Origin of the sequence: Paraburkholderia diazotrophica (assembly GCF_900108945.1) — a bacterium.
Lineage (GTDB): Bacteria > Pseudomonadota > Gammaproteobacteria > Burkholderiales > Burkholderiaceae > Paraburkholderia > Paraburkholderia diazotrophica.
Window position 1 is genome coordinate 1 of record NZ_FNYE01000008.1, and the last position, 57,671, is coordinate 57,671.

Annotated in this window: 49 protein-coding genes and 1 riboswitch; of the genes, 23 read left to right on the top strand and 26 right to left on the bottom strand. The window is 64.0% G+C overall.

The window, feature by feature from the left end:
- Positions 1-283, bottom strand: a 283-nt coding sequence (locus tag BMW76_RS12575) for a transposase (RefSeq protein ID WP_143062256.1), incomplete at its 3' end; no start/stop codon positions are given.
- A 228-nt stretch (positions 284-511) separates the two neighbouring features.
- Between BMW76_RS12575 and nudB the strand changes: the two genes are divergently transcribed.
- The 7 genes from nudB to BMW76_RS12610 all read left to right on the top strand — a co-directional run bounded on the left by nudB (position 512) and on the right by BMW76_RS12610 (position 9,664).
- Positions 512-988, top strand: a complete 477-nt coding sequence (gene nudB / locus BMW76_RS12580; protein ID WP_090865468.1) for a dihydroneopterin triphosphate diphosphatase — start codon at positions 512-514, stop codon at positions 986-988.
- Positions 985-2,256 (top strand): cardiolipin synthase ClsB, encoded by a 1,272-nt coding sequence (gene clsB / locus BMW76_RS12585; RefSeq protein ID WP_090865469.1) that lies wholly within the window; start codon positions 985-987, stop codon positions 2,254-2,256. The genes nudB and clsB overlap by 4 nt, the downstream gene beginning before the upstream one ends.
- A gap of 270 nt (positions 2,257-2,526) precedes the next feature.
- Entirely contained in the window at positions 2,527-3,132 is a 606-nt protein-coding gene (locus tag BMW76_RS12590; RefSeq protein WP_090865470.1) for a TetR/AcrR family transcriptional regulator, read from the top strand.
- Between the two features lie 87 nt (positions 3,133-3,219).
- A complete protein-coding gene (locus BMW76_RS12595; RefSeq protein ID WP_090865471.1) occupies positions 3,220-5,007 on the top strand; it encodes an acyl-CoA dehydrogenase C-terminal domain-containing protein in 1,788 nt (595 codons plus the stop codon).
- Positions 5,008-5,141: 134 nt separating this feature from the next.
- On the top strand, positions 5,142-7,577 hold the full coding sequence (locus BMW76_RS12600) for a 3-hydroxyacyl-CoA dehydrogenase/enoyl-CoA hydratase family protein (RefSeq protein ID WP_090865472.1): 2,436 nt from the start codon (positions 5,142-5,144) through the stop codon (positions 7,575-7,577).
- Positions 7,578-7,588: 11 nt separating this feature from the next.
- Positions 7,589-8,788, top strand: a complete 1,200-nt coding sequence (locus tag BMW76_RS12605) for an acetyl-CoA C-acyltransferase (RefSeq protein WP_090865473.1) — start codon at positions 7,589-7,591, stop codon at positions 8,786-8,788.
- Positions 8,789-8,899: 111 nt separating this feature from the next.
- Positions 8,900-9,664: an enoyl-CoA hydratase gene (locus BMW76_RS12610; RefSeq protein WP_090865474.1), complete on the top strand. Its 765-nt coding sequence runs from the start codon at positions 8,900-8,902 to the stop codon at positions 9,662-9,664.
- Positions 9,665-9,691: 27 nt separating this feature from the next.
- Here the strand turns inward: BMW76_RS12610 and fdhD are convergent, their stop codons facing one another.
- Complete coding sequence (gene fdhD / locus BMW76_RS12615; RefSeq protein ID WP_090865475.1) at positions 9,692-10,522, bottom strand: formate dehydrogenase accessory sulfurtransferase FdhD; 831 nt, start codon at positions 10,520-10,522, stop codon at positions 9,692-9,694.
- 138 nt (positions 10,523-10,660) lie between these two features.
- On the opposite strand from fdhD, the gene BMW76_RS12620 reads away from it, so the two are divergent.
- Positions 10,661-11,137 carry a nitrate reductase associated protein gene (locus BMW76_RS12620; RefSeq protein ID WP_090865476.1) on the top strand — a complete coding sequence of 159 codons (477 nt, stop codon included), beginning with the start codon at positions 10,661-10,663 and terminating at the stop codon, positions 11,135-11,137.
- A 182-nt stretch (positions 11,138-11,319) separates the two neighbouring features.
- A complete protein-coding gene (locus BMW76_RS12625) occupies positions 11,320-14,454 on the top strand; it encodes a sensor domain-containing protein (RefSeq protein ID WP_090865477.1) in 3,135 nt (1,044 codons plus the stop codon).
- A 60-nt stretch (positions 14,455-14,514) separates the two neighbouring features.
- On the opposite strand, the gene BMW76_RS12630 is transcribed toward BMW76_RS12625, so the two are convergent.
- Complete coding sequence (locus BMW76_RS12630; protein ID WP_090865478.1) at positions 14,515-14,910, bottom strand: acyl-CoA thioesterase; 396 nt, start codon at positions 14,908-14,910, stop codon at positions 14,515-14,517.
- A 271-nt stretch (positions 14,911-15,181) separates the two neighbouring features.
- On the opposite strand from BMW76_RS12630, the gene BMW76_RS12635 reads away from it, so the two are divergent.
- A complete protein-coding gene (locus BMW76_RS12635; RefSeq protein ID WP_090865479.1) occupies positions 15,182-17,071 on the top strand; it encodes an ABCB family ABC transporter ATP-binding protein/permease in 1,890 nt (629 codons plus the stop codon).
- A gap of 27 nt (positions 17,072-17,098) precedes the next feature.
- On the opposite strand, the gene murU is transcribed toward BMW76_RS12635, so the two are convergent.
- Entirely contained in the window at positions 17,099-17,845 is a 747-nt protein-coding gene (gene murU / locus BMW76_RS12640) for an N-acetylmuramate alpha-1-phosphate uridylyltransferase MurU (protein WP_245763209.1), read from the bottom strand.
- On the bottom strand, positions 17,826-18,920 hold the full coding sequence (locus BMW76_RS12645) for an aminoglycoside phosphotransferase family protein (protein ID WP_090865481.1): 1,095 nt from the start codon (positions 18,918-18,920) through the stop codon (positions 17,826-17,828). The genes murU and BMW76_RS12645 overlap by 20 nt, the downstream gene beginning before the upstream one ends.
- Before the next feature lie 226 nt (positions 18,921-19,146).
- Here BMW76_RS12645 and BMW76_RS12650 point away from each other — a divergent pair, with 226 nt between their 5' ends.
- From BMW76_RS12650 to gloA, 6 genes are all read left to right on the top strand, one after another.
- A complete protein-coding gene (locus BMW76_RS12650) occupies positions 19,147-21,513 on the top strand; it encodes an LPS-assembly protein LptD (RefSeq protein ID WP_090865482.1) in 2,367 nt (788 codons plus the stop codon).
- 239 nt (positions 21,514-21,752) lie between these two features.
- Positions 21,753-23,132, top strand: coding sequence for a peptidylprolyl isomerase (locus BMW76_RS12655; RefSeq protein WP_177200367.1), 1,380 nt, complete (start codon positions 21,753-21,755; stop codon positions 23,130-23,132).
- A 14-nt stretch (positions 23,133-23,146) separates the two neighbouring features.
- Entirely contained in the window at positions 23,147-24,148 is a 1,002-nt protein-coding gene (pdxA, locus tag BMW76_RS12660; RefSeq protein ID WP_090865483.1) for a 4-hydroxythreonine-4-phosphate dehydrogenase PdxA, read from the top strand.
- Between the two features lie 19 nt (positions 24,149-24,167).
- Positions 24,168-24,998 (top strand): 16S rRNA (adenine(1518)-N(6)/adenine(1519)-N(6))-dimethyltransferase RsmA, encoded by an 831-nt coding sequence (gene rsmA / locus BMW76_RS12665; protein WP_090865484.1) that lies wholly within the window; start codon positions 24,168-24,170, stop codon positions 24,996-24,998.
- Between the two features lie 205 nt (positions 24,999-25,203).
- Positions 25,204-26,331: a porin gene (locus tag BMW76_RS12670; RefSeq protein WP_090865485.1), complete on the top strand. Its 1,128-nt coding sequence runs from the start codon at positions 25,204-25,206 to the stop codon at positions 26,329-26,331.
- Between the two features lie 111 nt (positions 26,332-26,442).
- On the top strand, positions 26,443-26,829 hold the full coding sequence (gloA, locus tag BMW76_RS12675; protein WP_087734069.1) for a lactoylglutathione lyase: 387 nt from the start codon (positions 26,443-26,445) through the stop codon (positions 26,827-26,829).
- Positions 26,830-26,873: 44 nt separating this feature from the next.
- Here the strand turns inward: gloA and BMW76_RS12680 are convergent, their stop codons facing one another.
- From BMW76_RS12680 to BMW76_RS12735, 12 genes are all read right to left on the bottom strand, one after another.
- Positions 26,874-27,731 carry a M48 family metallopeptidase gene (locus tag BMW76_RS12680; RefSeq protein WP_090865752.1) on the bottom strand — a complete coding sequence of 286 codons (858 nt, stop codon included), beginning with the start codon at positions 27,729-27,731 and terminating at the stop codon, positions 26,874-26,876.
- A 69-nt stretch (positions 27,732-27,800) separates the two neighbouring features.
- Positions 27,801-28,559: a lysophospholipid acyltransferase family protein gene (locus BMW76_RS12685; protein ID WP_090865486.1), complete on the bottom strand. Its 759-nt coding sequence runs from the start codon at positions 28,557-28,559 to the stop codon at positions 27,801-27,803.
- A gap of 37 nt (positions 28,560-28,596) precedes the next feature.
- Positions 28,597-29,157, bottom strand: coding sequence for a D-glycero-beta-D-manno-heptose 1,7-bisphosphate 7-phosphatase (gene gmhB / locus BMW76_RS12690; RefSeq protein WP_090865487.1), 561 nt, complete (start codon positions 29,155-29,157; stop codon positions 28,597-28,599).
- Positions 29,158-29,167: 10 nt separating this feature from the next.
- Entirely contained in the window at positions 29,168-31,267 is a 2,100-nt protein-coding gene (gene glyS / locus BMW76_RS12695; RefSeq protein ID WP_090865488.1) for a glycine--tRNA ligase subunit beta, read from the bottom strand.
- A gap of 15 nt (positions 31,268-31,282) precedes the next feature.
- Positions 31,283-32,290 carry a glycine--tRNA ligase subunit alpha gene (glyQ, locus tag BMW76_RS12700; RefSeq protein ID WP_090865489.1) on the bottom strand — a complete coding sequence of 336 codons (1,008 nt, stop codon included), beginning with the start codon at positions 32,288-32,290 and terminating at the stop codon, positions 31,283-31,285.
- Between the two features lie 241 nt (positions 32,291-32,531).
- Entirely contained in the window at positions 32,532-34,262 is a 1,731-nt protein-coding gene (lnt, locus tag BMW76_RS12705) for an apolipoprotein N-acyltransferase (protein WP_090865490.1), read from the bottom strand.
- Between the two features lie 36 nt (positions 34,263-34,298).
- Complete coding sequence (locus BMW76_RS12710) at positions 34,299-35,195, bottom strand: HlyC/CorC family transporter (RefSeq protein WP_090865491.1); 897 nt, start codon at positions 35,193-35,195, stop codon at positions 34,299-34,301.
- Positions 35,196-35,468: 273 nt separating this feature from the next.
- Entirely contained in the window at positions 35,469-36,122 is a 654-nt protein-coding gene (locus tag BMW76_RS12715) for a gamma-glutamylcyclotransferase (RefSeq protein ID WP_090865492.1), read from the bottom strand.
- 100 nt (positions 36,123-36,222) lie between these two features.
- Positions 36,223-36,684, bottom strand: coding sequence for an rRNA maturation RNase YbeY (gene ybeY / locus BMW76_RS12720; protein ID WP_090865493.1), 462 nt, complete (start codon positions 36,682-36,684; stop codon positions 36,223-36,225).
- A gap of 30 nt (positions 36,685-36,714) precedes the next feature.
- Positions 36,715-37,803: a PhoH family protein gene (locus tag BMW76_RS12725; protein WP_090865494.1), complete on the bottom strand. Its 1,089-nt coding sequence runs from the start codon at positions 37,801-37,803 to the stop codon at positions 36,715-36,717.
- Positions 37,804-37,836: 33 nt separating this feature from the next.
- Positions 37,837-39,207: a tRNA (N6-isopentenyl adenosine(37)-C2)-methylthiotransferase MiaB gene (gene miaB, locus BMW76_RS12730; protein WP_090865495.1), complete on the bottom strand. Its 1,371-nt coding sequence runs from the start codon at positions 39,205-39,207 to the stop codon at positions 37,837-37,839.
- Between the two features lie 181 nt (positions 39,208-39,388).
- Positions 39,389-40,414 (bottom strand): LysR family transcriptional regulator, encoded by a 1,026-nt coding sequence (locus tag BMW76_RS12735; RefSeq protein ID WP_090865496.1) that lies wholly within the window; start codon positions 40,412-40,414, stop codon positions 39,389-39,391.
- A 114-nt stretch (positions 40,415-40,528) separates the two neighbouring features.
- Between BMW76_RS12735 and BMW76_RS12740 the strand changes: the two genes are divergently transcribed.
- From BMW76_RS12740 to ribB, 4 genes are all read left to right on the top strand, one after another.
- Positions 40,529-40,954 (top strand): VOC family protein, encoded by a 426-nt coding sequence (locus tag BMW76_RS12740; RefSeq protein ID WP_090865497.1) that lies wholly within the window; start codon positions 40,529-40,531, stop codon positions 40,952-40,954.
- A gap of 17 nt (positions 40,955-40,971) precedes the next feature.
- Positions 40,972-42,150 (top strand): MFS transporter, encoded by a 1,179-nt coding sequence (locus BMW76_RS12745; RefSeq protein ID WP_090865498.1) that lies wholly within the window; start codon positions 40,972-40,974, stop codon positions 42,148-42,150.
- 299 nt (positions 42,151-42,449) lie between these two features.
- A complete protein-coding gene (locus BMW76_RS12750; RefSeq protein WP_090865499.1) occupies positions 42,450-43,208 on the top strand; it encodes a helix-turn-helix domain-containing protein in 759 nt (252 codons plus the stop codon).
- A gap of 75 nt (positions 43,209-43,283) precedes the next feature.
- Positions 43,284-43,452: riboswitch (FMN riboswitch) on the top strand.
- Between the two features lie 168 nt (positions 43,453-43,620).
- On the top strand, positions 43,621-44,358 hold the full coding sequence (gene ribB, locus BMW76_RS12755) for a 3,4-dihydroxy-2-butanone-4-phosphate synthase (protein ID WP_090865500.1): 738 nt from the start codon (positions 43,621-43,623) through the stop codon (positions 44,356-44,358).
- 98 nt (positions 44,359-44,456) lie between these two features.
- On the opposite strand, the gene BMW76_RS12760 is transcribed toward ribB, so the two are convergent.
- The 3 genes from BMW76_RS12760 to glpD all read right to left on the bottom strand — a co-directional run bounded on the left by BMW76_RS12760 (position 44,457) and on the right by glpD (position 48,478).
- Positions 44,457-45,143 carry an HAD family hydrolase gene (locus BMW76_RS12760; protein ID WP_090865754.1) on the bottom strand — a complete coding sequence of 229 codons (687 nt, stop codon included), beginning with the start codon at positions 45,141-45,143 and terminating at the stop codon, positions 44,457-44,459.
- Between the two features lie 163 nt (positions 45,144-45,306).
- Positions 45,307-46,806, bottom strand: coding sequence for a glycerol kinase GlpK (gene glpK / locus BMW76_RS12765; RefSeq protein WP_090865501.1), 1,500 nt, complete (start codon positions 46,804-46,806; stop codon positions 45,307-45,309).
- A gap of 121 nt (positions 46,807-46,927) precedes the next feature.
- Positions 46,928-48,478 carry a glycerol-3-phosphate dehydrogenase gene (gene glpD / locus BMW76_RS12770; protein WP_090865502.1) on the bottom strand — a complete coding sequence of 517 codons (1,551 nt, stop codon included), beginning with the start codon at positions 48,476-48,478 and terminating at the stop codon, positions 46,928-46,930.
- A gap of 204 nt (positions 48,479-48,682) precedes the next feature.
- Here glpD and BMW76_RS12775 point away from each other — a divergent pair, with 204 nt between their 5' ends.
- Positions 48,683-49,072: a hypothetical protein gene (locus BMW76_RS12775; protein WP_090865503.1), complete on the top strand. Its 390-nt coding sequence runs from the start codon at positions 48,683-48,685 to the stop codon at positions 49,070-49,072.
- A 234-nt stretch (positions 49,073-49,306) separates the two neighbouring features.
- Here BMW76_RS12775 and BMW76_RS12780 read toward each other — a convergent pair whose 3' ends face one another.
- Both BMW76_RS12780 and BMW76_RS12785 read right to left on the bottom strand, forming a co-directional pair.
- Positions 49,307-49,504 (bottom strand): hypothetical protein, encoded by a 198-nt coding sequence (locus BMW76_RS12780; protein ID WP_090865504.1) that lies wholly within the window; start codon positions 49,502-49,504, stop codon positions 49,307-49,309.
- 356 nt (positions 49,505-49,860) lie between these two features.
- A complete protein-coding gene (locus tag BMW76_RS12785; protein ID WP_090865505.1) occupies positions 49,861-50,640 on the bottom strand; it encodes a DeoR/GlpR family DNA-binding transcription regulator in 780 nt (259 codons plus the stop codon).
- A gap of 560 nt (positions 50,641-51,200) precedes the next feature.
- Here BMW76_RS12785 and BMW76_RS12790 point away from each other — a divergent pair.
- Entirely contained in the window at positions 51,201-52,028 is an 828-nt protein-coding gene (locus BMW76_RS12790; protein ID WP_090865506.1) for a ferritin-like domain-containing protein, read from the top strand.
- A gap of 162 nt (positions 52,029-52,190) precedes the next feature.
- Complete coding sequence (locus BMW76_RS12795; RefSeq protein WP_090865507.1) at positions 52,191-52,715, top strand: hypothetical protein; 525 nt, start codon at positions 52,191-52,193, stop codon at positions 52,713-52,715.
- Between the two features lie 61 nt (positions 52,716-52,776).
- Here the strand turns inward: BMW76_RS12795 and BMW76_RS12800 are convergent, their stop codons facing one another.
- The 4 genes from BMW76_RS12800 to BMW76_RS12815 form a co-directional block, all read right to left on the bottom strand.
- Positions 52,777-54,345 (bottom strand): DEAD/DEAH box helicase, encoded by a 1,569-nt coding sequence (locus BMW76_RS12800; RefSeq protein ID WP_090865508.1) that lies wholly within the window; start codon positions 54,343-54,345, stop codon positions 52,777-52,779.
- A 195-nt stretch (positions 54,346-54,540) separates the two neighbouring features.
- Positions 54,541-55,161: a PAQR family membrane homeostasis protein TrhA gene (trhA, locus tag BMW76_RS12805; RefSeq protein ID WP_090865509.1), complete on the bottom strand. Its 621-nt coding sequence runs from the start codon at positions 55,159-55,161 to the stop codon at positions 54,541-54,543.
- Between the two features lie 191 nt (positions 55,162-55,352).
- Positions 55,353-56,651: a c-type cytochrome gene (locus BMW76_RS12810; RefSeq protein WP_090865510.1), complete on the bottom strand. Its 1,299-nt coding sequence runs from the start codon at positions 56,649-56,651 to the stop codon at positions 55,353-55,355.
- A 21-nt stretch (positions 56,652-56,672) separates the two neighbouring features.
- Positions 56,673-57,404, bottom strand: a complete 732-nt coding sequence (locus BMW76_RS12815; RefSeq protein ID WP_090865511.1) for a c-type cytochrome — start codon at positions 57,402-57,404, stop codon at positions 56,673-56,675.
- Positions 57,405-57,671 lie beyond the last annotated feature (267 nt).

The window sequence follows — 57,671 nt, forward strand, 5'->3', positions numbered from 1 at the left end:
CAAAACGACGCAGGCTAGTGCTGTCATACAAAGCCTCTTCGCAAGCGAAGTCGGCCAGATTGAACCAGTGTTGCACGAAGTGAATCCGCAGCATGCGCTCCAAACCAATCGGCGGTCGACCGTTACCGCGTTTCGGATAGTACGGCTCGATTACCGCGCACAGTTCGGTCCACGGAACGATCGTGTTCATCGTGTCAAGAAACTCGTCGCGTCGCGTGCGTTTGCGTCGGGTCTCAAACCCCGCGCCTTGATCCGCGGCCATTGCGAGCGTCTGCTGCTTCATTGCCTTTTGCCTTTCTCGTTGCTTGTGCACTCTATAACGCTTGATGCGCACAAGCGGTGGACTTAATCAGCATTGCCTTAGCGCGACGCGCCGCTAAAACAACGGCGGGCGCGCGAAACAACGAACGAAGAAGGCGCGTGATGCGCCTTTTTCGTTTTTTGCGTTACAGTCACTGAAAGCTACGCCTCCCGACATGCGATTGCGCGACTCCCGCGCCGCTTTATCACCATGCCGAAACCGCCAAAGATTCCGGAATCCGTACTCGTCGTCATTCACACGCCCCAACTCGACGTGCTGCTTATCGAACGAGCCGATCGGGAGGGGTTCTGGCAATCGGTGACGGGCTCGAAAGAGCGCATCGACGAGCCGATCGCGGAAACGGCGATCCGCGAAGTGGCGGAAGAGACGGGCATCGTGATCGGCGGCGATCTCGTCCCGCGCGAGGCGCTCGTCGACTGGCACCATCACATCGAGTTCGAAATCTTTTCGACGTGGCGCCATCGCTATGCGGAAGGCGTCACGCACAACGTCGAGCACTGGTTCAGCCTGCAGGTGCCTGAGCGTCTCGAAGTGACGCTCGCGCCGCTCGAACATACCGCGCATCTGTGGCTGCCCTGGCAGGAGGCCGCCGAGCGCTGCTTCTCGTGGTCCAACCGCGACGCAATCCTGCGACTGCCGCAACGCGTGAAGGAGCGTTGCCGATGAGCGGCGGCGGTGGCCGCCGCTTTGCGCGACTGACCCAGCATCTGCCCGGTCGGCGCTACGGGTCCAGGTATCGCTTTTGTACTGGCAACGAGATTCGCCTGTTCACCGAGGGGGAGCCGTTCTTTGCCTCGCTGGTCGAGCGCATCGACGCCGCGCAATGCGACGTTGTGCTGGAAACCTATATCTTCTGCGACGACGCGGCGGGCCGCTCCGTCTCCGATGCGCTGATACGTGCCGCTACACGCGGCGTCCGCGTGCGCGTGATCACCGATGGCATCGGCACCGAGCGCCTCGCGATGTTCAACGACTGGACCCTGGCGGGCGTCGAGCATCGCATCTACAACCCGCATCTGTTCGGACGCTTCGGCTTTTCGCGCACGCACCGCAAGCTCGCCGTGGTCGACGACGCGTTCGCGTGGTGCGGCGGCATCAATATCGTCGACGACTACGATCAGAACGGCATGCGCCTGCCTTATCCGCGCTGGGATTTTGCGGTCGAACTGCAAGGACCCGTAGTGGCCGACGTGCGCGAGGCATTCGACGTGCAATGGGAGCGCATTCGCATCGGCCACCGGCCCGCGCTGACGCCGCCGCCCGTCGGCGCCCCGACGCCGCGCGCCGCGACCGCGCGCTTCGTGCGCGCGCGCCAGAGCACGAGGAGCGCCCGCAATGCCGACATGCGTGCGATGGCCGAGCCGTGCGTCGCGTTCGTCGCGCGTGACAACTTCGTCAACCGGCGCGCGATCGAGAAGGCGTATCTGACGGCGATCGGCCAGGCGCGCTCCGAAGTGCTGCTCGCCAATCCGTACTTCATGCCCGGCCGCAAGCTGCGGCGCGCGCTGATCTTCGCGGCGCAGCGCGGCGTCGACGTGCGTCTCGTGATCGGCAGAAAGGAGTTTGCCGCGCTCGATTACGCGGTGCCGTTCCTGTATCGCTCGCTGCTGAAGGCGGGCGTGAAGATCGCCGAGTACGAAAGGACCATGCTCCACGGCAAGGTGGCCGTCGTCGATTCGAATTGGGGCACCGTCGGCTCGTCGAATCTCGACGCGCTGAGCCTCGTGCTGAATAACGAAGCCAACGTCGTACTCGTGCTCCATCCCGAAATCGACCAGTTGCGCGACGCGATCCTCGCGGCGTTCGACGAATCGCGCCGCATCGACGAAAAGCACTACGAGTCGCGTCCCGCCGGCGAGCGGCTGCTCAACTGGTTCGCATACAACACCTATCGGCTGGCGATGAAGCTGCTGACGGTCGGCGGCTACGATTAGACGAACGATCGGAAGGCAGGCTGGAAACATCGAAAAAGCGCAGACAAAATACGATCGGCAGCGCGCAGAAAACACAAATCGAAGACAACTCAGACTCGTTCCGGTAAATGATTCTAAAAAATTCCGCATCGTCCTATAGACGAATGACGGAAAATCGAAGCGTCGTTAGAAACCCGTTTCTAATAAATTCCTTGTTTCGCGGACGGTCACGCCCAATAATGGTACGACCGTTCGATTTTTCCTTTCGATCAAATCAGACGGTACACAGCTATGCGAAAAGGCGAACAAACGCGAGCCGCGATTCTCGATGCAGCACTCGATCTGGCAAGCCGCGACGGACTGGAAGGTCTGACGATTGGCCTGCTGGCCGAGCGTATGCAGATGAGCAAGAGCGGAGTGTTCGCGCATTTCGGGTCGCGCGAGGACTTGCAGGTCGAGGTCGTGCGCGAATATCACCGTCGTTTTGAAGACGAGGTGTTCTTCCCGAGTCTGCGCGAGCCCCGTGGCTTGCCGCGCTTGCGGGCGATGCTCTCGCGCTGGATCGAGAAGCGCGTCCAGGAAGTCACGACTGGATGCATCTACATCAGCGGCGCGGTCGAGTACGACGATCGCGCGGACAGTGCGGTGCGCGAGCAGCTGGTGGCGAGCGTGCAGATGTGGCGCGCAGCGCTCACGCGAGCCATTTCGCAGGCAATCGAAGAAGGGCATCTGCGCGCAGACACGGACTCGCAACTGATGCTCTTCGAACTGTATAGCTTCACGCTCGGCCTGCATCACGACGCGCGCTTTCTGCATCTGCCAGATGCCGTGCGCCTCACGTGGGCCGCGCTGGAAAAACTGATTGTTTCGCGTCAGAGCGAGAGCGCGAGCCGCTAGCGGGGCTGGCTGGGTCCATCGGATCCAAACGGCGGGAGGCTGGCTGCCACGCTTGAGCCAACACCTTTGGATTGACTGGAGAGACTCATGGGACAGTACGCCGCGCCGTTGCGCGACATGCAATTCGTATTGCACGAGCTGCTGAACGTCGAAGCCGAGATCAAGCAGATGCCCAGGCACGCGGATCTCGATGCCGACACGATCAATCAGGTGCTGGAGGAAGCCGGCAAATTCTGCTCGGAGGTGGTCTTCCCGCTGAACCAGAGCGGCGATCAGGAAGGCTGCAAGTACGAAGGCGATGGCGTCGTCACCACGCCGAAGGGCTTCAAGGAAGCGTATCGCCAGTACGTCGAGGCGGGCTGGCCCGCGCTCGGCTGCGATCCCGAGTACGGCGGTCAGGGCCTGCCCGCGTTCGTCAACAATGCGCTGTATGAGATGCTGAACTCCGCGAACCAGGCGTGGACGATGTACCCCGGCCTGTCGCACGGCGCGTACGAGTGCCTGCACGCGCACGGCACGCCGGAGCTGCAACAGGCGTATCTGCCGAAGCTCGTGTCGGGTCAATGGACGGGCACGATGTGCCTGACCGAGCCGCATTGCGGCACCGACCTCGGTATTCTGCGCACGAAGGCCGAGCCGAATGGCGACGGCTCGTACGCGATCAGCGGCACGAAGATCTTCATCTCCAGCGGCGAACACGATCTCGCCGACAACATCGTTCACCTCGTGCTCGCGCGTCTGCCGGATGCACCGAACGGCACGAAGGGCATCTCGCTTTTCATCGTGCCGAAGTTCGTGCCGGACGCGAGCGGCAACCCCGGCGCGCGCAACGGCGTGAAGTGCGGCTCGATCGAGAACAAGATGGGCATTCACGGCAACGCTACGTGCGTGATCAATCTCGACAACGCGAAGGGCTGGATGGTCGGCGAGCCGAACAAGGGCCTCAACGCGATGTTCGTGATGATGAACGCGGCACGTCTTGGCGTCGGCATGCAGAGCCTCGGCCTGACGGAAGTCGCGTATCAGAACTCGCTTGCATATGCGAAGGAGCGTCTGCAGATGCGCTCGCTGTCGGGCCCGAAGGCGCCCGACAAGGCCGCCGACCCGATCATCGTCCACCCGGACGTGCGCCGCATGCTGCTCACGCAGAAGGCGTACGCGGAAGGCGCGCGCGCGTTCTCGTACTGGTCGGCGCTGCATATCGACAAGGAGCTGTCGCATCAGGACGAAGCGGTGCGCAAGGAAGCCGCCGATCTCGTCGCGCTGCTCACGCCGATCCTGAAGGCGTTCCTGTCGGACAACGCGTTCGAAGGCACGAACCTCGCGATGCAGGTGTTCGGCGGCCACGGCTATATCGCCGAATGGGGCATGGAGCAGTACGTGCGCGACGCGCGGATCAACATGATCTACGAAGGCACGAACACGGTTCAGTCGCTCGATCTGCTGGGCCGCAAGGTGCTCGGCGACATGGGCGCCAAGCTCAAGAAGTTCGGCAAGCTGGTGACGGATTTCGTCGAAGCCGAAGGGATCAAGCCGGAGATGCAGGAGTTCGTCAATCCGCTCGCGGATATCGGCGACAAGGTGCAGAAGCTGACGATGGAAATCGGCATGAAGGCGATGCAGAACCCGGATGAAGTGGGCGCGGCGGCCGTGCCGTATCTGCGCACCGTCGGCCATCTGGTGTTTTCATACTTCTGGGCCCGCATGGCGCGCGTCGCGCTCGACAACGAAGCGTCCGGCGATCCGTTCTACAAGTCGAAGCTCGCCACTGCGCGTTTCTACTTCGCGAAGCTGCTGCCCGAAACGGCTTCGACGATCCGCGCCGCGCGCGCCGGCTCGAAGACGTTGATGGACATCGACGAAGCGCTGTTCTAAAGCCATCGCAGGCGGCGCATCGATCGTCACGCCATGCGCCGCCGCTCCGCTCTCTCACATACACCGCGTCAAGGAGGCTGCGTGCGCCTTCACGCGGCCACTCGCGACACCGCATCACTCCCCGGAGGAACGACGTGAGCAATCTGATCATTCGCAAGGTCGCCGTGCTCGGCGCCGGCGTGATGGGCGCGCAGATCGCTGCGCACCTGATCAACGCCAGAGTGCCCGTGCTGCTGTTCGATCTGCCTGCAAAGGAAGGCCCGAAGAACGGCATCGCATTGAAGGCGATCGAGAACCTGAAGAAGCTGTCGCCGGCGCCGTTCGGCGTGAAGGACGACGCGCAATACATCCAGCCCGCCAACTACGACGACGACATCGAAAAGCTCGCCGAATGCGACGTGGTGATCGAAGCGATCGCCGAACGCATGGACTGGAAGCACGATCTCTACAGGACAGTCTCGCCGCACATCGGCGCGAACGCGATCTTCGCGACGAACACGTCGGGCCTGTCGATCACGGAATTGTCGAATGGCTTCTCCGACGAACTGAAGGCGCGCTTTTGCGGCGTGCACTTCTTCAATCCGCCGCGCTACATGCATCTGGTCGAGCTGATCCCGACCACGGCGACGCGCCCGGAAATCCTCGATCAACTCGAAACGTTCCTGACGAGCGTCGTCGGCAAGGGCGTCGTGCGCGCGAAGGACACGCCGAACTTCATCGCGAACCGCGTCGGCGTTTTCTCGATCCTCGCGGTGATCGCGGAGGCCGCGAAGTTCGGCTTGCGCTTCGATGAAGTCGACGATCTGACGGGCAGCCGCCTGGGCCGCGCGAAGTCGGCGACGTTCCGCACGGCGGACGTCGTGGGTCTCGACACGATGGCGCACGTCATCAAGACGATGCAGGACAACCTCGCGGACGATCCGTTCTTCCCGGTCTACGAAACGCCCGCCGTGCTGGCCGGACTGGTGAAGCAGGGCGCGCTCGGCCAGAAGACGGGCGCGGGTTTCTACCGGAAGGAAGGCAAGGCGATCAAGGTGCTCGACGCGAAGACGGGCAGCTATATCGACGGCGGTGCGAAGGTCGACGAACTGGTCGGCCGCATTCTGAAGCGGCCGCCTGCCGAACGTCTGAAGCTCTTGCGCGAAACGCAGCATCCGCAGGCCCAGTTCCTGTGGGCGATCTTCCGCGACGTGTTTCACTACATCGGCGTGCATCTGGAATCGATCGCCGACAACGCGCGCGACGTCGATCTCGCGATCCGCTGGGGCTTCGGCTGGAACGAAGGCCCGTTCGAGGGCTGGCAGACGGCCGGCTGGAAGCAGGTCGCCGGGTGGGTGCAGGAAGACATCGCAGCGGGCAAGGCGCTGTCGAATGCGCCGCTGCCCGCGTGGGTGCTCGAAGGCCCCGTCGCCGAACAGGGCGGCGTGCACACGAACGAAGGCTCGTGGTCGCCGGCTGAACAGCGCTTCGTGCCGCGCTCGTCGCTGTCCGTGTACGACAAGCAGGTGTTCCGCGCGCCGCTCGCGGGTGAAACGGGCGCCGATCCGAAGACCTACGGCAAGACCGTGTTCGAGACGGATGCCGTGCGCGCGTGGGTCGACGATCGCGCGGGTGAAAGCGACGTCCTGATCGTGTCGTTCAAGAGCAAGATGAACACGATCGGACCGTCGGTGATCGACGGCCTCGTGCAGGCCATCGATGTCGCCGAGCAGGACTACAAGGCCGTCGTGATCTGGCAGCCGACGTCGCTGAAGCTCGGCGCGCCGGGCGGTCCGTTCTCGGCGGGCGCGAACCTGGAAGAAGCGATGCCCGCGTTCATGATGGGCGGCGCGAAGGGCATTGAGCCGTTTGTGAAGAAATTCCAGCAGGGCATGCTGCGCGTCAAGTATTCGAACGTACCCGTGGTCGCGGCCGTGTCGGGCATTGCGCTCGGCGGCGGATGCGAACTCGTGCTGCACAGCGCGAAGCGCGTCGCGCATATCGAGAGCTATATCGGTCTCGTCGAAGTGGGCGTCGGTCTCGTGCCGGCGGGCGGCGGCCTGAAGGAAGCCGCATTGCGTGCCGCCGAAGCCGCGACGCAGGCCGGCGCGACGAACGATCTGCTGAAGTTCCTGCAAAAGCCGTTCGAAAACGCGGCGATGGCGAAAGTCTCGGGCTCCGCGCTCGACGCCCGCGCGATGGGTTATCTGAAGCCGTCGGACACGATCGTCTTCAACGTCTTCGAACTGCTCGACACCGCGAAGAAGGAAGCGCGCGCGCTGGCCGCCGCGGGATATCGCCCGCCGCTGCGCGTGACGCAGGTGCCCGTCGCCGGCCGCTCGGCGATTTCGACGATCAAGGCGTCGCTCGTCAACATGCGCGACGGCCGCTTCATCAGCGATCACGATTACCTGATCGCGAGCCGCATCGCGGAAGCGATGTGCGGCGGCGACGTCGAAGCAGGCAGCCTCGTCGACGAAGAATGGCTGCTGACGCTCGAACGTCGTGCGTTCGTCGAGCTGCTCGGCACGCAGAAGACGCAAGAACGGATCATGGGCATGCTGCAAACGGGCAAGCCGGTGCGCAACTGAGGGAGCCTCAAATGACAAAGCAATTGCAAGACGCCTATATCGTCGCCGCGAGCCGCACACCGATCGGCAAGGCGCCGCGCGGAATGTTCAAGAACACGCGCCCCGATGAACTGCTGGTGCATGCGATCCGGTCGGCTGTCGCGCAGGTGCCAGGCCTCGATACGTCGCTGATCGAAGATGCGATCGTCGGCTGCGCGATTCCCGAAGCGGAGCAGGGGCTCAACGTCGCGCGGATGGGCGCGTTGCTCGCGGGCCTGCCGAGCACGGTCGGCGGCGTGACGGTGAACCGCTTCTGCGCATCGGGCGTGACGGCGCTCGCGATGGCGGCGGACCGCATTCGCGTCGGCGAATCGGACGTGATGATCGCGGGCGGCTGCGAATCGATGAGCATGGTGCCGATGATGGGCAACAAGCCGTCGCTGTCGCCGCATATCTTCGACCGCAATGAGGACGTCGGCATCGCTTACGGGATGGGCCTCACGGCGGAGAAGGTCGCGGAGCGCTGGAAGGTGAGCCGCGAGCAGCAGGACCAGTTCTCGGTCGAATCGCATCGCAAGGCGATCGCCGCGCAGCAGTCGGGCGAATTCAACGACGAGATCGCACCGTACACGCTGACCGAGCGCTTCCCCGATCTGACGACGGGCGAAATCAGCGTGAAGACGCGCGAGGTGAAGCTCGACGAAGGCCCGCGCGCCGATACGTCGATGGAAGGTCTCGCGAAGCTGCGCACCGTGTTCGCGAACAAGGGCACGGTGACGGCGGGCAACAGCTCGCAGACATCGGACGGCGCGGGCGCGCTGATCGTCGTGTCGGAAAAGATCCTCAAGCAGTTCAACCTGACGCCGCTCGCGCGCTTCGTCAGCTTCGCCGTGCGCGGCGTGCCGCCGGAAATCATGGGCATCGGTCCGAAGGAAGCGATTCCCGCCGCGCTGAAGGCCGCGGGTCTGAAGCAGGACGATATCGACTGGATCGAGCTGAACGAGGCGTTTGCTGCTCAGTCGCTCGCGGTGATCAACGACCTCGGACTCGATCCGTCGAAGATCAATCCGCTCGGCGGCGCGATCGCGCTCGGTCATCCGCTCGGCGCGACGGGTGCGATTCGTGCTGCAACCGTCGTGCATGGGCTGCGCCGGCGCAATCTGAAGTACGGGATGGTGACGATGTGCGTGGGAACGGGCATGGGGGCGGCGGGGATCATCGAGCGGCTGTAGTTTCCCCTGTCGTTCTCTATCGCTTGCGGGCCGCTTTTTGCTGCAATTCGAGGGCGGTCCGCCTGGCACGCGCAACGCGCAACACACCGACGAACGTCGAGGAGTCACAAGATGGACATTCTGGTCGAACGCACAGCCGACGTGCTGACGATAGCCTTCAACCGTCCCGACAAGAAGAACGCGATCACGGCCTCGATGTATCAGACGATGGCCGACGCGCTGGTTCAGGCGCAAGACGATGCTTCGGTGCGCGCGATCCTGATCCGCGGCAGCGTCGGCATTTTCAGCGCGGGCAACGATCTCGAAGACTTCTTGAAACAGCCGCCCGTCAGCGAAGACTCGCCCGTGTTCCAGTTCCTGCGCGCGATCTCGGCGGCGGAGAAGCCGCTCGTGGCGTCGGTGGCGGGCGCGGCCATCGGCGTGGGCACGACGCTGCTATTGCATTGCGATTTCGTCTACGCGGCCGACACCGCGATGTTCTCGCTGCCGTTCGCGCAACTGGGCCTGTGCCCGGAAGCGGCGTCGTCGCTGCTGTTGCAGCGTGTCGCCGGCTATCAGGCGGCCGCCGAAAAGCTGATGCTCGGCGAAGCTTTCGACGCGAAGGAAGCGCAGCGCATGGGCTTCGTGAACCGGCTGCTGCCCGCCGCCGAAGTGGATGCGTTTGCGATGCAGCAGGCGCAGAAGCTGGCCGCGTTGCCCGCATCGTCGCTGCGCGTGACCAAGCAGTTGATGAAGCGCGCCGCGCAGCACGAACTGCGCACGCAGATGACCGACGAGGCCGTGCACTTCGCGAAGATGCTGCTCGCGCCCGAGGCGAAGGAAGCGTTCAACGCGTTCTTCGAGAAGCGCAAGCCGGACTTCCGGCAGTTCGACTGAGCGTGGACGCGTGAGCGCGAGCCGTCGTCAGACGGTGTCGTAATCGACGTAACTCGACTCGCGGCAGAAGCTCACGAGCCGCACGCCCGCTTCGCGCGCAATCGTAATGGCGAGCGACGACGGCGCCGAAATGGTCGCGACCATCGGAATGTCGACGCGCGCGGCCTTGCGCACCAGCTCGTAGCTCGCGCGGCTCGACAGGAACACGAAGCCGTCCGTCGTATCGACGCGGTCCAGCACGAGCCGGCCGATCAGCTTGTCGAGCGCATTGTGGCGGCCGACGTCCTCGAACGCGTAGCGGATCGCGCCCGTCGCGTCGCACCACGCGGCGGCGTGCAGCCCGCCCGTCATCTTCGTGAGCGCCTGATGCGCGGGCAGCTCCTTCGCGGCCCGAGCGATCGCATCGGGCGCGAGCCGTTGCAGAAAGCCGGTGTCGGGTATGCGTTCGGGCGTCAGGTCGAGCAGATCGATGCTCTCGATGCCGCACACGCCGCAGCCCGTTCTGCCGGACAGCGCGCGGCGCTTCTCCTTCAGCGCGGCGAACGCCTGCTGCACGACGGTCAGCTGCACTTCCGCGTGGGGCAATTTGCCGTCGCGGAACTCGACCTCGATGTCCTGAATGTGTGCGCCGCGCTCGACGATCCCTTCCGAAATCGCAAACCCGACCGCGAACTCCTCCAGATCGCGCGGCGTGCACATCATCACCGCATGCGAGATGCCGTTGAAGACGAGCGCAACGGGCCACTCCTGGCCGACATGATCGGCGACCGTTTCGACGGTTTCGACCGCTCCGCCTCGGTGCCGGCGCACCGATTGCTCGATGACGCCCGGCTGTTCGCCCGTTTCCAGTTCGTTCACCTGCGTGCTCCTCTCGTGCCGTGCAAAGGGTTGCTGTGCTGGGCGGCAGTCGACGGCAGGGCCGCCGCGCCGCAAATAAGGTTCTAAAATACCTCAGACCGGCTTAGCGCGTTGGCCGCCGAACAAGAGGAATCTGCTATGGGACTCAATGATGCGCCGCTGCTGTTCCACTTCGAGATCGAATCTTCGCAGAATTTGAAATTTATCCCGATGGTCGTTCGCTTCAACCTCGACCGTTTCGGGCTGCGGATTTCGCTCGAACAATGGCAGATGCTGCCGCACGAAGACCGCGCGTTGCTCGCGCGTTTTCCCGTCGACGAGGACACGGCGATCGAGCCGAACTTCGATCACGCGCTCTTCGAAATGATGCGCACGCACGCGAACGTCGAGCCCGAGTGGTTCACGCCCGACGATAACCCGGCATGGCGCGACACGGCGGCCGTGCCCGAGACGGTGCTGCATCAGGCGAATCTGGCGAACCTGAACCCGCCGGGTGTCGACGACTGGGCGCGGCTCGATCCGTTCAAGCGTTATGTGCTCGCCAAACTGGCGCGCAAGAGCGCGAGCAACCACGATTTCCTGCCCGCGATGAAGGAATTCGGTCTCGCCGGCTGATCCCGGCGAAAGATTTTTTCGTTTTCACACTCAATCTCATCCGAACGCTGCCGTTATCCAAAGATGGCGCGTAAGAGCGCTGCGCCCGGCGACGCGTCTTTCGTCCGGGTCGCCCGCGTGCGCCGCCTGAGAACGGCTTCCTCGCGGGTGTCGCCTGCAGGATCGAACGACGTTCGGAACCTATGATCTCTTTCCTATCGAAGCGACTGCTGATCAACCTGGCGGTCGTCGTCGCGGCTGTCGGCGCGAACGCCTTCGTCGCGTACACGCAGATTCGCGGACAGCGCGACGCCGATGAGCGAACGGTCCGCTCGACGGCCATTCGCGAGAATCTCGAAGCTTATCGCGGGACGCTCGAGCACGGCCTGTCCATGCTCGGCCGCTACGAGGCGGCGGGCGTGCCTGCGCCCGCGAATGCGGGATCGGCGATGTCCGCGACGCTGGCGAAGCTCGAAAAGACGCTGCGCGACCAGTTGGCGAGCGAACCGGCGATCGCCGCCGAGTTTGGCCGGCTCACGGCCGACGGCAGCCGTCTCCAGCAGGACATCGCGCGCGCGCTCGACGGGACGATGGCGCCCGGAGTCGACGACACGCGTGCGTGGGCGGCGCAAGCCTACACGCGCCTCGGCATGGAATCCGACGGTATCGACGAGCGCATCGGCCGGCTGCGCGACGAGGAGGACCGCGCGCTGAAGGCGGCGCTCGACGAATCGATGCGCGACACGCAGTACGCGACGCTCGTCCTCATCGTGACGATGCTCGCGGGCAGCGGGCTCCTGATCTACACGTTCGGCGCGCGCGAAAACGTCGCGCGGGAAAAGCTGCGCATCGCGAAGGCACTGCATCGCAACGACGAGCGTTTTCGCGGGCTGTTCGAAGAGCATCCCGTGCCGATGTACATCTTCGATCGCGACACGCTGCGCTTTCTCGCCGTCAACGCGGCGGCCGTCCAGCAGTACGGCTACACGGAGAGCGACTTTCTTTCGATGACGATCCGCGACATCCGTCCGGGTTCCGAGGTCGCGCGGCTCGATTCGCATCTTCAGCGCAGCGACGCGACACCGGGCGGTCCGCGCACGATGGCGGGCATCTGGCATCACCGCCGCAAGGACGGCTCGCTGATCAGCGCCGACATCTCGTATCACGCGATGACGTTCATGGGCCGCCCCGCGCTCTTCGTGCTCGCCGACGACGTCACCGAACAGATCAACGCCGAAGCCGAAGCGCAGCGTTCGAACCAGATGCTCGAAACGGTGATCGACAACATCCCGCAGCGCATCTTCTGGAAGGGCAAGGATTTGCGCTATCTCGGCTGCAACATGGCGTTCGCTCGCGATGCGGGGCTCGCGTACCCGGAGCAGGTGATCGGCAAGCGGGACGAGGACATGCCGTGGCGCGCGTTCGCCGACCAGTTGCATCACCACGATGTGGAAGTGATGAGCTCGGGCGTGCCGAAGATGAACTTCGAAACCGACGTGGTGATCGACGGCGTGCATCGCACGACGATGACGAGCAAGCTGCCGTTCACCGACGGCGAGGGCCGCGTGATCGGCGTGCTCGGCTCGTACACGGACATCACGGAGCGCAAGCGCGCCGATCTCGCGCTACGTCTGCAAAGCCGCGCGCTCGATGCGAGCGTCAACGCGATTCTGATCACCGCGCCTTCGAACGAAGGCAATCTGATCGAATACGTGAACCCGGCGTTCAAGCGCATCACGGGCTACGATCCGCAGGAAGTGATCGGCCAGGACTGCCGCCTGTTGCAGCGCGACGACCGCAATCAGGACGGCATCGCCGCGATCCGTCAGGCGCTCGCGGCGAACCGCGAGGTGAGCGCGGTGCTGCGCAACTACCGCAAGGACGGCGCGCTGTTCTGGAATCAGCTGTATATCGCGCCCGTGCCCGATACCGACGGACAGACCACGCACCACATCGCCGTCATCAACGACGTGACGGCGCTGATCCGCTATCAGGAGCAGCTCGAATACCAGGCGAACTACGACAGCCTCACGCGCCTGCCGAACCGCAATCTGCTGCGCGACCGCCTGCAACATGCGCTGATCGTCGCGGAGCGGCATCACAAGGGCGTGGCCGTCGTGTTCATCGATCTCGACGGCTTCAAGAACGTCAACGATAGCCTGGGGCACAGCGTCGGCGACCGTCTGTTGTCGGTGGTCGCGGACCGTCTCGCGCGTTGCGCGCGGGCGAGCGATACGGTGGCGCGTCATGGCGGCGACGAGTTCGTCATCGTGATGACGGACACCGTCGACGAGCAGTCGCTGATCGCGTGGATGGAGCGCGTGCGCGCGTCGATTTCGGAGCCCGTGTGGCTCGACGGCACGGAGCTGTATGTCGGCTGCAGCATGGGCGCGAGTCTATTCCCGCAAGACGGCGAAGATGCCGAAACGCTGATGAAGAAGGCCGATCTCGCGATGTATCGCGCGAAAGACATGGGGCGCAACACGTTCCAGTTCTATCAGCCGGAGATGAACGTGTCGGCGGGCGCGCGGCTCAACATGGAGCGGCGTCTGCGCCGCGCGCTGCGCGACAACGAATTTCTGCTGCACTATCAGCCGCAGGTCGATATCGAAACGGGCCAGGTGGTCGGCATGGAAGCGCTCGTGCGCTGGCGCGATCCCGAGGTCGGTCTGATTCCGCCGTCGCAGTTCATTCCCGTCGCCGAGGAAAGCGGGCTGATCGGGCCGCTGTCCGAATGGGTGCTGCGCGAAGCGTGCCGGCAGAACAAGGCCTGGCAGGACGAAGGCCTGCCGCCTGCGCGCGTGTCGGTAAATCTGTCGGCGCGGCAGTTCCAGCAGCGCGACATTGCGAAGCTCGTGACGCAGGTGCTCGCGGAGACGGGTCTCGAGCCGCAGTATCTGGAACTCGAGTTGACCGAGAGCACCATCATGCGCAACGCAGAAGAAGCCGTGACGATGCTCACCGAATTGCACGCGCTCGGCATCGGCCTCGCCATCGATGATTTCGGCACCGGCTATTCGAGCCTGAGCTATCTGAAGCGCTTCCCTGTGGACCGCTTGAAGATCGACAGATCGTTCGTGTCGGACATCGGCGAATCGTCGGACGATGAAACGATCACGTCGGCGATCATCGCGCTGGCGCACTCGCTGAATCTGCAGGTGATCGCGGAAGGCGTGGAGACGTCGACGCAGCTCGACTTCCTCAAGGAACGTGCGTGCGACGAGATGCAGGGTTACTTCTTTGCGAAGCCGCTGCCGCACGACGCGATACCCGACATGCTGCAGAGAAGCGCGGACAATGCCGCGGAAAACGAGGACGTAGCCGCGGCAGACGCCTGATCGCGAGCCTCAGGCGTAAGCGTATCGCGCCACGCAAGGCGGCGTCCCGATGTTCGAACCTCAGTCCAGCCGAGGCAGTGCGCGCGGACGGCGATCGCTGTCCGTCGCGACATACGTGAGGGTCGCTTCCGTGACCTTCACCACTTCTTCCGCGAGGCTCATACGCTGCGCGTAGACCTCGACGTCGACCGTGACGGACGTGTTGCCCGTCTTCACGATATCCGCGTAGAAAGTCAGCAGATCGCCGACGAACACCGGCTGCTTGAACACGAACGAATTGACCGCGATTGTCGCGACGCGGCCGTTTGCGCGGCGGCTCGCGGGAATCGAGCCGGCAATGTCGACCTGCGCCATGATCCAGCCGCCGAACACATCGCCATGGACGTTCGCATCCGACGGTTGTGGGACGACGCGTAGCGCGCACGGTTTCTGCGGGAGTTGGAGAGTCTCGGTCATCGGGGTATCCATAAAAATCAGTTGAGCCGACAGCGGCAGCGGCGGATCTCACGACAACGGCACGACGGGAACGGCAAACGACGCTGGGTCAGCGCTGCGAAAGCGGCGCCAGCCGGCTTCTGCGACAATATTGTCGAATCAGGAATTGTACGGGAAAGCGTGTGCTGGAGCGTATCAGGCTCCAGCGCGCTTCTGGACGTTTCAGGCGCGTAGCCCGTCACATTCCCATCAGTCACGCGTCAACGCGTGCCGGCTCCCCCACAACACAATCATGCGTCGCTATTCCGCTTCGTCCGAACCGCCGCCGATCTCGAACCAGCCGCGCAACGACTGGCAGACGATCGTCTCGCTGCTGCCATACCTCGCGACGTACAAGTGGCGCGTCGTGCTGGCGCTCAGTTGCCTGATCGGCGCGAAGGTCGCGAATCTCGGCGTTCCCGTCGTGATGAAGCGCATCGTCGACAGTCTCGCGTCGGTGCAGCATCTGACGGCGCTCGGGCGCGCGACGAATGCGCCCGGCATCGTGCTGCTCGGCGGCGTCGGGCTGCTGGTGGTCGCGTATGCCGTCGTGCGGCTGTCGACGTCGCTCTTCACCGAGCTGCGCGAAATTCTCTTCTCGAAGGTGACGGAAAGCGCAGTGCGCCAGCTTGCGCTGAAAGTGTTCCGGCATCTGCATTCGCTTTCGCTGCGTTTTCATCTGGAGCGGCAGACGGGCGGCATGTCACGCGATATCGAACGCGGCACGCGCGGCATCACGCAACTGATTTCGTACTCGCTGTACAGCATTCTGCCGACACTCGTCGAAGTCGGTCTCGTGCTGGGCTTTTTCGTCGTCAAGTACGAGGCGTATTACGCGCTCGTCACTTTCGCCGCGCTGGCCGTGTACATCACGTACACCGTCAAGGTGACCGAGTGGCGCACGCATTTTCGCCGCACGATGAACGAACTCGATTCGAAGGCGAACTCGCGCGCAATCGATTCGCTGTTGAACTACGAGACGGTCAAGTACTTCAACAACGAAGAGTGGGAAGCGACGCGCTACGACGAAAATCTGAAGCGCTATCGCGCGGCGGCGATCAAGTCGCAGAACTCGCTGTCGGCGCTGAACTTCGGCCAGCAGGCGATCATCGGCACCGGGCTCGTGTTCATCCTGTGGCGCGCGACGCAAGGCGTGATGGCGGGGCGCCTCACGCTCGGCGATCTCGTGCTGATCAATACGTTCATGCTGCAGCTCTACATTCCGCTGAATTTTCTCGGCGTCGTGTATCGCGAGCTGAAGCAGAGTCTCACCGACATGGACCGCATGTTCACGCTGCTCGGCGCGTCGCGCGAAGTGCCCGACGCGCCCGATGCGCCGCCGCTCGCCGTGTGCGGCGCGCAGGTCGGCTTCGAGCACGTGAGCTTTGCGTATGAACCGTCGCGGTCCATTTTGCACGATGTGAGCTTCACGATTCCGGCGGGCACGACGACGGCTGTCGTCGGACATAGCGGCTCGGGCAAATCGACGCTTGCTCGCCTGCTGTTCCGCTTCTACGATCTGGACCGCGCGACGGGTGGCGCAATCCGTATCGACGGACAGGATATTCGCGACGTGACGCAGGATTCGTTGCGGGCGTCGATCGGCATCGTGCCGCAGGACACAGTGCTCTTCAACGACACGATCTACTACAACATCGCGTATGGACGTCCAACGGCGACGCGCGACGAAGTGATCGCGGCGGCGCGCGCCGCGCACATCCACGAGTTCATCGAGAGCCTGCCGAAGGGCTACGAGACACCCGTCGGCGAACGCGGATTGAAGCTGTCGGGCGGCGAGAAGCAGCGCGTCGCGATCGCGCGAACGGTGTTGAAGAATCCGCCCATTCTGCTCTTCGACGAAGCGACGTCCGCACTCGATTCGCGCTCCGAGCGCGCGATCCAGCACGAACTCGATCAGATCGCGCGCGAGCGCACGACGCTCATCATCGCGCACAGGTTATCGACGGTCGTGCATGCGCAGCAGATCATCGTGATGGACAAAGGGCGCATCGTCGAACGCGGCACGTTTGCTGAGCTGATTTTGATGGGCGGGCTCTTCGCGCAGATGTGGGCGTTGCAGCAGGAGCGCGCGGCGCACGCCGAAGAAGCGGTCGAAGAGCAGGGGAATGGGGAGGGGCGCTAAAGCGCCACTTGCGTGCTCTTCTGACGGTTAGGCGTTCTGCCCCACCAACTGCCGGTCGAGCGCATCGAGTTGCGCCGGCGTCCCGACGTTCTCCCACAACCCTTCATATAGCTCGCCGCTTGCGCGCTTCTGTGCAATCGCCTCGCGATAATACGGCGTGAGCGCGCGACGCGTCCCCGGCGCGAGGTCGCGAAACATCCGGGTGTCGTAGAGCCCGATGTTGCCGAACGTATAGCGCGGCGCGCCTTCCAGTGACAGCACACCGTCGCTGCCCAGCGCGAAATCGCCGTTCGGATGAAACGCGGGATTGGGCACCATCACCAGATGCATGCCGGCATCGGCAGCTTCGGCAAGCCGCGCGGCAGGCACACGCAGCGCCGCGTAATCGAAGTCCGCGTACACGTCGCCGCTGACAGCCACGAACACTTCCGGCTTGCCCGCGTCTTCGAGCAGCGGCAGCGCGCGCGCAATGCCGCCCGCTGTTTCGAGCGGCTCATGTTCGGCGGAATAGCGCAGCGACAGGCCATACCGTGAGCCGTCGCCAAGCGCCGCTTCGATCTGCGCGCCGAGCCACGCATGATTGATCACGACGGTCGTGAAGCCGGCGCGCGCGAGCCGTTCGATCTGCCACTCGATCAGCGCCTTGCCGCCGACCTTCAAAAGCGGCTTCGGGCAAGTGTCCGTCAGTGGACGCATCCGTTCGCCGCGTCCGGCGGCGAAGATCATCGCTTTGTTCAAGTTGTTCACCCGTCCGTCAGAAGGTGTAGCCGACATCGACGGCGCGGCCTTCGAGGTCATCGAGCAGTTTCGCGAACGGCGCGAGCGGCCGGTAGCGTTCCGCGACCTTGCGCGCATAGCCGATGAAGCGCGGCAGGTCGGCCATGTAATGCGGCTTGCTGTCGCGATAGTTGATCCGGCAGAACAGGCCGAGCACCTTGATATGCCGTTGCAGACCCATCCATTCGATCTGGCGATAGAACGCGCCGAAATCGGCATCGACGGGCAGGCCGGCTTTCTTCGCGCGCTCCCAGTAGTACGCGAAGCAATCCAGTTCGAACTCTTCGTCCCAGCTGATGAACGCATCGCGCAGCAGCGACGCGACGTCATAGCTGATCGGTCCGTACACCGCGTCCTGGAAGTCGAGCACGCCCGGGTTCGGGCTCGCGATCATCAGGTTGCGCGGCATGAAATCGCGCAGCATGAAGACCTGCGGCTGCGCGCGCGCGCTCGCGATCAGCAGCGCAAACGTGCGGTCGAGCACGCCGCGCGTGTTGTCGTCGACCTCGCGCCCCAGGTGCCGGCCGATAAACCACTCGGGCATCAGCTCCATCTCGCGGCGCAGAAACGCTTCGTCGAATGGCGGCAGCACGTCTTCGCGCGACGCGAGCTGCCAGCGGATCAGTGTGTCGAGCGCATCGCGCATCAGTTTTTTCGCGTCGCCGGCGCTGCCTTCCTTGAGCGCGCCCAGATACGACCGCGTGCCCAGATCCGTCACGAGCATGAAGCCCGCATCGAAATCGACTTCGAGCACGCGCGGCACGTGCACGCCCGCGTCGGCCAGCAGACCCGCGATCTGGACGAATTCACGGCATTTTTCGGGCGGCGGCGCATCGACGGCGATGACCGTCGCGACGGCCGGATCGTTCGCGCCGAGGTCAGCGCCGCTGCCCGCGAGGCGGAAATAGCGGCGAAAGCTGGCATCGGCGGAAGCGGGCGCGAGCGTCGCGAGTTCGAGTCCGTAACGGTCGGCGTGAGTGCGCAGCCAGGCGCTCAGAAGATCGAGGCGGTGATCCGCGCGCGAAGCAGCGGAGGTGGCAGAAAAAGCGGAGGAAGCAGGGGGAAGCGTCATGAAATGCTGGTGACAAAATCGGGGTGGGCAACGTCTTGCCATATAATACCCCACGACTTTTTTGACGCGACTCGCGTCAGTTCTCGCGCATCTCCCCGATCGCCCGCCTTACCGCTGCATGAATCGTCAATAGTTGTGCATTCGAAGCCCGACTGCACAGGCGGCAGCTTGTGATCGATGAACCGGGTGGATGAACTGACCGCAGAGCCGATACGCCAAACGATACATGCCGCCTAACAAGCTTTTCCCAACCACTCCCTCCTCTGACGCCCTGCCGCGCAGAAGGCGGCTCGCAGCGGCGCTGGTCGCCGTGCCGGGCCTGCTGCCCGCGCTCTCGCACGCGCAGCTGGCGGGAGAGGCGGCGCAGGCGCAGCCGATAGACGCGCCGTGGGGCCTGCGGCTGGCTCCACAACTCGAAGAACATCCGACGCCCAACGGTCAGAGCCCAGCGACCTTCGTGCTCGGCGACTCGACGACGGGCACGGCCGACCAGGACATCGCCGCAAAAGGCTCGGCCGAAGTCCGCCGCGGCTATTCGGCGCTCAAGGCGGACGCGCTTCATTACGATCAGGATACGGACATGGCCGACGCTTACGGCAATGTCCATCTGTCGGGCAACGGCAGCGTGTTTACGGGGCCTGAAGCGCACATGAAGGTTGAGTCGAGCGAAGGCTTCATGACTTCGCCGAAGTACCACTTCAACGCGACGGGCGGCTCGGGCAGCGCGGAACGCGTCGATCTGCTCGACAACGAGCGCTCGGTGTTTACGCGCGGCACGTACACGGCGTGCCAGTGCACGGACGATCCCGCGTGGTACATCAAGGGCAGCGAGTTCGATTTCGATTCGGGCGCCGACGACGGCGTCGCGCACAACGGCGTGCTGTTCTTCCAGGGCGTGCCCGTATTCGCGAGCCCGTGGCTGTCGTTCCCGTTGTCGGGCGCGCGGCGCAGCGGTCTGTTGCCGCCGACGGCGTCGCTCAGTTCGACCAATGGTTTCGAGCTGTCGCTGCCGTACTACTTCAACATCGCGCCGAACCGCGATCTGACGCTGACACCGCGCATCCTGTCGAAGCGCGGCGTGCAGACGCAAGCGAATTTCCGCTATCTGTCGCCCACCTATAGCGGGTCGATCACGGGCGAGTTCCTGCCCGACGACAAGATCACGAAGACGAACCGCTACGCGTTGTACATCCAGCACAACCAGAATTTCGGTTCGGGCTTCGGCGGGTACATCTACTACAACAAGGTCTCGGACAACACGTATCCGGAAGACCTGTCGTCGACGACGAACCAGTTCCTGAATGGCACGCAGCTGCTGTATCAGCAGGAAGCGGGCCTCACGTACAACAACGGTCCGTGGTCCGTGCTCGCGCGCGAGCAGCACTGGCAGACGCTGCCGCCGTCCACCGCGCCGTACGGCCGCGAGCCGCAGTTGAACGTGAAGTACAACAAGTACAACGTCGGCGGCTTCGATTTCGGCGCCGAAGCGGACTACACGCGCTTCCGGATCACGACGGCGGACGCGACGGAAGGCGATCGTGTCGTCTTCAATCCGTATCTGTCGTATTCCGTCGTCGGCCCGGGCTACTTCGTCACGCCGAAGGTGCAGTGGCACTTCGCGTCGTACGACCTGAGCAACATCGGCACGGGCGCGCCTGCCGGTCAGCCGAAGAACTTCACGGAGTCGGTGCCGACGTTCTCGTTCGATACTGGCCTGATCTTCGACCGCTCGGTGCGCATCTTCGGCGAGGACTATATCCAGACGCTGGAGCCGCGTCTGTACTACGTCTACACGCCGTTTCGCAATCAGAACTTCGCGCCGCTGTTCGATACGGCAGAGTCGGACTTCGGCCTCGCGGAGATCTTTACGCCGAACACGTTCGTCGGTAACGACCGCATCGCCGATGCGAACCGCCTGACGGCGGCGCTGACGACGCGTTTCCTGAACCCGGCCACGGGCGACGAGCGCGCGCGCTTTGTGATCGCGCAGCAGTACTATTTCCGCGATCAGCGGGTGACGCTGAACCAGTCGCAGACGACCGAGCAGGCGACGCATTCGGACCTGATTCTCGGCGCGTCGCTGAAGCTCGGGGCCGGTTTCGCCTCGGAAACGGCGTTCCAATATAATGCGGACAACAACCAGCTGGTCAAAACCAGCGTCGGCTTCGGGTACAGCCCGGAGTCGGGCAAAGTCATCAACGTCGGATACCGCTACACGCGCGCCAACACGACGCTGGACAACCAGCCGATCAACCAGCTGCTGATTTCGGGCCAATGGCCGCTGACGCACCGCTTCTACGGCGTCGGGCGGATCAATTACGATCTGAAGGGACACCGCGCCGTCGACGCGCTGCTCGGCGTGCAATACGACGCGGATTGCTGGACGCTCGGCGTCGGCTTCCAGCGCTACGCAAACGGGATCAACTCGACGGGCGGCCAGTCGGCGGGCACGCGGGTGCTTGCGCAGTTGACGTTCAAGGGGCTGTCGAGCGTCGACAACGGGCTGATGTCCGCGTTCCGCGCGAGCGTGGCGGGCTATACGCCGCTGCCGCCTCCGCCGCCGCCCGAATCGCAGTTCAACAACTACGAGTAACCGGTCGGGAGTGACCGGGTCGCGAACAACGGATGCCGCGTCGTTCGCAGAAGGGAAAGGCAACTGTGTTGCATAGGATCGGAAAGGCGCTGGAGCGCCAGTTCCCGTCGACTGCAACCAGGTTGCATGGGATCAGGGTAAGGCGTGGGACGGGAGCGCGCACCAAAGCGCCAATTCCGTCGATACGCCAGCTCTGGTCGACAGACGGGCCGAGCGTGCCCGACATCATTGGAGTATCTGTGGCAATCATGAAAAAGCTTCGCCTGGCAACGTTCGCGACCGGCCTCGCTGCGGCCGCATCCATTCTGTTGGCAGCATCGGCGCATGCGCAGGCGCTGAATAGCGGCAACAACTCGCAAACCGTCGATACGATCGCGGCCGTCGTCAACAACGGCGTCATCACGCAGCGCGAGCTGGATATGCGCGTCGGCCTGATCACGAAGCGGCTGAACCAGCAGCACGCGCCGATTCCGCCCGCCGATCAGCTGCGCCAGCAGGTGCTCAACCAGATGGTGCTGGAGCGCATCCAGTTGCAGAAGGCGCGCGAAGACGGCATCACCGTCGACGACCCAACCGTGCAGCGCACGCTCGAACGTCTCGCGCAGGCGAACAACATGCCGCTCGAAATGTACCGTGCGCGCATCGAGGCGCAAGGTGTGCCCTGGACGACCTTCACGGGCGACGCGAAGACGGAGCTGATCCTGTCGCGTCTGCGCGAGAAGGAAGTGGACAGCAAGATCACGGTGTCGGATGCGGAAGTGGCGAACTACATCGCGAGCCAGCGCGGACCGACGGCCGGTCTCACGTCCGAGCTGCACTTCGAGCACATCTTCCTGAAGGCGCCGCTCAACGCGTCGCAGACGGACATCGAGGCCGCGCAGGCCAAGGCGAATTCGCTGCTCCAGGAAGCGTCGAGCGGCGGCAATTTCGCGAGGCTCGCGAAGGCCAATTCGCAGGCGCCCGACGCATCGAAGGGCGGCGACATGGGCTTTCAGGCTCCGTCGAAACTGCCGGCCGAATTCGTGACGGCGGCATCGACGCTGCGTCCGGGTCAGGTCAATCCGTCCGTGATCCGCACCAACGACGGCTTCGAGATCGTGCGTCTCGTCGAGCGCCGTTCGGGCCAGGGCGCGACGTCCGCCGATTCGACGAAGCTCGTGCAGACCCACGTCCGGCACATCCTGCTGCGCGTCGGCGAAGGCATGTCGGAGCCGCAGGCACGCGAGAAGCTGGTCGAAATCAAGCGCGACATCCAGTCGGGCCAAGGCGATTTCGACAAGTTCGCGCGCACCTATTCGCAGGACGGCTCGTCGTCGCAAGGCGGCGATCTCGGCTGGATCAGTCCGGGGGAGACGGTGCCCGAGTTCGAGCGGGCGATGAACTCGCTGCAGGACGGCCAGATCAGCGAACCCGTGCGAAGCGAATACGGCTACCACCTGATCCAGGTGCTGGGCCGCCGCGAAGCGGAAGGATCGGTTGCGCAGCAGATGGATCTCGCGCGTCAGGCCATCGGCCAGCGCAAGGCGGAACAGGCGTATGCCGACTGGCTGCGTGAACTGCGCGACACCGCGTATGTCGATTACAAGGTAGGCCCCGTCACGGGCACATCGATGCAATAAATTCCGGAGCCGTCATGACCGCTGACCAGCCCTCGAACGCACTGCTGAACATCGCGATTACCACGGGCGAGCCGGCGGGCGTCGGTCCTGAACTGACGGCACTGGCGCTCGCCGCGGCGGGCGCGCACTGGCCAGATGCGCACTTCACGGTGCTCGGCGACGGCGGCCTGCTGGCCGAGCGCGCGAAGGCCGTCGGCATCGATTGGGCGGCGCAGCAGGGGCGCCGCATCGCGACAGACCATCACGCGCTCGCCGTGCCCGCCCAGGCGGGCAAGCTCGATGCGAAAAACGGTCCGTATGTGCTGAGCCTGCTCGACGCCGCGATCGACGGCGCGCTCGCCGGCACGTTCGATGCAATCGTCACCGCGCCGCTGCAAAAGAGCACGATCAACGATGCAGGCGTGCCCTTCACCGGACACACCGAATATCTCGCCGAGCGCACGCACACGCCGCACGTCGTGATGATGCTCGCGGGCACGGGCGCGCGGCCGTTGCGTGTCGCGCTCGCGACCACGCATCTGCCGTTGAAGGACGTATCGGCGGCATTGACCGTCGATGGGCTCGTCGATACGTTGCGTATCATCGATCACGATCTGCGCCATCACTTCGGCTTGCCTGCGCCGCGCATTCTCGTCACGGGCCTGAATCCGCATGCGGGCGAAAACGGCTATCTCGGCCGCGAGGAGATCGACGTGATCTCGCCCGCGCTGAAGCTCGCCAACGGTCAGGGCATCGACGCGCGCGGCCCGTATCCCGCCGATACCCTGTTCCAGCCGCGCTATCTGAACGAAGCCGATTGCGTGCTCGCGATGTTCCATGACCAGGGCCTGCCCGTGCTCAAATACGCGACGTTCGGCGAGGGCATCAACGTGACGCTGGGCCTGCCCATCGTCCGCACTTCCGTCGATCACGGCACGGCGCTCGATCTCGCGGGCACGGGCCGCGCGGATGCGGGCAGCCTGATCGCCGCGATCGACACCGCGGTTTCCATGGCGCGCAACCGCCGCGCCGCGTGATTTTTCTTAAGCTTCTTCGATGTCCAACAGTTCAAGCAGACAGCACCAGGGCCACTTCGCGCGCAAGCGCTTCGGACAGAATTTTCTCGTCGACCTCGGCATCATCGATTCGATCGTCGACGTGATCCGTCCGCAACGCGGCGAGCGCATGGTCGAAATCGGGCCGGGGCTCGGCGCACTCACCGGGCCGCTGATCGAGCGTCTCGCGACGCCCGAAGCGCCGCTGCATGCCGTCGAACTGGACCGCGACCTGATCGGGCGCCTGAAGAAGAAGTTCGGCGATCTGCTCGAACTGCACGAAGGCGACGCGCTCGCGTTCGACTTCGGCTCGCTCGCGGCGGAAGGCGACAAGCCGACGCTGCGCATCGTCGGCAATCTGCCGTACAACATTTCGAGTCCGCTGCTGTTTCATCTCGCCACTTTCGCGGAGCGCGTGATCGATCAGCACTTCATGCTGCAGAACGAAGTGGTCGAGCGCATGGTCGCGGAGCCGGGCAGCAAGGCGTTCAGCCGGCTTTCGGTGATGCTGCAGTACCGCTATGTGATCGACAAGCTGCTCGATGTGCCGCCTGAATCGTTCCAGCCGCCGCCGAAAGTGGATTCGGCTATCGTCCGCATGATTCCGTTCGCGCCGCACGAGTTGCCCGTCGTCGATGAAAAGACGCTCGGCAACGTCGTGACCGCGGCGTTCTCGCAGCGTCGCAAGATGCTGCGCAACACGCTGACGAGCTATCGCGATACCGTCGATTTCGACGCGCTCGGCTTCGATCTGCAACGCCGCGCCGAAGACGTTCCCGTCGAAGAGTACGTGGCCGTCGCGCAAGCCGTCTCGCGCGCAGCGGGCGGTTAGCCGGAGATCATGCAACGCCGCTCGTTGCATTTGCACGGATCAGTGTAGACAGCCCGCAACACGCGGGCTTTCTTTTATCTTTCTGACGCATCACACAGATTAATCTTACGCATTTGCCCGCGCTCGCCATTCGCGCTGGCCGCCGCACCGCTTGATGAATTTCCCTGGCAATTCAATTCGAATGCATGCTGGTTGAGGAGACGGTATGACGATGGTGAGCAAGAGGCATCTGTTCTGTGCCTGCGCGGCGCTGGCGCCCGTGTTGACGGCTACGACGGCGCACGCGCAATCGAGCGTCACGCTATACGGAATCGTCGACGAAAGCGTCCGCTATATGACGCACGTGAACAAGAACGGCGATTCGAGCGTGGGCCTCGGCAACGGCGGCATGTCGGAGAGCCGCTGGGGCTTGCGCGGCGTCGAGGACCTGGGCGGCGGCTGGTCCACTTTCTTCAAGCTCGAAAATCGCTTCTTCATCAACAGCGGCCAGAGCGATCCGACTCTGCCGTTCTTCAACGAAGCGCAGATCGGCGTGCAATCGTCGTCGTATGGCAAGCTGATCTTCGGGCGCATGCCGAACGTGCTGATCGAGGGCATCACGATCGGCGGCTACGGCAGCAATCCGTGGATTCCGTACGACTTCAGCTTCCAGCCCGAAGTGACGATGTCGGGCGGCATCTGGACGAGCAATCAGGTGCAGTATCAGGCGCGTACGCATGACCTGATGTTCTCGGCGGCCTATGCGTTCGGCGGCGTCGCGGGGCATACGTCGTATGGCTCGCAGTTCGGCGCGGCCGCCGCCTATGCGCCGCACGGCGGGCCCGTGAATTTCGGCGGCGCGTACGAGGAGACGCGCGATTCGCTGAACGGCAGCACCGCGAAAGCCTGGACGTTCGGCGCATCGTACACATGGGACCAGACGCGCTTCGCGCTCGGCTATATCGTCAACCGCAACGACCCGGGCTTTTCGAACTTCGCGAACGGACCATTCACGGCACCCGTGCTGGCCGCGCTCAAGTACACGGACTTTTCACGCCGGCGCATGATACTGGGCGGCATCACGCAGCAGGTGGGCGCCGCATGGCATTTCGCTGCGAACGTGTGGCGGACTTTGCAGGACGGCAAGACGCATGCGCAGGACGGCTCCGCGTGGCAGTATCAACTGGTCGCCGACTACAACCTGTCCAAACGCACGGACGTCTATGTCGAAGCCGATTACGCGCTGTATCGCGGCGATTTGATCGGCGCGCAATTGCAGGGCGTCAACGGCGTCGGCCTCGCGCAAAAGGGTTCGCAGATCGGCATGATGGCGGGGCTGCGGCATCTCTTCTGAGCATGCGGCGCATGTGAACGAGGACGACGCCGTGACTTCGCCGTCTGCGGCCGCGCGGCTTTTTCTGTACATTGTCGTCCTCGACATCATCACGCAACAGGGGAGTACACGATGCGCCTTCTTCACACGATGCTTCGAGTCGGAAATCTCGACCGCTCGATCAAGTTCTATACGGAGCTGCTCGGCATGAAAGTGCTGCGCCGCAATGACTATCCGGAAGGCAAGTTCACGCTCGCCTTCGTCGGCTACGAAGACGAAAAAGACGGCACGGTGATCGAGCTCACGCACAACTGGGACACCGAGTCGTATGACATGGGCAACGCATTCGGCCACCTCGCCGTCGAAGTCGACGACGCATATGCGGCATGCGAGAAGATCAAGCAGCAGGGCGGCACGGTGGTGCGCGAAGCGGGTCCGATGAAACACGGCACCACGGTGATCGCGTTCGTCACCGACCCGGACGGCTACAAGATCGAGTTCATTCAAAAGAAGTCGTGATGTAAAAACGAAAGCGCCGGATGATGAGTCCGGCGCTTTTTGCTTTACAGCGTAGGCAGCAACTCGGGCGGATGATGCTTGAGTGTCTGCCGTGCTTCCTTGAACTCGGGGAAGATCGATTCGACTGTCTGCCAAAAGCGCGGACTGTGGTTCATCTCGCGCAGATGCGCGAGCTCATGCGCGGCCACATAGTCGATGATCGACAGCGGGAAGTGAATCAGCCGCCAGTTCAGCCGGATCTTGCCATCGCTCGAACAACTGCCCCAGCGCGTCGCCGCCGATGACAACGCATACGCGCGATACGTGACGCCCAGCTTCTGCGCATACACATCGAGACGTTCGCCGAAGATGCGCTTCGCCTCGCCTTGCAGCCATCCTTGCACGCGGTCCTTGATCTGCTGTTGATCTGCATGCGCAGGCAACGGCAGCGCGAGCACATTCTGTTGCGCATCGAATGCGACGAGGCCGTTCGGCGCCGCAAGCGTCACTCGCACGGTCTGTCCGAGATAGGGCAGCTCGGCGCCGTCTTTCCAGTCGACGCGCGGCATCACGCGCTGCTCGGTGCGCGTCTGCCATTCGGTGAGCTTCGTGAAAATCCAGCGCTGTTTTTCGGCGATCGCCGTTTCGATGTCCGTGAGCGTGACCCATCGCGGCGCCGTGATCGTGAGCCCCGTGCTGTCGATAGCAAAGCCGATCGAGCGGCGCGACGAGCGCTTCAACGCGTAAAACAGCGTGCGAGCGCCGAGCGTGACGCTGCGCAGTTTCGAACCGTCGGGAGCAAGGGGAACGGCGGGCTTGGACTGCGGCGGCGCGGCAGACTGGCCCGGCTCGTCGAAGAGCGGCAGATCGAGTTGCCGGCTATCGAGCGCCGCAGCAGGCTGCGGCTTTGGAGACTTCTGCATCGGACTCACTTCGCGCTGATACGTCGCGCGGGGCACGCGTGCTGCACGTGCCCGTTGCGGCGTGGCGCGTCAGATACGGGCGGCGGCGGGCGAATTCTGCTCGACGCCATAAGCGGCTGGATCGATGCGGCGCATTTCAGCTTCGATCCACGTTTCGACGCGCGTGTTCACTTCGTCGGGCGTGAGCCCGGTGGTGTCGATCGGTTTGCCGATCGACACTGTGACTATACCCGGATATTTCGTAAACGAGTTGCGGGGCCACACGCGCCCCGCATTGTGCGCGATGGGAACGACGACGGCGCCCGTCGCGACTGCGAAGCGAGCGCCGCCCGTCTTGTACTTGCCCTGCTTGCCCGTCGGCGTGCGCGTGCCTTCGGGGAACATGATGATCCAAGCGCCTTCCGCCAGGCGGCGCGCGCCCTGCCTCGTCACCGACGCGAACGCGTTCTTGCCTTCCTTGCGATCGATGTGAACCATCTTCAGCAAGCCGAGCGCCCAGCCGAAGAACGGCACGTACAGCAGCTCGCGCTTGAACACATAGCACAGCGGGCGCGGCATCAGCGCGGGGAACGCGACCGTCTCCCACGCGGACTGATGCTTCGACAGCAGCACGGCCGGACCGCGCGGCAGATTCTCCATGCCTTGCACTTCATAACGGATGCCGTTCAGCACGCGCACGACAGCGAGCGTCACGCGGCACCAGCCAACGGCCATCCAGTAGCGGTTGTCGGCACGCATGAATGGAAACGCGACGAAGCACGCGGTCGCGTACGGAATCGTGAAGATCGCGAAGAAGATCAGCAGCAACAGCGATCGGATGAAGCGCATCGGTGTGGTCGGTGAGATGAGGGCGCGCCCGAGCGCGTCAGTCTTGTTCTTCGGCGAGGAAGTCGAGCGCGAAGGCACGCAGGTCGTCATGCACGCGCGTGCCTTCGGGCAGGCCGCCTGCCGTAAGTGTCTTTTTGCCCTTGCCCGTCAGCACCAGATGCGAGATGAAACCGAGCGCGGCGGCTGCCTGCAGATCGCGCAGCGAATCGCCGACCGCGGGCGTTTCGGACGGCTCGATCTCGAAGCGCTCGGCGATCAGCTTCAGCATGCCGGGCTTCGGCTTGCGGCACTCGCAGTGATCTTCCGCCGTGTGCGGACAGAAGAACACGGCGTCGATGCGCCCGCCGACAGCCGCCGCCGCGCGATGCATCTTCAGATGCATCGCATTGAGCGCATTCATGTCGAAGAGCCCCCGGCCGATGCCCGACTGGTTCGTCGCGATGGCGACGCGATAGCCAGCCTGGTTCAGCCGCGCGATCGCTTCGAGGCTGCCGGGCAGGGCAACCCACTCATCGGGCGACTTGATGTACGCATCCGAGTCGACGTTGATCACGCCGTCCCGGTCGAGCACCACGAGTTTCTTTGCGCTAATCGGCATGATGCGGTGCTCAGGCGGCGAGGCGGGAAATATCGGCGACGCAGTTCATCTGCTGATGCAGCGCGCCGAGCAGCGCAAGTCGATTCGCGCGCAGCGCCGGATCTTCGGCATTGACCATCACGTCGTTGAAGAACGTATCGACGGGTTCGCGCAGCGCCGCGAGCGCCGACAGCGCGCCCGTGTACTGACGCTCGGCCAGTTGCGACTGCACGCGCGGCGTGACCTGTTCGAGCTGCGCATGCAGCGCCCTTTCGGCCGCTTCGATGAGCAACGCGATATCCACACCGTCGACCTTCGCGCCTTCCGACTTCTTCAGGATGTTCGAGATGCGCTTGTTCGCGGCGGCAAGCGATGCCGCTTCCGCGAGGGCCGCGAATTCGCGCACGGCATCCAGACGCGCAACGATGTCGTCGAAGCGCGTCGGGTTCAACGCGAGCACGGCATCGACTTCGCCGACAGCAAAGCCGCGCTCGCGCAGCAGGCCGCGCAGACGGTCGATGCAGAACTCGTAGATGGCCTGCGTCGAATCGGCGACGTTCGGCACATTCGCGAATTGCGCGTAAGCGGCGCGCAGCAGTTCGACGAGATCGACGGGCAACTGCTTCTCGACGAGAATGCGCAGCACGCCGAGCGCGTGACGGCGCAGCGCGAACGGATCTTTTTCGCCCGTCGGCTGCAGGCCGATGCCCCAGATGCCGACGATCGTTTCGAGCTTGTCGGCGAGCGCGACGACCGTGCCCGTCGCCGTCGACGGCAATGCGTCGCCGGAGAAGCGCGGCTGATAGTGTTCCGTGCACGCGAGCGCGACTTCTTCCGGCTCGCCGTCGTGGCGCGCGTAGTACGTGCCCATCGTGCCTTGCAGCTCGGGGAATTCGCCGACCATGTCGGTCAGCAGGTCGGCCTTCGCGAGATGCGCGCCGCGCTTCGCGAGTGCGACGTCCGCGCCGATCATCTGCGCGATGACGGCCGACAGCGCTTCGACGCGCTCGACGCGTTGCAGCGCAGAGCCGAGCTTGTTGTGATAGACGACGTTCGCGAGTTGCGGCACGCGATCGGCGAGCAGCTTCTTCTTGTCGTGCTCGAAGAAGAACTTCGCATCGGCGAGACGCGGACGCACGACACGCTCATTGCCTTCGACGATCTCGACAGGCGTTTTCGTCTCGATGTTCGACACGATCAGAAAGCGCGAGCGCAGCTTGCCATGAGCATCGGTGAGCGCGAAGTATTTCTGGTTCGTCTGCATCGTGAGGATCAGGCATTCCTGCGGCACTTGCAGGAACTCGTCCTCGAATTTGCATGCGTAGACGACGGGCCATTCGACCAGCGACGTCACTTCGTCGAGCAGCGATTCGGGCATCACCACCTGATCGCCGTTCGCTTGCGCGAGCAGATGCTCGCGGATCGCTTCCTTGCGGTCCGTGAAGCTCGGCACCACGTGGCCCTTGTGCATCAGCGTGTCGGCGTAGTGATCCGCGTGCTGGATCTGCACGTAGCCTTCGGACAGGAAGCGATGGCCGAGCGTCGTGTCGTCGGCATCGATGCCGAACGCGGTAATGGGCACGACCTGGTTGTCATGCAGCACCGTGAGGCGATGCACGGGGCGCACGAACTGCACATTCGAGCCGTCCGGACGCTGATACGTCATGACCTTCGGAATGGGCAGCTTCGCGAGCGTTTCGTCGAGCGCGGCTTGCAGTCCTTCGGCGAGCGTTGCGCCGGGCGCTGCATAGCGCAGGAAGAACGCTTCGGCCTTGCCGTCGTTCGCACGTTCGAGGTCGTTCACCGAGAAATCGGGGAAGCCGAGTGCAGCGAGTTTCTTCGCGAGTGGCGGCGTGGGCTGGCCATTCGCATCGAGCGCGACGGAGACGGGCAGCACTTTTTCGCGCACGTGTTTTTCCGGCGCGACAGCGCGCACGTTCTTCACGGTCACGGCGAGACGGCGCGGCGTCGCGTAACGCTCGAACGACAGTTCGCCTTCGATCAGATCGCGCGCGGCGAGGCGTTGCGCGATGCCTTCCGCGAACGCATCGCCGAGACGCGCGAGCGCTTTGGGCGGCAGTTCCTCGGTCAGCAGTTCGACGAGCAGGGTGGCTTGATGGGATTGCGTCATGTCTTCGTGGTCTCGTCAGTCCTGATCGATCTTGCGTTCGACTTTGAGCGGCGGCGCCCACGCGGGCAGCGCGGCGTCCTGTTCGTCGGTGGTGAGGCCGGGCACGCCGTGCACGGGATTGCCGAGCATCGGGAAGCCGAGCTTTTCGCGCGAATCGTAATACGCCTGCGCGACGAGGCGCGACAGCGCGCGAATGCGGCCGATGTAAGCCGCGCGCTCCGTCACGGAGATCGCGCCGCGCGCGTCGAGCAGGTTGAATGTGTGAGCGGCCTTCAGCACGAGTTCGTACGCGGGCAACGCGAGCGGCACTTCGATCATGCGCTTCGCTTCACTCTCGTAGCTGTTGAAGAAGGTGAACAGCAGGTCGGTGTTGGCCTGTTCGAAGTTGTACGTCGACTGCTCGACTTCGTTCTGGTGATACACGTCGCCGTACGTGAGGCGACGCAGCTCGGGACCGTTCGGGCCTTGTTCTTCCCACTCGGTCCAGATCAGGTCATAGACGTTCTCGACCTTCTGCAGATACATCGCGAGACGTTCGAGACCGTAGGTGATTTCGCCGAGCACCGGCTTGCAGTCGAGGCCGCCCACCTGCTGGAAGTACGTGAACTGCGTCACTTCCATGCCGTTCAGCCACACTTCCCAGCCGAGACCCCACGCGCCGAGCGTCGGATTTTCCCAGTCGTCCTCGACGAAGCGCACGTCGTTCTGCTTCAGGTCGAAGCCGAGCGCTTCGAGCGAGCCGAGGTACAGGTCGAGGATATTTTCCGGCGCGGGCTTCAGCACCACCTGATACTGGTAGTAGTGTTGCAGGCGGTTCGGATTCTCGCCGTAGCGGCCGTCCTTCGGGCGGCGCGACGGCTGGACGTACGCGGCGCGCCACGGCTCAGGGCCGATCGCGCGCAGGAACGTATGGACGTGGGACGTGCCCGCGCCGACTTCCATGTCGATCGGCTGGAGCAGCGCGCAACCCTGCTTGTCCCAATAGGATTGCAGCGTCAGGATGATTTGCTGAAACGTGAGCATGAAGAGCCTTGAAGGTGCCTTTCAGGCAGGACGCGGATGCCGTGCGGCTGGCGTGACGCGATGGCCTTGCTGGCCGTCGATCAATCAGCCGGCCGGTTGCGCGGCCCAGTGCTGTGAAACCCTGAATTTTACCGGATTGCCGGTGGCTTGAGACTTTCTGGGGCCTGGTGATTGCCAGGTGGCTCAACGGGGGCGCACCATTGTGCTTGTTGTCGTTGCGCCGCCCGTTGTTCCGCGCCTGTCAGGCGTCGCGATTGCGCTTTGCGTCGACGTTCGCGCCGCCCGCGCCGTTCTTACCGTTCTTGCCGTTCGACCGGTCTCGGCCCGGCCCGAACGCGAATCCGAACGCAAGGAACAGCAGCGATGCCGCGAGTACCGTGTTGTTGCCGCTCGTCACGTACGGTGTCTTGCCCGTGGTGCCCTGAACCACAGTCTCGATCGAGCCTTCCGTGAACGTCGGCAGCCGCGCGATCACGTTGCCGCGCGCGTCGATGGCGGCCGTCGCGCCCGTGTTGGTCGCACGCAGCATCGGGCGGCCCGTTTCGAGCGAGCGCATGCGCGCGATCTGCAGGTGCTGGTCGAGCGCAATCGTGTTGCCGAACCACGCGAGATTCGTCGAGTTGACGAGCACGCCCGCGGGCGTGTCGCTTTCGCGTACCGTGCGCGCGATCTCCTCGCCGAAGATGTCCTCGTAGCAGATATCGACGGCGATCGGCTGGTTGTGCACGACGAACGGCTTCTGCACGGGCGCGCCGCGCGCGAAATCGCCGAGAGGAATGCTCATCAGGTTCACGAACCAGCGAAAGCCCCACGGCACGAACTCGCCGAACGGCACGAGATGATGCTTGTCGTAGCGGTACACGCCTGCCTCGCCGGGCGTGATGCCGAACAGGCTGTTCGTGTAATCGACGACGTGGCCCTCTGCCGTGATCGTGCCGCCGATCGCGCCGAACAGGATCGACGTATTCGTCGAATCGGCGAAACGGCGCACGGCCACCGCGAACGACTCGGGAATGGCCTGCGCGAGCACGGGAATCGCGGTTTCCGGCGTGACGACGAGATCGGCGGGCTTTGCGGTGATCATCCGCTCGTATTCGTCGATCGCGGCCTTCACACCCGACTCTTCGAACTTCATGTCCTGCTTCACGTTGCCTTGCAGCAGTCGCACGGTCAGCGGCGCGTTCGCGGGCGTCGTCCACGCGACGAGCGGCAGCAGCAGGCCCGCTGCGATCAGCGCGACGGCGATTGCGGCGGGCGTGACGACGCGCGCAGTACGTGGCGAAGCCTTCGCATCGCCGCTCGACGCCGCGCGCGAGCGCAGCACGGCCTGCGCGATCAGCGCTGCGGCGAGCGCCATCACCCAGCCGACGCCGTATACGCCCGCAACGGGCGCGAATCCGGCAAACGGCCCGTCGACCTGCGCATAGCCGGTCGCGAGCCACGGAAAGCCGGTGAATACCGTGCCGCGCAGCCATTCGCCGATGGCCCATGCGCTCGCGAAGGCGAATGCGCCGTGCCACGTCGGCGAAAACGGCTGAAGGTCGGCGAGCTTGCCGTTGCGCGCGTGTCCCGCGCAGAACGACCAGATGCCCGCGGCAAACGCCGGATAGATGGCCAGATACATCGAGAACAGCACGAGCGCCGCGCCCGCGAGCGGCGCGGCCATGCCGCCGTAGAAGTGCATGCTCACATACAGCCACCACACGCCCGTCACGTAGTTGCCGAAGCCGAACGCGAAGCCGGTGAGGGCGGCGCTCCTCCAGCCAGTCGTGCGCGTGAGCCACGCGAAGAAGAAAGCGAAGATCGCCAGTTCGAGCCAGCCGCCGTGCGGCGTCGGCGCGAACGACAGCGTGTTGAGCGCGCCGACGGCGGCGGCCGTGAGGTAGTGCCACCACGGCAGCACCCGTGCGCCTCTATCGGCTGCGTCGGGTGTCACGCCGCGGCGCAGACGGGAAGTGATCGGGTCGGCCATTGTTGCGTGGTCGGCTTGATTAAAAGCAGGGGGAAATCAGGTTTGCACGTGCTGCGCGTCGCGTTCGCGCTGCCCGGCGAGGGGATCGCGGCGCACGAGCAGCATGTGGATCTGCCGTGCATCGGCGCGCAGCACTTCGAAGATCAGGTCGTCGATCTTCACCTTCTCGCCGCGATGCGGCACGCGTCCGAAATGGTGCGTGACGAGTCCGCCGATCGTGTCGACTTCCTCGTCGGAGAAGTGCGTGCCGAACTCTTCGTTGAACTGCTCGATCTCGGTCAGCGCGCGCACGCGGAAGCGGCCGTCCGGCGACGCGATGATGTTGCCGCTTTCCTCGTCGAAATCGTATTCGTCCTCGATGTCGCCGACGATCTGCTCCAGCACGTCCTCGATCGTGATGACGCCCGCGACGCCGCCGTATTCGTCGACGACGATCGCGATGTGATTGCGGTTCACGCGAAAGTCGTGCAGCAGCACGTTCAGGCGCTTCGATTCGGGGATGAACACGGCGGGGCGCAGCATGCCGCGCACGTCGGCTTCTTCTTCGGCGTAGTAGCGCAGCAGGTCTTTCGCGAGCAGCACGCCGATCACGTTGTCGCGGTTGCCTTCGTACACGGGGTAGCGCGAGTGCGCCTTTTCGAGCATGTACGGGATGAATTCGTCGGGTGAGTCCGCGATGTTGATCGCGTCCATTTGCGCGCGCGGAATCATGATGTCGCGTGCGCAGAGCTCGGAAACCTGGAACACGCCTTCGATCATCGACAGCGAGTCGGCGTCGATCAGATTGCGCTCGTGCGCGTCCTGCAGGATTTCGAGGAGTTCGCCGCGAGAATCGGGCTCGGGCGAGATGAAATCGGTCAATCGCTCAAGGAGCGAGCGTTTTTCCTGGGGTTTGTCGCTGGTATGGCGTCGACTGGGATACGTGTCGTTCATGGTGGTGCGCCCGAAAAGCTGGGCGCGCTGTTGCAGAGCGTTAAGGATACACCACGCTCATGGCAGGACCGTGTCCCGGCGCACGAGGCGGTGCAAAGCGCAGTTCCCGGCGCGCGGTTGTTGCCGTTCGATGGCAAAGACGTCTGGCCGGGTGACGCTCGCTTTTATCCTAACTGATATCGGAGCGCCGGGGGGCGCATGGTCAAAATTGCAGCCGCTTCTTTTCGGCGAGCCGGGTGTGCCTGCGTTTTCGGCGTACGGCGGGAGTAGCGCTCACTTGCGGCAACGCGCAAGCAGCGCCTCGAGCGCGCGATCGGGCATGCCGCTTTCGCGCAGCGCTTCGACGGTGCGGCTCACGTAGTCGAGCGTCGTGCCGTAGCGGCCTGACGCGCAGCCGAGCACCGTTCTGACCACTTCGTCGGAAAGCTTGCCCGTGTACGACGGCACGTCGCGACGCATCACGAACGCGAGCGCTTCGATGCGCCGTCCATCGGCGAGCACGCACGGCAGCCACGCGGGACGGTACGAGCCCATCGCCATTTCGCGGCGCCATAGCGCTTCGAGATGCGGCAGCGCGCCTTCGGCCGTGAGCCGGAACGCGATGCCGCTGCACGAGCCGCCGCGATCGAGCGCGAGCACGAGGCCCGGCTGCTCCGGTGTGCCGCGATTGACGCGCGACCACAGATACAGCCCGCGGTGATAGCCGTGCACGCGCGAGCGCATCGCTTCGACGGTCGGCAGACCGGGGTTCCAGATCAGCGAGCCGTAGCCGAAGAGCCACAGGTCGCGCTTGCCGTCCCAGTCGCGCAGCGAACCATCGAGCGACGCGCGCAGCTCGTCGTCCGTCAGCAGGCGCGATTCGCCGAGCGACGGCGGATAGCCGGGGCAGGGCTGGGGCGGCGTCGGTGAAGAAAGGGGCTGGCTCACGTTGATTTCGATCGATGGGCGGCTGGACGGGAGTTCGGAGCCTGCGATCTGCGGGACGGGGCGGCGATGCCGGCTCTGTCGCCTGTTGCTGCGTCGAGCGTCATTCGTACGGATCGGGAAAGCCGAGCTTGCCGAGCACTTCGGTTTCGATCGCTTCCATTTCTTCGGCTTCGTCCTCCTGCTCGTGGTCGTAGCCCTGGGCGTGCAGCGCGCCGTGGACGAGCAGATGCGCGTAGTGCGCTTCGAGCGGCTTGCCCTGTTCGTTCGCTTCTTTCTCGACGACAGGGCAGCACAGGATCAGGTCGCCCGTCACGGGATCGTCTTCGGACTCCGCGTACGCGAAGGTCAGCACGTTGGTCGCGTAGTCCTTGCCGCGATACGTGCGGTTCAGCGTGCGGCCTTCGTCGGCGTCGACGAAGCGCACGGTCAGCTCGGCGTCGGCGAAAAGCGCGGCCTTGATCCACGCGGCGACGGTTGCCTTGGGCAACAGCGCCTTGTGCTCGGGCCACGCTTTTGCAGCGGGAAATTGCAGGTTCAGCGACAGTTTCGGGGTGCGGCTCATGCGGGGTTCTTGTTGCTTTTCATGTCCGTGTCACCGGGCAGCGTCGGCCGCGTCGGATGCGCTCGTCTGATTCTTCGAGTGCGTGTCGTATGCCTCGACGATGCGCGCGACGAGGGGATGCCGCACCACGTCTGCGCTCGTGAAGCGCGTGAGCGCGATGCCGCGCACGTTCGCAAGCACCTGCTGCGCTTCGATCAGTCCGCTCTTCTGGCCGCGCGGCAAGTCGACCTGCGTCGTATCGCCCGTGACGACCGCCTTCGAGCCGAAGCCGATCCGCGTGAGGAACATCTTCATCTGCTCGGGCGTCGTGTTCTGCGCCTCGTCGAGAATGATGAACGCGTGATTGAGCGTGCGGCCGCGCATGTACGCGAGCGGCGCGATTTCGATCATCTGGCGCTCGAACATCTTCGCCGTCTTGTCGAAGCCGAGCAGATCGTAAAGCGCGTCATAAAGCGGACGCAGATACGGATCGACCTTCTGCGCGAGATCGCCCGGCAGGAAGCCGAGCCGCTCGCCTGCTTCGACGGCCGGACGCGTCAGCACGATGCGCTTGACCTGATCGCGCTCGAGCGAATCGACGGCGCATGCGACGGCCAGATACGTCTTGCCCGTGCCCGCCGGACCGACGCCGAACGTCACGTCGTGCGAGACGATCTGCTTCAGATACTCGCGCTGCGCGGGCGTGCGGCCGCGCAGGTCGGCGCGCCGCGTGTACAGCTTCGGGCCGAGTTCTTCAACTTCGACGTCGCCTTCATGCGCCGGTTCGTCGAACGGATGATCGGGATCGCCGCGAAAACGCGGATCGAGTTCTTCCGTGTCGCCGCTCCCGCCGTTCGGGCGCCCGTTGTTGCCCGGATGGCGCGCTTCGACGAGCGCGAGCTGGATGTCGTCGACGGAGAGTGGATCGCGCGCGCTGTTGTAGAAGTTTTCGAGCGCATTGAGCGCGACTTTTGCGCCGCGCCCGCGAATGCTGATGCGGTGTCCGCGGCGTTGCAGCGTGACGTCGAGTGCCTGTTCGATCTGTCTCAGGTTCTCGTCGAGTGGGCCGCAGAGGTTGGCGAGCCGCGCGTTATCGTCGCGCGGCGCAGTGAATTCCAGATGTTGCTGAGTGGGCTTCAAGGCTGATTTTCGATCCTGTCGGTGCGCTACGGCTTAGTGAGTGGCGGGCGCCGTGTTGTGAACCATCACGAGTTCGCCGCGCAGCGAGTGCGGGTACGCATGCACGATCTTCACGTCGATCATCTGGCCGATCAGGCGCGCATGCGATTCGGGCGGCGCGGGGAAATTCACGACGCGGTTGTTCTCGGTGCGGCCCGCGAGTTCGTTCGGGTCCTTGCGCGCCGGACGCTCGACCAGAATGCGCTCGACCTTGCCGACCATCGCCTCGCTGATGCGCTGCACGTTTTCTTCGATGGTCGCCTGCAGGTGCTGCAAGCGGCGCAGCTTCACTTCGCGCGGCGTGTCGTCGTGCAAGTTTGCGGCGGGCGTGCCGGGACGCGGGCTGTAGATGAACGAGAAGCTCGTGTCGTAGCTCATGTCGTGCACGAGCTGCATCATCTTGTCGAAGTCTTCTTCCGTCTCGCCGGGGAAGCCGACGATCATGTCCGTCGACAGCGACAGGTCCGGGCGGATCGCGCGCAGCCGGCGGATCACCGACTTGTATTCGAGCACGGTGTAGCCGCGCTTCATCGCCATCAGGATGCGGTCGGAGCCGTGCTGCACGGGCAGATGCAGATGGTTCACGAGCTTCGGCACCTTCGCGTAGGTGTCGATCAGGCGCTGCGTGAATTCCTTCGGATGCGACGTCGTATAGCGAATCCGTTCGATGCCCGGGATCTCAGCGACGTATTCGATCAGCGTCGCGAAGTCGGCGATTTCCGTCGCGCCGACGGTTATCGCGCCACGATAGGCGTTCACGTTCTGGCCGAGCAGCGTCACTTCGCGCACGCCCTGATCGGCGAGGCCGGCGATTTCCGTCAGCACGTCGTCGAGCGGACGCGACACTTCCTCGCCGCGCGTGTACGGCACGACGCAATAGCTGCAGTACTTGCTGCAGCCTTCCATGATCGACACGAACGCGCTCGGGCCATCGACGCGCGCAGGCGGCAGGTGATCGAACTTCTCGATTTCCGGGAACGTGATGTCGACCTGCGGACGGCCGCTCGCGCGGCGCTGGTCGATCATCTGCGGCAAACGGTGCAAGGTTTGCGGACCGAACACGAGGTCGACGTATGGCGCGCGGGACACGATCGACGCGCCTTCCTGGCTCGCCACGCAGCCGCCGACGCCGATCAGCAGATTCGGGTTCGCTTCTTTCAGTTCGCGCACGCGGCCAAGATCGGAGAAGACTTTCTCCTGCGCTTTTTCGCGCACGGAGCACGTGTTGAACAGAATGACGTCGGCGTCTTCGGGGTTGTCGGTCTTGACGAGCCCTTCGGCCGCGCCGAGTACGTCGACCATCTTGTCGGAGTCGTACTCGTTCATCTGGCAGCCAAAGGTCTTTACATAAACTTTCTTGGTCATCGAGTGTTCGCCGGTCGCAGTGATTAACCTGGGGGCGTCAATAAAGGTGAAGAGACAAAAAACGCGCGGCGCCGGGGGCGCGAGAATAGGGGCCTGGCCAGCCCGAAGCGCGTTTTTATAGCGTAGTCCAACATTATAGCCCTTTGCGACGTGGGGCTTTGGCGGCGTGCCGCCGTGGCGGTCATGCGTCCAGGGCCGCGTCTGCCGACGGTTTTTGCGCCCCTGCAGACGTTTTTCGCGCGCCGCTGACGGGCGTCTGCTCGCTGTCCGGCGGGTGCGGCAGCCCGAATTGCGCCTCCAGCTCGCCCGTTACCGTCGCGAAACGGCCGGCGAGAAAATCGAGCAGCACGCGCACGCGCGGCGCCATGAAACGGTTGCGGTGATACAGCGCGTGCAGCGGCGCATCGGGATAGCGCCAGTCGGGCAGCAGCACGCGCAGGCCGTCGCTTTTCAGGTCCGCTTCGACGTCCCACATCGACTTGATCACAATGCCGTAGCCGCGCAGCGCCCATTCGCGGGCGACCGCGCCGTCATTGGTTTCGCGCGCCGATTCGAGCGGAACCGTGTAAGTGACGGTCTCGATGCCGCGCGTGAAGCGCCATTCGTTGACGGGCCCCGACGCCGTGCCGAGCACGATGCAGTCGAAGCGCGCCAGATCGAGCGGATCTTTCGGCTCGCCGCGCCGCGCGATGTATTCCGGCGACGCGCACAGCACGCGCGGATTCGGCGCGAGCGGGCGGGCGACGAGCGAGCTGTCCTGCGGCACGCCGAAGCGGATCGCCAGATCGATGTCTTCCTGCACCAGATTCGACAGCGAGTCGGACAGCGTCAGCGCGAATGTGACGTCCGGGTAAAACGCGTTGAATTCGTCGAGCCAGTGCATCAGCAGATTGCGGCCGAAATCCGATGTCGCTGAAATGCGCACCTTGCCGCGCACCGCGTTCTGGCCCTCCTGTAAAGCGGCTTCGGCGTCGTCGAGCGCGCGCAGCGCCTGGCGGCAGCAGTTCAGATAGAGACGGCCTTCGTCGGTGAGACGCAATTGTCGCGTCGTGCGCTCGAAAAGACGTGCCTTGAGTCCGGCTTCGAGCTTCGCGAGGCGCGCGCTGGCGGCCGCCGGCGTCAAGCCGAGCTTGCGTCCCGCCGCCGACAGGCTGCCCAGTTGCGCCGCTTCGACGAAGAGGCGAATGTCGCCGAGATTGTCGGTCATTATTCAGAGCGGTTTGAAAATCCTTCAAATGGTACGTCAATTATCAAAAGCTCGGCGTGCGCGGAGAATCCACGCTGAAAAACGCAGAATCCGCGTTTACCCGGAGTCCGCATCATGCATCTCGACCACGCGACGATCGTCACCCCTGATCTCGACGCCACACGGCAGTTCTTTGTCGATGTCGTCGGGCTGACGCAAGGGGCGCGGCCGCCGTTCGGCGTCGGCGGCTACTGGTTGTACGCGGGTGGCCGCACCGCCGAAGGCCGCCCCGCAGATGGTCGCCCCGTGATCCATCTCGTCGATTCGGCGCTGCCGCATCACTCGCGCCGCACGAGTCCGCGCATCGATCACATCGCGTTCCGTCTCGACGGCGACGACGAGTGGCAGGCGCTGCTCGCTCGGCTGGAAGCGGCGGGCGTCGCGTATCAGACCGCCGATGTGCCGCTCGCGGGTGAAGTTCAACTGTTCGTCGCGCTGGCGCCCGGCGTCGTCATCGAATTCGTGACGGCGGCGCGCAACGTCCGGCGCGCATCCTTCTGAATCGTCTGGAGTCTCACATGCCCATCCCCTTGCTTGCGCTCGCGATCAGCGCATTCGCCATCGGTACGACGGAGTTCGTCATCATGGGCTTGCTGCCCGACGTGGCGAAGGATCTGTCCGTGTCGCTTCCGTCCGCCGGGTTGCTCGTCAGCGGCTATGCGCTCGGCGTGGCCGTCGGCGCGCCGCTGCTCGCCGTCGTCACCAGCAAGATGCCGCGCAAGCTCGCGCTGCAACTGCTGATGGGCGTGTTCATCGTCGGCAACGTGCTGTGCGCAATCGCGTCCGACTATTCCGTGCTGATGATCGCGCGCGTCGTGACGTCGTTTGCGCACGGCTCGTTCTTCGGCATCGGCGCGGTGGTGGCCGCGTCGCTCGTGCCGCAGGAAAAGCGTGCGAGCGCGATCGCGCTGATGTTCACGGGACTCACGCTCGCGAACGTGCTCGGCGTGCCGTTCGGCACGTTCATCGGCCAGCAGTTCGGCTGGCGCGTCGCGTTCTGGATCGTCGCCGCGTTAGGCGTGCTGTCGTTTCTCGGCGTGACTGCGCTCGTGCCAAACCGGCATGACACGGGGCCGGCGAGGCTGGGTCACGAAGTGCGCGTGCTGAAAGAGCCGCAAGTGTGGCTCGCGCTGACGATGACAGTGCTCGGCTTTGGCGGCGTGTTCGTCGTGTTCACGTACATTGCGCCGATCCTCGAGCAGGTGAGCGGCTTCACGCCGCACGGCGTCACGCTGATTCTCGTGCTGTTCGGCGTGGGTCTGACGGTCGGCAACACGATCGGCGGCAAGCTCGCGGACCGCTCGCTGATGCCGTCGCTGATGGGCATTCTGATCGCGCTCGCCATCGTGATGGCCGTGTTCGCGCATACGAGCCACTCGCCGATCGCGGCGGCCGTCACCGTGTTCGTGTGGGGCATCGCGGCGTTTGCGACGGTGCCGCCGTTGCAGATGCGTGTCGTCGAGAAGGCGAAGGCTGCGCCGAATCTCGCGTCGACGCTCAACATCGGCGCGTTCAATGTCGGCAATGCGGGCGGCGCCTGGCTCGGCGGGCTCGCGATCGGTCACGGTTATGGGCTCGATGCGCTGCCGTATGTGGCGGCCGTCGTCGCGCTCGTGGCGCTTGCGGTGACGTGGATCGCTGCGCGGATGGATGCGCCTGCCGCCGTGGTTGCGCGTGAGGTGCGCGAGCGGGCTTGAGCGGCACGTCGCGAGTCGATGTGCGGCCATGATCGTGGCCGCGCTCCTTGTGCGGCAAGCGCTGGACGCATTCGATGAGCGCACGTTTCTCACTACTTGCGCGACGCGCCGCAAGCCGTAAAAACGCGCCAACCGCCGTCAACGACACTTGCTGTTCGCATCGCACGCCAGTGCATAAGCGTCCTCTGCGATCGTGATAACAGTGTGAAGATAACTTCGTTGGGCGGGTGAAAGCCGGATGCTAGGCTTGCCTCCATTCATGCTTGCTCCGCTTTGCCGCGGGGTGTCAGGAGGCAACCATGCAATCACCGCTTGCGCTCGTGCGCGACCGCGCATCCAATCGTTCCGACGGTTCTAACGATCATCACGGTCAAGACGATGTGCTGCACGCACATGACGAAGCGCGCGCGTCGGAGTTCGATGCGCTTGAACATCGCGTCGGCGTGAATCTCGCGCGGCTGCGCGCCGAACGTCAGTTGTCGCTCGATGCACTGGCCCGCGCGTCGGGCGTTTCGCGCGCGATGCTCGCGCAGATCGAATCGGCGCGCAGCGTGCCGTCGATCAAGGTGCTGTGCAAGGTCGCGGCGGCGTTGAAGGTGTCGGTGGCCGCGTTCCTGCGCCAGCATGCCGTGAACGGCTTCGAGCACTTGCCCGCGGACAGGACCGCGCTCTTGGTCACGTCGAATGGCCGCTTCTGGACGCGCGCTCTGTATCCCGACGCCGAGCCGTCGACGGCCGAGTTCCACGAGCTCCGCATCGCGCCGCTGCACACCGAGCCGGGCACGCGCCGCGCGCCGGGGACGACGGTGAATCTCGTCGTCAGCGTGGGGACGATCGAGGTCAGCGTACACGAGCGCCGCCAGTTGCTCGCGACGGGCGATTCGATCGTCTTCGATGCCGATCAGCCGCACAGCCTGCGCAATCCCGGCGACACGGAAGCGCGCGCGTTTCGCGTGACGGTGAACGCGGAGACGCCGCCGCGTTGGGAGATTGCGAAGGAATCTGCGAAGGACGTCACGGAAAATACGCCGCCTGCGCGCGCTCATTCCGAAGCGTGAACCATCCAGTACGCGCGGGCTGCACGCCGCGCGCGGTTGTTGTATCCTCTGCGAGCCGGATCGTTCCGGCAATCAGTACGTCTTCAGGGCGGGGCGAAATTCCCCACCGGCGGTATGCAGGCGGCGCACATCGTGCGAGAGTCTGCGAGCCCGCGAGCGCCTGCATCGTCGTTTCGTCGCAGGGTCAGCAGATCTGGTGAGAGGCCAGAGCCGACGGTCAAAGTCCGGATGGAAGAAGATGTGCAGATAGTCATCTGACTGTTCCTGCCTGCCGTGCTGCTCGTCGTCGCGAGCGGCGCGGGTGTGTCGTCTGTCGCTGGATGGACGCGCGCTCGCGGCCCGCAGGGCGCGTTTGTCTGTTTGCAATGCCCTGAAACGTTTTTCGCCCACACTCTTGCGAGGAGCGTTTCACATGTCCGTTGTATCCCCGTCTGCTGCATCTGTCTGGCCCGCTTCGCCGATCGTCGCCGACGACGCGACGGCCGATCTTCCACTGCTTGCCACCGAACCCGTTCCGCCGCGTATCGCCGCTGCGCTTGCCGCGTTGCGTGAGGGCCGCGCCGTCGTGCTTCAGGACGACCATGACCGCGAGAACGAAGCCGATCTGATCGTTTCCGCCGAGCGAATGAGCGTTGAAATGATGGCGCTCTTCATTCGCGAATGCAGCGGCATCGTCTGCCTGTGCCTCACCGACGACAAGGTGCGCGCGCTCGATCTGCCGCCGATGACGGTTCACAACGAAAGCCGCAACACGACGGCGTTCACGGTATCGATCGAGGCGCGCGAGGGCGTGTCGACGGGCGTGTCGGCGGCCGACCGCATCACGACGATCCGCGCCGCGATCGCCGATCACGCGAAGCCTTCGGACATCGTGCGTCCGGGCCACGTGTATCCGCTGCGAGCGATGCCGGGCGGCGTGCTGGCGCGCCGCGGCCACACGGAAGGAACAGTCGATCTGGTCACGCTCGCCGGGCTGAAGCCCGCAGGCGTGCTGTGCGAACTGATGAACGCCGACGGCACGATGATGCGCGGCGCAGACATCGAACAGTTCGCCGCGAAACACAATATGCCGATGCTGACCATTGCGGAGCTGGTCGAGTTCCGCCAGGCGTTGGCGGCGGCGCGTGAACTATGCGCCGACGAAGCATGATGCGGCGAAGCGTTCAGTCGAATTGAAAAGACCCGCGTGACGATACGCGGGTCTTTTCGTTCGAAGTGAGTCTGTATTCGACGGCGCTGCACCAGGCGCTACGACTGCACGTCGCCAAACTCTCCGCGCACGCCTGCATCGATCAGCGCGGGCAGTTCGTCCATGTGCTGCATGATCCGCGTGATGCCCATATTGCGCAGCACGTCGGCGTAACCATCGGGAATGTGGCTCGCGCCGACGAACGCGATCGTCTTCATGCCCGCCGCGCGCGCCGCATTCAAGCCGGCGACGCTGTCCTCGACGACGATGCAGCGCGACGGATCGACGCCGAGTTGTTGCGCGGCGAACAGGTACACGTCGGGGTAAGGCTTCGGGCGCGGGACCTGCTCGGCGCTGAACACGCGCGGCCCGAAAATTTCTGCGAGCCCGGCACGGCGCACCGATGCGCTGACGCGCGCCATATGGCTATTCGATACGACGGCGACGGGCAGCGTCACGCGCTGCAACGCATCGCGAACGCCGCTGATCGCGGAGAGCGACGAAGCAAACTCCAGCTCGACGTTGGCCTCGACGGTTTGAAGAAAAGCGGCGGGCAGCACGATTTCGAAGGCTGCTTCGACGCTCTTCAGAAAACGCGACGTCTGCTGGCCGAAAGCCGTCTTGCAGATCTCGTGGAAATCGAGTGCCGGAAACGCAGCGGCGAGCGTGTCGTGCATCACGCGGTCGGCGATGACTTCGCTGTCGACGAGCACGCCGTCGCAGTCGCAAATGAGATGATCGATCATGCGGAAATACTGAAGGAAAGCACAGCCCACAAGCGTCGGCGCGCCGATGAAACGACAGGCCGCGCGGCGGACTGAAAGCGACATGATACGTGCTTCGCAGCTTCACGCGTCAAGCGGGCATGCAGGCTAACCGGAGGGACGTGTGCGAAGGTGCAGCGCCGCATCAGGGCGCGTCGGCCCACGCTTTGGCGGCGCGGATCGCGCGCTGCCAGCCCGCGAGACAGGCTTTCGCTTCGTCGGCGGGCATCGACGGCGAGAAGCGGTGTTCGAGCTTCCACTGGCTTTGCAGTTCGGCGATGTCCTTCCAGTAGCCCGTTGCGAGACCGGCGAGATACGCGGCGCCGAGCGCCGTCGTTTCGCTGACCTGCGGACGCACGGTATCGACGCCGAGAATATCGGCCTGAAACTGCATCAGCAGATTGTTCGCGCACGCGCCGCCATCGACGCGCAGTTCGTCGATGTGAATGCCCGAATCCGCTTCCATTGCCTTCAGCACATCGACCGATTGATACGCGATCGAATCGAGCGCCGCGCGCGCGATATGCGCGGAAGTCGTGCCGCGCGTGACGCCGAACAGCGTGCCGCGAGCGCGCGCGTTCCAGTGCGGCGCGCCGAGACCCGCGAACGCTGGCACAAGATACACGCCGTCGCAATGCGGCACGCCGCGCGCGAGCGCTTCGACCTCCGACGCGCTGCGGATGACGCCGAGCCCGTCGCGCAGCCATTGCACGACGGCGCCCGCGATGAAGATGCTGCCTTCCAGCGCGTAGTTGACCTGATCGCCAATCTGCCAGGCGATCGTCGTCACGAGATTGTTCTTCGATTCGATGGGCTTCGTGCCCGTGTTCATCACGAGAAAGCAGCCGGTGCCGTAGGTGTTCTTCACCATCCCCGAGCGCGTGCACATCTGGCCGAAGAGGGCCGCGTGCTGATCGCCGGCGATGCCCGCCAGCGGAATCGTCGACGCGAACACCGTCGTTTTCGTCGGCCCGTACACCTCGGACGATGGACGCACTTCGGGCAGCATGCTGCGCGGAATGTCGAAAGCGGCGAGCAGTTCGTCGTCCCATTGCAGCGTATGGATGTTGAAGAGCATCGTGCGCGAAGCGTTCGTCACGTCGGTGATGTGCAGTCCGTGTTTCGTGAAGTTCCACATGAGCCAGCTGTCGACCGTGCCGAACGCGAGCTTGCCTTGCTTCGCCTTTTCGCGTGCGCCTTCGACGTTGTCCAGAATCCAGCGGATTTTCGTCGCGGAGAAATACGAATCGATGGGCAGGCCCGTTTTCGCGCGCACCATGTCTTCGAGGCCTTGCGCTTTCAACTGGTCGCAGAAGTCGGCCGTGCGCCGGTCCTGCCAGACGATCGCGTTGTAGACGGGTTGACCCGTTTCGCGATCCCAGACGATGGTCGTCTCGCGCTGGTTCGTGATGCCGATTGCGGCGATCGACGTGCCGTTCAGCCCGGTGCGCGTGACGGCTTCGGCGGCGACGCCTGCCTGCGTCGACCAGATTTCCTGCGGATCGTGCTCCACCCAGCCCGGACGCGGATAGAACTGCTGAAACTCCTTCTGCGCCATCGAGACGACATTGCCGTTGCGGTCGAACAGCATCGCGCGCGAACTGGTGGTGCCCTGGTCTAGCGCCAGGATGTACTGATCCTGCATTGTCTTCTCCATGCGTATCTTGTTGGATGGGCGCGGGTTCGCGCCCCGGTCGCGTGAACGCGACGTGCTTGCGCGGATTGTTGCATGTGACGCCGAGGCGCGCGCAAGCGTTCCTGATTGGCTAGTTGCAGGCGTGCTGCTTCGACGGTTCTCGTGCGAACCATGCGTCGATTTCTCGCGTGACGTTGTCGATCGTGCCCGGCTCGACATGCAGCCCGAGCTTTGAGCGGCGCCATAGCACATCACGTGCCGTCGTCGCCCATTCCGTGTCGCGCAGATAGCGCAATTCCGCTTCATACAGGCCAGGTGCAAACCGATGACCAAGATCGGCGAGCGAACGCGCGTTGCCTGTCACCCGCGCAGCGCGCGTGCCGTATGCGCGCGCAAAGCGGCGCGCGAGATCGGCGGGAAGCCATGCGTGCTGCTGCTGGAACTGCGCCGCGAAGCGCTCGAAATCGGCATCCGCGATATCGCCGCCGGGCAGCGGCGCGCGCGCTGTCCACGACGGTCTCACATCACCCAAGGCGCGCGTGAGTTCGTCGACGGCTTCTTCCGCGAGCTTGCGAAACGTCGTGATCTTGCCGCCGAACACCGACAGCAGCGGCGCTTCGCCGGCAGGCGCATCGAGTTCGAGCCGGTAGTCGCGCGTCACGGCCGACGGGTTGTCCGCGTTTTCGTCCTCGAGCAGCGGGCGCACGCCCGAGTACGTCCAGCACACGTCGCGCGGCGCGATGGGCTTCTTGAAGTAGCGGTTGATCGAGTCGCACAGATACCGCGTTTCTTCTTCGGTGATCGCGACTTTCGACGGATCGCCGCCGTACTCGAGATCGGTCGTGCCGATCAGCGTGAAGTCGCGCTCGTACGGGATCGCGAAGATGATGCGCTTGTCGGGGTTCTGGAAGATGTACGCGTGATCGTGGTCGAACAGGCGTCGCGTGACGATGTGACTGCCCTTCACGAGCCGCACGCTGTAGTTCGCATCGCGGCCGCGCGAAAGCGGACCGCGCAGCAGTTCGCCGACCCACGGCCCGGCCGCGTTCGCAATCGAGCGCGCGCGCACCGCGATCGTCGAGCCGTCCGCGCGCACAAGCCGCGCATGCCATTCGCCGTTCGCGCCGCTCGTTCTTTCGGCGCCGACGAGCTTCGTACGCGTCAGGATCGTCGCGCCGTGTTCGCACGCATCGAGCGCGTTCAGTACGACCAGGCGCGCGTCGTCGACCCAGCCGTCCGAATAGACGAAGCCGCGCCGGATCGAATCGACGAGCGGCCCACCGGCGGGATGCCGGCGCATGTCGATGCCGCGCGAGCCCGGCAGCAGTTCTCGGCGCGCGAGGTGATCGTAGAGAAAGAGCCCGGCGCGGATCAGCCATGCGGGACGCAGATCGGGCATATGCGGCATCACGAAGCGCAGCGGCCACATGATGTGCGGCGCCGCGCGCAGCAGCGTCTCGCGTTCCTGCAGCGCTTTGCGCACGAGGCCGAATTCGCGGTACTCGAGATAGCGCAAGCCACCGTGGATCAGCTTGGTGCTCGCCGATGACGTATGCGACGCCAAATCGTCCTGCTCGCACAGGAGCACGGACAGGCCGCGCCCCGCTGCGTCGCGCGCGATGCCCGCGCCGTTGATCCCGCCGCCGACGACGAGCAGGTCATAGATGGAATCGTGCGTCACCCGAAGCGCCCTTGACGGAAGAAAAAAGCTGGCATGTCTAGAAATCGATATGTTCGTTTTCGAAACTTTAATGAACGTATACGAAAAAGTAAAGTTCGACTCGGCCCGGATTGGTGCGCGTTTTCGGACGCTGGTGGCGCGAATGCCGCGCCCGGACGATACTTTCGGCAACCAGCCAACTAGCGGTTTGACGAGGTGAATTTCATGCGTGGACTCTGGAAGATGGGCGCGGCGGCGCTGACGACGGCAGTGGCGCTCGCAGCATGCGTCAGCACGCCGAGCCTGAGCGGGACGTTGGGCGCGCCTTCGTTCGCGGATCTTCAGGCGATGTGCGGCACCCAACGGGTCGATTATGGAAACGACGCGCAGTCCGTCTATGTGACGCTGTTCGATGCATATGTGGCGAACAAGCGCGGCGGGCTGTCGAAAGCCGATTTCTGCGCGTTCCAGGCGTCGATCGCGCAGCGCTATGCATCACAGGGCGCGAGCAGCGATCCGCACGCGCGCAATCAATGGGTGGAGTTTTTCAACGCGCAGCGCGTGAAGGCGCTGAGCTGGCGCGCGGCCGTCGATCCGACGCTGCGCAGCGGCTGAGCGTGCAGTCAGCGCGCCGAGCGCGCATCAGACTGGGCTGCGCAACGCGCGGCGTAATGGCACGCAAAAACCCAAGCGAGGCGCAAAAACCGAAGCCGCAAAAACGTAAAGACGGCCAGGCGGGCAAAGCCGCGTGACCGTCCAGGCGTCCGTATGCTTGCGTGTTCGTTGCGAACACGCCGGCGGACGCGGAGGTTTGACAGGCAAGTCGTCGGTGAGCCCGATCGTTTGCCGTCAGGAAAAGCGCTTGATAGCGCGCAGAGCAGTGTCGCCGGACTCCGTGATACGCCATTGCTGCAAGCCAGAAGCGAGTTTTTCGAGCTGAACGAGCTGTCGTTCGAGCAGGGCGTCGAGCTCCTCGCGTTCCATGTCGACCTGATTGGGGGCGTCCTTGACGAGCAACAACGTGGCGAATTCATGCGGACTCAGCATCGTTTCTCTCCGTGTCAAGCGTACTCGGGGTGCCTTTGCGCCAGCCGACGGCCCTGTCGACGGCGGAGGATCCAGCGGGCGGTGATTCCCCTGGATCAGGCCTGAAGTTGTGCTTTATCGCCCCACGTCCGTGCATTCGCTGCCGTCCGAGGACGTTTAAGGACGTTGGGGAACTGGAGTGTAGTCAATCGCCGCGGGAAGTCCAAATCGGCCCCGAAAATTTTCCCGTTGACAGCACGACCACTGAGAGGCGGTCCGGGTTGGACGGCAACTCCTTGATTTCACTGGAGGTATTGCGTGCGGTGCAGCATGGCGGAAATAGACTTGGGATCGCTGCGCGTATGTCCCAAGGAAGGTCATTCCGCGACGTAGACCTGCGTGCCCGTGCTGGCCAGTGTGTCGGCCATTTCCGGCGGCGGCGGCGCATCGGTGAACAGCGAGTCGATCTGATTCAGATGTCCCTGGCGGACCAGCGCCGGACGGCCGAATTTCGAATGGTCGGCGGCGAGAAAGACGGTGCGCGAATGCTCGATGATCGCTTCCGCGACGCGCACTTCGCGTGTGTCGAAGTCGCGCAGCGTCCCGTCCGTCTCGATGCTCGACGTGCCGATGATCGCGAAGTCGACCTTGAACTGCCGGATGAAGTCGATCGCAAGCTCGCCGACGATGCCCTTGTCCCACGGACGCACGATGCCGCCCGTCACCAGCACCTCGCAATCCGGGTAGCCGCTCATCATGCTCGCGACGTTCAGGTTGTTCGTGATCACGCGCAACCCGCGATGCCGGTTCAACGCGCGCGCGACTTCTTCCGTCGTCGTGCCGAGGTTGATGAAGAGCGAGGCCTGATCGGGAATGTGCGTCGCCACGAGGGCCGCGATGCGCCGCTTCTCGTCATGGAACATCCGCTGCCGCGCACTGTAGGACACGTTCTCGGAACTGGTCGGCAGACTGGCGCCGCCGTGATAGCGGCGCAGCAGATTCATGTCGGCGAGCCAGTTGACGTCGCGGCGAATCGTCTGCGGTGTCACGTCGAAGTGCGAGGCCAGGTCGTCGACCGTCACGAAGCCGTCGCGCTGCACCCACTCGAGCAGTTCCTGTTGACGTGCATTGAGCGTGAGGCGTGGGTCGCGTGTCATGGTGATTGTGTTGAGCGCCGCACGATGAGCGGGCGAAGGTTGGCTTGGCCGTATTGTAAGACCTTCGTCGGCGCGGGCCTTGGAGTCCGGTTCTCTCGCACGTCGTATCGGTCTCGTGGATCGCGCCCGACCTGCTGGAATAGTTCGAGATGACAACGATTCGAAAGCCGGCCCTGTGATCGCAAACGAAGCCCTTCGTGATAACGCCCGAGCGGAGCTTCGAGCCCGCCTTCTTACAGTCGATTACTGCAATGCGCGATTGCATGTGCGAAGCCTTCGGGCTGGGTCTTAACGCGTTGCGTTCACACGCTTTCCATTCCTTTTATGCGTGGCGTTGATCACCGTCGGTATTTGCATTGTTTCGACTCATGCTCTTGTGGAACTGCGTCCCTCCGGCACGGTCTGTGCTGTGTTATCTGCGAAATTGCAGAGCAACGGCTAAGATGAAAGAAAGAAGTCAAATGTTGCAAGGCACTGTAGTGGTCACGGGCGGCGGTCGAACCTGGATTCATACGGATCAGCCCGCGCACGGGGCGCTACGGCTTTCGGAGCGTACGTTTATGCACAACGAGGCTGCCCACGTGATGCCCTGGCGCATCGAAGACATCGATCTCAATCGCATCGACCGTCAACGCGCGGTCGCCAATGAAGACCTGTTGTTGTTGCTGTGCGCGGCTTCGTTCATCGAGAGCGGCACCGACCTCTACACCAGCAATCTGAGCAAGTTCTTCAACGGCGATCCCGAAGTGTCCGCGTGGCTTAATAACGAGTGGGAGCCGGAAGAGCTGCAGCACGGCCGCGCACTGAAGGCCTATATCGCGCACGTATGGCCCGAGTTCGATTGGGATACGGCCTTCCGCAACTTCTTCGAAGAGTATTCGAAGACCTGCAATGTCGAAGACTTCGAGAAGACGCGCGCGCTGGAGATGGTCGCGCGCTGCGTCGTCGAGACGGGTACGGCCACGCTGTATCGCGCGATCGGCGAATGTTCGGATGAACCCGTGCTGAAGGAAATCACCGACAACATTCGCACCGACGAAGTGCGTCACTACAAGCACTTTTTCAAATACTTCAAGAAGTACAACAAGATCGAGGGCAATGGCCGCCTCGCGGTGCTGGGCGCGCTGATGCGCCGCGTGATGGAGATCAAGAACGAAGACTCGGAGATCGCGCTGCGTCATGTCTTTGCGATCCGCTATCCCGAGCGCGTCAACGATCCCGCGTATAACCGCGACAGGGCCGCGCGCGTGAACCGGCTCGTGCGGCACAACCTGTCAGCCGATATGTGTGTGAAGATGCTGCTCAAGCCGCTCGATCTGCCGGCGAAGATCCAGCCTGGTGTTCACTACCCGCTGGCGAAGATCACGCAGCACGTGTTCTTCCGCTGAATGCCGCGGCCGCGCCTTGCTGGCCGGCTGACTGCTGACGAACGACATACGACGAACGGATGGCCCGCCACGCGCGGGCCATTCGCATTGGACACGGCAACTGCCATAAAGCGTACGCGCTGAAAACGCAACGGCCCCGAACGATCGACGGAGGAAAGATTCATGACTGCATCCGCGGATCAAAACCGTGCGCCCGATCAACAGGTGTTCGACGAGTGGCCCGTCGAATTACGCGCGCTCTTCGATGGCGCTGCGCTCGAATCGAAAGTGGGATTCACCGCGTCGCTGCTGACCGTCGATACGAGCGGCGGACACGTGCGCACGTCGCTGCTCGGCATCGGCGAGTTGTACGCGCCTGATTCGCGCACGCTATGTATCGCGCTCTGGCCGCGATCGCGCGCGGCGCGAGCGATTGGACTCAACGGGCGCGCCGCGTTGACGTTCGTATTCGATGATGCGTTCTATCAGACTCAACTCCAGTTTGCGCCGATGCAGGCAGAAGGTGCCGGGCTTGCATGCTTCGCGGGATCGATCGAATCGGGCGAAGCGCAGCGAGTGCGTTATGCGCGGCTCACGTCCGGCATCACGTTCGAACTGGAAGAGGGGAGAGACGCAGTACTCGAACGCTGGAAGCAGCAGATCGAGCACCTGAAGAAAGCCGCCGGCGGTGCGGTGGCTGGGAGATAGCAGTCAGAAGCGGGGTCGATGCCGGTGGGGGCATCGGCCGCATCGCTTCGCTCGACTCGCGTTAGTTGCCGCGCTGACCGTCGCGCCGCGTATGCGGCGCATCGCTGCGCGGCTTGCCGCCACCGAGCAGCGCGCCCGGGTTCGCATTGCGCGGTTTGCGCGGCGCGTGCGGAGCATGCGCTGTGCCGTCATGCGCTGCCGCGCGCGGCTTGTCCTGATGACGCGCGCCGTCGTGACGCGCATGCGCGGGCTTTGCGTTCTGCGGCTTCGCGTGCGGCTGGTGCTTCGGTTTATCGGCCGAAACCGAGCCCGAAGCCGAACCGCGCTGACCGTCGCGCGATGCGCCGTTGTTCGAGCCCATCGAGCCCTCGCGCTTCGGCTGACGCTGGCCTTGCCGTTGGCCTTGCCCTTGGCCCTGGCTTTGACCTTGACGCGGTGCACGGCCACCACCGCCTTGTCCGCGACGCTGGATCGGCTCGGGACGCGCGTTCGGATCGGGCTCGAAGGCAGCGATCACTTCTTGCGGGACGGCGCGCTTGATCAGCTTCTCGATATCCTTCAGCAGTTGCAGTTCGTCGACGCATACTAGCGACACCGCCTCGCCTGTCGCGCCCGCGCGGCCCGTGCGGCCGATGCGATGCACGTAATCTTCGGGCACGTTCGGCAGATCGAAGTTGACGACATGCGGCAGTTGATCGATGTCGATGCCGCGCGCCGCGATATCCGTTGCGACGAGCACCTGCAGCGTGCCGTCCTTGAACTCGGACAGCGCGCGCGTGCGCGCCGACTGGCTCTTGTTGCCGTGAATCGCAAGCGCGCTGATGCCGTCCTTCGTCAACTGTTCGGCGAGACGATTCGCGCCGTGCTTCGTGCGCGTGAACACGAGCACCTGGAACCAGTTGTGCTGCTTGATCAGGTGAGTCAGCAGTTCGCGCTTGCGGTCGCGATCGACAGGGTGAATCTTTTGCGCGACCGTCTCGGCCGTCGTATTGCGGCGCGCGACTTCGATCAGCGCGGGCGAATCGAGCAGGCTGTCGGCGAGCGCCTTGATTTCGTCGGAGAAGGTTGCGGAGAACAGCAGGTTCTGTCGCTTCGGCGGCAGCTTCGCGAGCACGCGCTTGATGTCGTGGATGAAGCCCATGTCGAGCATGCGGTCCGCTTCATCGAGCACGAGAATCTCGAGATGCGACAGGTCGATCGTTTTCTGCTGCATGTGATCGAGCAGACGGCCCGGCGTCGCGACGACGATATCGACGCCGCGCCTCAACGCGTCGATCTGCGGATTGATGCCGACGCCGCCGAACATCACGGTCGACTTGAGCTTCAGATACTTGCCGTAAGCACGCACGCTTTCTTCGACCTGCGCGGCGAGTTCGCGCGTCGGCGTGAGAATGAGCGCGCGCACGACGCGCTTGCCGCCCGGCGCGGGCGGCATCGTCAGAAGACGTTGCAGGATGGGCAGCGTGAAGCCGGCCGTCTTGCCGGTGCCCGTTTGCGCACCGGCCATCAGGTCGCCGCCGTTGAGCACGGCGGGGATGGCTTGCAGCTGGATCGGGGTCGGGGATGTGTAGCCCAGTTCGTTGACGGCGCGGACCAGCGGTTCGGACAAGCCGAGAGAATCAAAAGACATAAAAACTCTTTGCAATGCAATTGTGCAAACGGTGCGAACGCAGCCATCAGGCGCGCTCCCGGGCGATCGAGGCGATCGCTCGCCCGACACTCACCGTTCACGGAGAAATCGGCGGCACGCGCGATGCGTGCCGAATGCTCGACGCGCTATGCAGACACGTCGACTGGCATTAAGTTGCATCCACCGCCGCGCGTCTTACGCGACATAACGCGCGACGCTGACGAATTGACACAGACTGCCGGCGAGTACGAACAGGTGCCAGATACCGTGTCCGTGCCGGATGCGCTCGTCGTTGACAAAGAAGTAGATGCCCGCGCTATAGATGATCCCGCCTGCCACGAGCCACGCAGTGCCCGCAGCCGGCAACGCAGTGACCAGCGGGCGGATGGCGACGAGCGCAAGCCATCCCATCAGCACATAAAGCACCATCGATACGCTGCGGGTGCGTCGCCCGAGCGTCAATTCCTGCACGATCCCGAGCGCCGCCAGGCCCCAGCTCACGCCGAACAGCGACCAGCCCCACGGACCACGCAGCGTGACCAGCGTGAATGGCGTATAGCTGCCTGCGATCAGCAGGTAGATCGCAGAGTGATCGCACTTCTGCAGGATCGCTTTCAGACGCGGACCTCTCACGCTGTGATAGAGCGTCGAGATGCCGTACAGCGCGCAAAGCATCGCGCCGTAGACGCTGAAGCTCACGACCTTGTACGCATCGCCGTCGAGCGCGCCCATCGTCACGAGCGTTGCGAGCCCCGCCACCGACAACACGGCGCCGACGAGGTGAGTGATGCTGTTCAGACGCTCCCCGACGTGCACGGTACTTCCTCCCGCATGATGCCTGCGCCATCCGGCAAACGACACTGGACATACGTTATACGCCCGATATGTCAGATTCCGTTACGTCGAAGACAAGCGGGCTTCGAAACCGCGATGCTACACGATGCTGCAAAAAGCGAAGGGCGCGGCCGCGATAACCGCAGGCCGCGCCCCGATACATCAACCGGCGCTTAGTCGAGCGGCGCCGAACGCAGATCGACCACTTGTTGCGGCGACACAGCCGTGCCGTGGTTGCCCCACGACTGGCGGATGTACGTTACAACGGCTGCGACTTCCTGATTCGACAGCGACTGCGCGAACGGCGGCATGCCATACGGCTTCGGATTGCCGTCCGTGCTCGGCGGATAGCCGCCGTTCAGCACCATGCGGATCGGGTTGACGGCCGACGGCATCTGGATCGACTGGTTGTTCGCGAGCGGCGGGAAGTTCGGCGGCTGGCCGAGACCATTCGCTTCGTGGCACTTCGCGCAGTTGTCCGCGTAGACCTTCTGACCTTGCTTCAACAGCTCGCCGCCGAATTGCTCCGACGTCTCGAGCTGCAGATGCTCAGGCGCTTCGCTCTTCTGCGGGATCGTCTTCAGGTACGTCGACATTGCGTGGATGTCATCGTCCGTCATGTATTGCAGGCTGTTGTGAACCACTTCGGCCATCGGACCGAACACCGCGCCGCGCGGCGACACGCCCGTCTTCAGCAGATCGGAAATGTCCTTGATGTCCCAGTCGCCGAGGCCCGCTTCCTTGTTCGACGTCAGCGACGGCGCGTACCAGTTCTGCAGCGGGATCAGGCCGCCGGCAAACGCAGCCGAGTTGACGGGACCGCCCATCGCGTTGATCGATGTGTGGCACATACCGCAGTGGCCGAGGCCTTCGATCAGATACGCACCGCGGTTCCATTCGACCGACTTGGTCGGGTCCGGCTTGTACTCGCCTTCACGGAAGAACAGCGTGCGCCAGCCGATCAGCAGGTTGCGGTTGTTGAACGGGAACTTGAGTTCGTGCGGGCGGCTCGGCACCGATGCGGGCGGGACCGAACGCAGATAGGCGTAGATCGCGTCCGAGTCGGCGCGCGAAACCTTCGTGTAGCTCGTGAACGGGAACGCCGGATAGAGCAGGCTGCCGTCCTTCGAGCGGCCCGTGTGCATCGCGCGATAGAAGTCGTCCTGCGACCATTTGCCGATGCCGTACTGGTCATCAGGCGTGATGTTCGGCGTGAACAGCGTGCCGAACGGCGTGGCCATCGGCAGGCCGCCGGCGAATGTCTTGCCGCCGCGCACCGTGTGGCACGCGATACAGTCGCCGGCGCGAGCGAGGTACTCGCCCTTCTTGATCAGTTCAGCCTGGTCTGCCGGCGTGGCCGCCATCGCGGTGCCGTTGTGCAGGTTGTCGCTACCCGACCACAGGACGGGAACGAGTGCGGCAGCCGCAACGACGACGACAGCCGAAAGGGCGAACAAAGACTTGCGTTTCATTTGTTTGTCTCTCCCGGTGCCTTATTGCGGTTCGCTGCCGCAGGCAAGCGGAGTCTTCAACGATTTGGCGGGTACCGGCACTGGGTTCTGCGGCGCCTGCTGCGTGGACAGCCATGCGGCGACTGCGTTCACGTCGGCGTCCGTCAGACGCGTTGCGATCGTGTGCATGCAGTCAGGCTCGATTGCGTGGCGCGAACCCGAACGCCATGCGCCCAGCTGCGCGCTGATGTAGTCGGAGTGCAGTCCGACCAGGCCCGGAATAGCCGGTTCCATGCCCGTGAGGCCCTTGCCGTGGCAAGCCGCGCAAGCGGGAATCTGCTTCGATGTGTCGCCGTTCAGCACGATTTCCTTGCCGCGCGCGAGTGTCGCGTCGGAGACGGTCGGCTTGGCCGGCGTCGGATACGGCGGACGCTGCTGCGAGAAGTACGTCGCGATCTGATGAAGGTAGTCGTCCGAGAGATACGTGACGAGGTAGTTCATCGGCGGATACTTCCGGCGGCCTTCGCGGAAGTTCTTCAACTGGTTGTACAAATAGTCGGCCGGCTTGCCAGCGAGACGCGGGAAGTAGTCGTTATCCGTGCCCTGGCCTTTCGTGCCGTGACATGCCGTGCAGCCTTGCACGCGCGATTCCATCGTGTCCGGAGCTTTGGGCTGAGTTTGCGCTTTCGCAGCGCCAGATACGCCTGCGCACCCGATCAAAAGCAGGGCGAGCAAAGGGCGGAAAATGCGTCTTGAAGACACGCGTAACTCCATGATTATCGGGGACCTTGCCGAACTTCGAGCGGATCGGTGTGAGCAGCGCGATGGATACTTCAGACGCTGCGCGGCGACGCAGCATTCTATCATCGATGGGTAATGGTGACTATTTGACACATGCGACCAATTTCCCACCTGATGCGCCCTCACGACACCCGTCGATGCGACAAGTTGACGCAACGGATCGTCATCGCATAAGGACGCGCGCTTGCTCACAAAATGCGTTGCGGCTTGGCGGCAGCGCTTCCAGCTCATTTAAGATTG

What these genes read in the sequence shown, in the direction of transcription:
- BMW76_RS12810 (WP_090865510.1), bottom strand. Translation starts at nt 56,651, where the DNA reads ATGAAACGCAAGTCTTTGTTCGCCCTTTCGGCTGTCGTCGTCGTTGCG.
- BMW76_RS12670 (WP_090865485.1), top strand. Translation starts at nt 25,204, where the DNA reads ATGACGATGGTGAGCAAGAGGCATCTGTTCTGTGCCTGCGCGGCGCTG.
- BMW76_RS12740 (WP_090865497.1), top strand. Translation starts at nt 40,529, where the DNA reads ATGCATCTCGACCACGCGACGATCGTCACCCCTGATCTCGACGCCACA.
- BMW76_RS12605 (WP_090865473.1), top strand. Translation starts at nt 7,589, where the DNA reads ATGACAAAGCAATTGCAAGACGCCTATATCGTCGCCGCGAGCCGCACA.
- BMW76_RS12590 (WP_090865470.1), top strand. Translation starts at nt 2,527, where the DNA reads ATGCGAAAAGGCGAACAAACGCGAGCCGCGATTCTCGATGCAGCACTC.
- ybeY (WP_090865493.1), bottom strand. Translation starts at nt 36,684, where the DNA reads ATGAGCCGCACCCCGAAACTGTCGCTGAACCTGCAATTTCCCGCTGCA.
- BMW76_RS12785 (WP_090865505.1), bottom strand. Translation starts at nt 50,640, where the DNA reads ATGACACGCGACCCACGCCTCACGCTCAATGCACGTCAACAGGAACTG.
- BMW76_RS12595 (WP_090865471.1), top strand. Translation starts at nt 3,220, where the DNA reads ATGGGACAGTACGCCGCGCCGTTGCGCGACATGCAATTCGTATTGCAC.
- nudB (WP_090865468.1), top strand. Translation starts at nt 512, where the DNA reads ATGCCGAAACCGCCAAAGATTCCGGAATCCGTACTCGTCGTCATTCAC.
- BMW76_RS12620 (WP_090865476.1), top strand. Translation starts at nt 10,661, where the DNA reads ATGGGACTCAATGATGCGCCGCTGCTGTTCCACTTCGAGATCGAATCT.
- gmhB (WP_090865487.1), bottom strand. Translation starts at nt 29,157, where the DNA reads ATGCCGATTAGCGCAAAGAAACTCGTGGTGCTCGACCGGGACGGCGTG.
- BMW76_RS12800 (WP_090865508.1), bottom strand. Translation starts at nt 54,345, where the DNA reads ATGTCTTTTGATTCTCTCGGCTTGTCCGAACCGCTGGTCCGCGCCGTC.
- miaB (WP_090865495.1), bottom strand. Translation starts at nt 39,207, where the DNA reads ATGACCAAGAAAGTTTATGTAAAGACCTTTGGCTGCCAGATGAACGAG.
- clsB (WP_090865469.1), top strand. Translation starts at nt 985, where the DNA reads ATGAGCGGCGGCGGTGGCCGCCGCTTTGCGCGACTGACCCAGCATCTG.
- glyS (WP_090865488.1), bottom strand. Translation starts at nt 31,267, where the DNA reads ATGACGCAATCCCATCAAGCCACCCTGCTCGTCGAACTGCTGACCGAG.
- lnt (WP_090865490.1), bottom strand. Translation starts at nt 34,262, where the DNA reads ATGGCCGACCCGATCACTTCCCGTCTGCGCCGCGGCGTGACACCCGAC.
- rsmA (WP_090865484.1), top strand. Translation starts at nt 24,168, where the DNA reads ATGTCCAACAGTTCAAGCAGACAGCACCAGGGCCACTTCGCGCGCAAG.
- glpK (WP_090865501.1), bottom strand. Translation starts at nt 46,806, where the DNA reads ATGCAGGATCAGTACATCCTGGCGCTAGACCAGGGCACCACCAGTTCG.
- BMW76_RS12745 (WP_090865498.1), top strand. Translation starts at nt 40,972, where the DNA reads ATGCCCATCCCCTTGCTTGCGCTCGCGATCAGCGCATTCGCCATCGGT.
- BMW76_RS12645 (WP_090865481.1), bottom strand. Translation starts at nt 18,920, where the DNA reads ATGACGCTTCCCCCTGCTTCCTCCGCTTTTTCTGCCACCTCCGCTGCT.
- BMW76_RS12775 (WP_090865503.1), top strand. Translation starts at nt 48,683, where the DNA reads ATGCGTGGACTCTGGAAGATGGGCGCGGCGGCGCTGACGACGGCAGTG.
- gloA (WP_087734069.1), top strand. Translation starts at nt 26,443, where the DNA reads ATGCGCCTTCTTCACACGATGCTTCGAGTCGGAAATCTCGACCGCTCG.
- BMW76_RS12635 (WP_090865479.1), top strand. Translation starts at nt 15,182, where the DNA reads ATGCGTCGCTATTCCGCTTCGTCCGAACCGCCGCCGATCTCGAACCAG.
- BMW76_RS12760 (WP_090865754.1), bottom strand. Translation starts at nt 45,143, where the DNA reads ATGATCGATCATCTCATTTGCGACTGCGACGGCGTGCTCGTCGACAGC.
- BMW76_RS12815 (WP_090865511.1), bottom strand. Translation starts at nt 57,404, where the DNA reads ATGGAGTTACGCGTGTCTTCAAGACGCATTTTCCGCCCTTTGCTCGCC.
- BMW76_RS12710 (WP_090865491.1), bottom strand. Translation starts at nt 35,195, where the DNA reads ATGAACGACACGTATCCCAGTCGACGCCATACCAGCGACAAACCCCAG.
- BMW76_RS12735 (WP_090865496.1), bottom strand. Translation starts at nt 40,414, where the DNA reads ATGACCGACAATCTCGGCGACATTCGCCTCTTCGTCGAAGCGGCGCAA.
- BMW76_RS12685 (WP_090865486.1), bottom strand. Translation starts at nt 28,559, where the DNA reads ATGCGCTTCATCCGATCGCTGTTGCTGCTGATCTTCTTCGCGATCTTC.
- BMW76_RS12790 (WP_090865506.1), top strand. Translation starts at nt 51,201, where the DNA reads ATGCACAACGAGGCTGCCCACGTGATGCCCTGGCGCATCGAAGACATC.
- glyQ (WP_090865489.1), bottom strand. Translation starts at nt 32,290, where the DNA reads ATGCTCACGTTTCAGCAAATCATCCTGACGCTGCAATCCTATTGGGAC.
- BMW76_RS12795 (WP_090865507.1), top strand. Translation starts at nt 52,191, where the DNA reads ATGACTGCATCCGCGGATCAAAACCGTGCGCCCGATCAACAGGTGTTC.
- murU (WP_245763209.1), bottom strand. Translation starts at nt 17,845, where the DNA reads ATGTCGGCTACACCTTCTGACGGACGGGTGAACAACTTGAACAAAGCG.
- BMW76_RS12630 (WP_090865478.1), bottom strand. Translation starts at nt 14,910, where the DNA reads ATGACCGAGACTCTCCAACTCCCGCAGAAACCGTGCGCGCTACGCGTC.
- BMW76_RS12650 (WP_090865482.1), top strand. Translation starts at nt 19,147, where the DNA reads ATGCCGCCTAACAAGCTTTTCCCAACCACTCCCTCCTCTGACGCCCTG.
- pdxA (WP_090865483.1), top strand. Translation starts at nt 23,147, where the DNA reads ATGACCGCTGACCAGCCCTCGAACGCACTGCTGAACATCGCGATTACC.
- BMW76_RS12780 (WP_090865504.1), bottom strand. Translation starts at nt 49,504, where the DNA reads ATGCTGAGTCCGCATGAATTCGCCACGTTGTTGCTCGTCAAGGACGCC.
- BMW76_RS12680 (WP_090865752.1), bottom strand. Translation starts at nt 27,731, where the DNA reads ATGCAGAAGTCTCCAAAGCCGCAGCCTGCTGCGGCGCTCGATAGCCGG.
- ribB (WP_090865500.1), top strand. Translation starts at nt 43,621, where the DNA reads ATGTCCGTTGTATCCCCGTCTGCTGCATCTGTCTGGCCCGCTTCGCCG.
- BMW76_RS12610 (WP_090865474.1), top strand. Translation starts at nt 8,900, where the DNA reads ATGGACATTCTGGTCGAACGCACAGCCGACGTGCTGACGATAGCCTTC.
- BMW76_RS12750 (WP_090865499.1), top strand. Translation starts at nt 42,450, where the DNA reads ATGCAATCACCGCTTGCGCTCGTGCGCGACCGCGCATCCAATCGTTCC.
- BMW76_RS12625 (WP_090865477.1), top strand. Translation starts at nt 11,320, where the DNA reads ATGATCTCTTTCCTATCGAAGCGACTGCTGATCAACCTGGCGGTCGTC.